The organism is Sulfitobacter sp. M39, assembly GCF_021735935.1.
GTDB lineage: Bacteria > Pseudomonadota > Alphaproteobacteria > Rhodobacterales > Rhodobacteraceae > Sulfitobacter.
The window spans coordinates 1,591,537-1,648,602 of record NZ_WMDZ01000001.1; the positions used below are offsets into that span (position 1 = coordinate 1,591,537).

The 57,066-nt window shown below is 61.5% G+C and carries 54 protein-coding genes (2 of these 54 cut by a window edge); 39 read left to right on the forward strand and 15 right to left on the reverse strand.

Translation table 11 applies throughout. The annotated features are described in order from the left end of the window. The 5 genes from GLP43_RS07655 to GLP43_RS07675 all read left to right on the forward strand — a co-directional run. Window positions 1–1,020 carry the 3' portion of an FAD-dependent oxidoreductase gene (locus GLP43_RS07655; protein ID WP_237278845.1) on the forward strand. The gene continues 447 nt to the left of window position 1, outside the view, so the window shows 1,020 of its 1,467 coding nt (coding positions 448–1,467); its start codon lies off the left edge, out of view; it ends in the stop codon at window positions 1,018–1,020. A 93-nt stretch (window positions 1,021–1,113) separates the two neighbouring features. Next, entirely contained in the window at window positions 1,114–2,337 is a 1,224-nt protein-coding gene (hflK, locus tag GLP43_RS07660) for an FtsH protease activity modulator HflK (protein ID WP_237278846.1), read from the forward strand. After that, a complete protein-coding gene (gene hflC / locus GLP43_RS07665) occupies window positions 2,337–3,248 on the forward strand; it encodes a protease modulator HflC (protein ID WP_237278847.1) in 912 nt (303 codons plus the stop codon). The genes hflK and hflC overlap by 1 nt, the downstream gene beginning before the upstream one ends. 240 nt (window positions 3,249–3,488) lie before the next feature. Beyond that, entirely contained in the window at window positions 3,489–4,973 is a 1,485-nt protein-coding gene (locus GLP43_RS07670) for a DegQ family serine endoprotease (protein ID WP_237278848.1), read from the forward strand. A 140-nt stretch (window positions 4,974–5,113) separates the two neighbouring features. Next, a complete protein-coding gene (locus GLP43_RS07675) occupies window positions 5,114–5,800 on the forward strand; it encodes a TetR/AcrR family transcriptional regulator (RefSeq protein WP_237278849.1) in 687 nt (228 codons plus the stop codon). Here GLP43_RS07675 and GLP43_RS07680 read toward each other — a convergent pair. Continuing rightward, window positions 5,797–6,207, reverse strand: coding sequence for a Fur family transcriptional regulator (locus GLP43_RS07680; protein ID WP_005852561.1), 411 nt, complete (start codon window positions 6,205–6,207; stop codon window positions 5,797–5,799). The genes GLP43_RS07675 and GLP43_RS07680 overlap by 4 nt on opposite strands. Before the next feature lie 146 nt (window positions 6,208–6,353). Here GLP43_RS07680 and GLP43_RS07685 point away from each other — a divergent pair, with 146 nt between their 5' ends. From GLP43_RS07685 to GLP43_RS07700, 4 genes are read left to right on the forward strand one after another with little or no spacing between them, the layout of a single operon-like run. Then, window positions 6,354–7,259, forward strand: coding sequence for a metal ABC transporter substrate-binding protein (locus tag GLP43_RS07685; protein WP_422802549.1), 906 nt, complete (start codon window positions 6,354–6,356; stop codon window positions 7,257–7,259). 12 nt (window positions 7,260–7,271) lie between these two features. After that, window positions 7,272–8,168 carry a manganese/iron ABC transporter ATP-binding protein gene (locus GLP43_RS07690; RefSeq protein WP_237279939.1) on the forward strand — a complete coding sequence of 299 codons (897 nt, stop codon included), beginning with the start codon at window positions 7,272–7,274 and terminating at the stop codon, window positions 8,166–8,168. Further along, window positions 8,165–9,040, forward strand: a complete 876-nt coding sequence (locus tag GLP43_RS07695) for a metal ABC transporter permease (RefSeq protein WP_005852566.1) — start codon at window positions 8,165–8,167, stop codon at window positions 9,038–9,040. Before GLP43_RS07690 ends, GLP43_RS07695 begins: the two co-directional genes overlap by 4 nt. Then, on the forward strand, window positions 9,037–9,879 hold the full coding sequence (locus GLP43_RS07700; RefSeq protein WP_237278850.1) for a metal ABC transporter permease: 843 nt from the start codon (window positions 9,037–9,039) through the stop codon (window positions 9,877–9,879). Before GLP43_RS07695 ends, GLP43_RS07700 begins: the two co-directional genes overlap by 4 nt. Before the next feature lie 22 nt (window positions 9,880–9,901). Here GLP43_RS07700 and GLP43_RS07705 read toward each other — a convergent pair whose 3' ends face one another. Genes GLP43_RS07705 through GLP43_RS07715 form a run of 3 tightly spaced genes read right to left on the reverse strand, consistent with a single transcriptional unit; the run spans window position 9,902 to window position 12,357 of the window. Continuing rightward, window positions 9,902–10,708 (reverse strand): carbohydrate ABC transporter permease, encoded by an 807-nt coding sequence (locus GLP43_RS07705; RefSeq protein ID WP_237278851.1) that lies wholly within the window; start codon window positions 10,706–10,708, stop codon window positions 9,902–9,904. Next, complete coding sequence (locus tag GLP43_RS07710; RefSeq protein ID WP_237278852.1) at window positions 10,708–11,580, reverse strand: carbohydrate ABC transporter permease; 873 nt, start codon at window positions 11,578–11,580, stop codon at window positions 10,708–10,710. Before GLP43_RS07710 ends, GLP43_RS07705 begins: the two co-directional genes overlap by 1 nt. Window positions 11,581–11,601: 21 nt before the next feature. Further along, complete coding sequence (locus tag GLP43_RS07715) at window positions 11,602–12,357, reverse strand: DeoR/GlpR family DNA-binding transcription regulator (RefSeq protein WP_005852573.1); 756 nt, start codon at window positions 12,355–12,357, stop codon at window positions 11,602–11,604. A gap of 286 nt (window positions 12,358–12,643) precedes the next feature. On the opposite strand from GLP43_RS07715, the gene glpD reads away from it, so the two are divergent. The 10 genes from glpD (at window position 12,644) to GLP43_RS07765 (ending at window position 24,080) form a co-directional block, all read left to right on the forward strand. Next, a complete protein-coding gene (gene glpD / locus GLP43_RS07720) occupies window positions 12,644–14,257 on the forward strand; it encodes a glycerol-3-phosphate dehydrogenase (RefSeq protein WP_237278853.1) in 1,614 nt (537 codons plus the stop codon). Between the two features lie 13 nt (window positions 14,258–14,270). Continuing rightward, entirely contained in the window at window positions 14,271–15,359 is a 1,089-nt protein-coding gene (locus GLP43_RS07725; RefSeq protein WP_237278854.1) for an ABC transporter ATP-binding protein, read from the forward strand. 15 nt (window positions 15,360–15,374) lie between these two features. Continuing rightward, window positions 15,375–16,454, forward strand: coding sequence for an ABC transporter ATP-binding protein (locus GLP43_RS07730; RefSeq protein ID WP_064216008.1), 1,080 nt, complete (start codon window positions 15,375–15,377; stop codon window positions 16,452–16,454). Window positions 16,455–16,505: 51 nt separating this feature from the next. Beyond that, entirely contained in the window at window positions 16,506–17,378 is an 873-nt protein-coding gene (locus GLP43_RS07735; RefSeq protein ID WP_037943909.1) for a carbohydrate ABC transporter permease, read from the forward strand. Then, window positions 17,378–18,217 carry a carbohydrate ABC transporter permease gene (locus tag GLP43_RS07740; RefSeq protein WP_009826627.1) on the forward strand — a complete coding sequence of 280 codons (840 nt, stop codon included), beginning with the start codon at window positions 17,378–17,380 and terminating at the stop codon, window positions 18,215–18,217. Before GLP43_RS07735 ends, GLP43_RS07740 begins: the two co-directional genes overlap by 1 nt. Window positions 18,218–18,241: 24 nt before the next feature. After that, on the forward strand, window positions 18,242–18,514 hold the full coding sequence (locus GLP43_RS07745) for a DUF2160 domain-containing protein (protein WP_237278855.1): 273 nt from the start codon (window positions 18,242–18,244) through the stop codon (window positions 18,512–18,514). 71 nt (window positions 18,515–18,585) lie between these two features. Beyond that, window positions 18,586–20,307 (forward strand): ABC transporter substrate-binding protein, encoded by a 1,722-nt coding sequence (locus tag GLP43_RS07750; RefSeq protein ID WP_237278856.1) that lies wholly within the window; start codon window positions 18,586–18,588, stop codon window positions 20,305–20,307. A 153-nt stretch (window positions 20,308–20,460) separates the two neighbouring features. After that, a complete protein-coding gene (gene glpK / locus GLP43_RS07755; protein WP_237278857.1) occupies window positions 20,461–21,948 on the forward strand; it encodes a glycerol kinase GlpK in 1,488 nt (495 codons plus the stop codon). Window positions 21,949–21,958: 10 nt separating this feature from the next. After that, complete coding sequence (locus GLP43_RS07760; RefSeq protein ID WP_009826630.1) at window positions 21,959–22,942, forward strand: class 1 fructose-bisphosphatase; 984 nt, start codon at window positions 21,959–21,961, stop codon at window positions 22,940–22,942. 4 nt (window positions 22,943–22,946) lie between these two features. After that, window positions 22,947–24,080 carry an iron-containing alcohol dehydrogenase gene (locus tag GLP43_RS07765; RefSeq protein ID WP_237279940.1) on the forward strand — a complete coding sequence of 378 codons (1,134 nt, stop codon included), beginning with the start codon at window positions 22,947–22,949 and terminating at the stop codon, window positions 24,078–24,080. A gap of 16 nt (window positions 24,081–24,096) precedes the next feature. Here GLP43_RS07765 and GLP43_RS07770 read toward each other — a convergent pair whose 3' ends face one another. Together GLP43_RS07770 and dusA are read right to left on the reverse strand one after the other, a co-directional pair. Then, window positions 24,097–24,918: a sulfite exporter TauE/SafE family protein gene (locus tag GLP43_RS07770; protein ID WP_037943915.1), complete on the reverse strand. Its 822-nt coding sequence runs from the start codon at window positions 24,916–24,918 to the stop codon at window positions 24,097–24,099. Window positions 24,919–24,955: 37 nt separating this feature from the next. Beyond that, entirely contained in the window at window positions 24,956–25,969 is a 1,014-nt protein-coding gene (dusA, locus tag GLP43_RS07775; RefSeq protein WP_237278858.1) for a tRNA dihydrouridine(20/20a) synthase DusA, read from the reverse strand. A 301-nt stretch (window positions 25,970–26,270) separates the two neighbouring features. On the opposite strand from dusA, the gene GLP43_RS07780 reads away from it, so the two are divergent. Beyond that, the gene (locus GLP43_RS07780; protein WP_237278859.1) at window positions 26,271–26,474 is read left to right on the forward strand and encodes a hypothetical protein; all 204 of its coding nucleotides are present in this window, start codon (window positions 26,271–26,273) and stop codon (window positions 26,472–26,474) included. Window positions 26,475–26,515: 41 nt separating this feature from the next. Here the strand turns inward: GLP43_RS07780 and GLP43_RS07785 are convergent, their stop codons facing one another. From GLP43_RS07785 to ccmI, 3 genes are read right to left on the reverse strand one after another with little or no spacing between them, the layout of a single operon-like run. After that, the gene (locus GLP43_RS07785; RefSeq protein WP_237278860.1) at window positions 26,516–26,758 is read right to left on the reverse strand and encodes a DUF1289 domain-containing protein; all 243 of its coding nucleotides are present in this window, start codon (window positions 26,756–26,758) and stop codon (window positions 26,516–26,518) included. Between the two features lie 34 nt (window positions 26,759–26,792). Then, window positions 26,793–27,278, reverse strand: a complete 486-nt coding sequence (gene ruvX, locus GLP43_RS07790; RefSeq protein ID WP_237278861.1) for a Holliday junction resolvase RuvX — start codon at window positions 27,276–27,278, stop codon at window positions 26,793–26,795. Beyond that, window positions 27,275–28,501 carry a c-type cytochrome biogenesis protein CcmI gene (ccmI, locus tag GLP43_RS07795; protein WP_237278862.1) on the reverse strand — a complete coding sequence of 409 codons (1,227 nt, stop codon included), beginning with the start codon at window positions 28,499–28,501 and terminating at the stop codon, window positions 27,275–27,277. The genes ruvX and ccmI overlap by 4 nt, the downstream gene beginning before the upstream one ends. 234 nt (window positions 28,502–28,735) lie before the next feature. On the opposite strand from ccmI, the gene GLP43_RS07800 reads away from it, so the two are divergent. From GLP43_RS07800 to GLP43_RS07835, 8 genes are all read left to right on the forward strand, one after another. Continuing rightward, complete coding sequence (locus GLP43_RS07800; protein WP_237278863.1) at window positions 28,736–29,980, forward strand: sarcosine oxidase subunit beta family protein; 1,245 nt, start codon at window positions 28,736–28,738, stop codon at window positions 29,978–29,980. A 97-nt stretch (window positions 29,981–30,077) separates the two neighbouring features. After that, a complete protein-coding gene (locus tag GLP43_RS07805; RefSeq protein WP_005852605.1) occupies window positions 30,078–30,314 on the forward strand; it encodes a hypothetical protein in 237 nt (78 codons plus the stop codon). A 93-nt stretch (window positions 30,315–30,407) separates the two neighbouring features. Continuing rightward, window positions 30,408–30,737, forward strand: coding sequence for a sarcosine oxidase subunit delta (locus GLP43_RS07810; protein WP_237278864.1), 330 nt, complete (start codon window positions 30,408–30,410; stop codon window positions 30,735–30,737). Window positions 30,738–30,816: 79 nt separating this feature from the next. After that, window positions 30,817–33,834 (forward strand): sarcosine oxidase subunit alpha family protein, encoded by a 3,018-nt coding sequence (locus GLP43_RS07815; protein WP_237278865.1) that lies wholly within the window; start codon window positions 30,817–30,819, stop codon window positions 33,832–33,834. Continuing rightward, the gene (locus tag GLP43_RS07820) at window positions 33,827–34,408 is read left to right on the forward strand and encodes a sarcosine oxidase subunit gamma (RefSeq protein ID WP_237278866.1); all 582 of its coding nucleotides are present in this window, start codon (window positions 33,827–33,829) and stop codon (window positions 34,406–34,408) included. The genes GLP43_RS07815 and GLP43_RS07820 overlap by 8 nt, the downstream gene beginning before the upstream one ends. A 195-nt stretch (window positions 34,409–34,603) precedes the next feature. Continuing rightward, window positions 34,604–35,203 carry a superoxide dismutase gene (locus GLP43_RS07825; protein ID WP_237278867.1) on the forward strand — a complete coding sequence of 200 codons (600 nt, stop codon included), beginning with the start codon at window positions 34,604–34,606 and terminating at the stop codon, window positions 35,201–35,203. 153 nt (window positions 35,204–35,356) lie between these two features. Then, the gene (locus GLP43_RS07830) at window positions 35,357–35,566 is read left to right on the forward strand and encodes a hypothetical protein (RefSeq protein ID WP_237278868.1); all 210 of its coding nucleotides are present in this window, start codon (window positions 35,357–35,359) and stop codon (window positions 35,564–35,566) included. Further along, window positions 35,563–36,018 (forward strand): host attachment family protein, encoded by a 456-nt coding sequence (locus GLP43_RS07835; RefSeq protein WP_037962902.1) that lies wholly within the window; start codon window positions 35,563–35,565, stop codon window positions 36,016–36,018. Before GLP43_RS07830 ends, GLP43_RS07835 begins: the two co-directional genes overlap by 4 nt. Window positions 36,019–36,291: 273 nt before the next feature. Here GLP43_RS07835 and GLP43_RS07840 read toward each other — a convergent pair whose 3' ends face one another. Then, window positions 36,292–36,846 carry a TIGR00730 family Rossman fold protein gene (locus GLP43_RS07840; RefSeq protein ID WP_005852616.1) on the reverse strand — a complete coding sequence of 185 codons (555 nt, stop codon included), beginning with the start codon at window positions 36,844–36,846 and terminating at the stop codon, window positions 36,292–36,294. 111 nt (window positions 36,847–36,957) lie between these two features. Between GLP43_RS07840 and GLP43_RS07845 the strand changes: the two genes are divergently transcribed. Further along, window positions 36,958–38,205, forward strand: a complete 1,248-nt coding sequence (locus tag GLP43_RS07845; protein WP_237278869.1) for a LysM peptidoglycan-binding domain-containing protein — start codon at window positions 36,958–36,960, stop codon at window positions 38,203–38,205. Between the two features lie 143 nt (window positions 38,206–38,348). Next, on the forward strand, window positions 38,349–40,148 hold the full coding sequence (locus GLP43_RS07850; RefSeq protein WP_237279941.1) for an ABCB family ABC transporter ATP-binding protein/permease: 1,800 nt from the start codon (window positions 38,349–38,351) through the stop codon (window positions 40,146–40,148). Between the two features lie 31 nt (window positions 40,149–40,179). On the opposite strand, the gene GLP43_RS07855 is transcribed toward GLP43_RS07850, so the two are convergent. Then, on the reverse strand, window positions 40,180–40,638 hold the full coding sequence (locus GLP43_RS07855) for a DUF302 domain-containing protein (RefSeq protein ID WP_237278870.1): 459 nt from the start codon (window positions 40,636–40,638) through the stop codon (window positions 40,180–40,182). 235 nt (window positions 40,639–40,873) lie between these two features. Here GLP43_RS07855 and GLP43_RS07860 point away from each other — a divergent pair, with 235 nt between their 5' ends. Next, window positions 40,874–42,100, forward strand: coding sequence for a multidrug effflux MFS transporter (locus GLP43_RS07860; protein WP_237271864.1), 1,227 nt, complete (start codon window positions 40,874–40,876; stop codon window positions 42,098–42,100). Window positions 42,101–42,103: 3 nt separating this feature from the next. On the opposite strand, the gene GLP43_RS07865 is transcribed toward GLP43_RS07860, so the two are convergent. Beyond that, window positions 42,104–45,946 carry an efflux RND transporter permease subunit gene (locus GLP43_RS07865; protein WP_237278871.1) on the reverse strand — a complete coding sequence of 1,281 codons (3,843 nt, stop codon included), beginning with the start codon at window positions 45,944–45,946 and terminating at the stop codon, window positions 42,104–42,106. Next, window positions 45,943–47,193 (reverse strand): efflux RND transporter periplasmic adaptor subunit, encoded by a 1,251-nt coding sequence (locus GLP43_RS07870; protein ID WP_237278872.1) that lies wholly within the window; start codon window positions 47,191–47,193, stop codon window positions 45,943–45,945. The genes GLP43_RS07865 and GLP43_RS07870 overlap by 4 nt, the downstream gene beginning before the upstream one ends. Before the next feature lie 230 nt (window positions 47,194–47,423). Between GLP43_RS07870 and GLP43_RS07875 the strand changes: the two genes are divergently transcribed. Genes GLP43_RS07875 through der form a run of 3 tightly spaced genes read left to right on the forward strand, consistent with a single transcriptional unit; the run spans window position 47,424 to window position 51,097 of the window. Further along, window positions 47,424–48,137 carry a tetratricopeptide repeat protein gene (locus GLP43_RS07875; protein WP_237278873.1) on the forward strand — a complete coding sequence of 238 codons (714 nt, stop codon included), beginning with the start codon at window positions 47,424–47,426 and terminating at the stop codon, window positions 48,135–48,137. 54 nt (window positions 48,138–48,191) lie between these two features. Then, window positions 48,192–49,571 (forward strand): outer membrane protein assembly factor BamB family protein, encoded by a 1,380-nt coding sequence (locus tag GLP43_RS07880; RefSeq protein WP_443069464.1) that lies wholly within the window; start codon window positions 48,192–48,194, stop codon window positions 49,569–49,571. Between the two features lie 50 nt (window positions 49,572–49,621). Then, complete coding sequence (gene der, locus GLP43_RS07885) at window positions 49,622–51,097, forward strand: ribosome biogenesis GTPase Der (protein ID WP_037962876.1); 1,476 nt, start codon at window positions 49,622–49,624, stop codon at window positions 51,095–51,097. A gap of 59 nt (window positions 51,098–51,156) precedes the next feature. Here der and GLP43_RS07890 read toward each other — a convergent pair whose 3' ends face one another. Further along, entirely contained in the window at window positions 51,157–51,864 is a 708-nt protein-coding gene (locus GLP43_RS07890) for a tryptophan-rich sensory protein (protein ID WP_237278874.1), read from the reverse strand. Window positions 51,865–51,923: 59 nt separating this feature from the next. Then, window positions 51,924–53,216, reverse strand: coding sequence for a serine--tRNA ligase (serS, locus tag GLP43_RS07895; RefSeq protein ID WP_237278875.1), 1,293 nt, complete (start codon window positions 53,214–53,216; stop codon window positions 51,924–51,926). A 265-nt stretch (window positions 53,217–53,481) separates the two neighbouring features. On the opposite strand from serS, the gene yajC reads away from it, so the two are divergent. From yajC to ccmA, 5 genes are all read left to right on the forward strand, one after another. Continuing rightward, window positions 53,482–53,760, forward strand: coding sequence for a preprotein translocase subunit YajC (gene yajC / locus GLP43_RS07900; RefSeq protein ID WP_237278876.1), 279 nt, complete (start codon window positions 53,482–53,484; stop codon window positions 53,758–53,760). Between the two features lie 36 nt (window positions 53,761–53,796). Then, window positions 53,797–55,446 carry a protein translocase subunit SecD gene (gene secD / locus GLP43_RS07905; protein WP_237278877.1) on the forward strand — a complete coding sequence of 550 codons (1,650 nt, stop codon included), beginning with the start codon at window positions 53,797–53,799 and terminating at the stop codon, window positions 55,444–55,446. Between the two features lie 11 nt (window positions 55,447–55,457). Continuing rightward, window positions 55,458–56,426 (forward strand): protein translocase subunit SecF, encoded by a 969-nt coding sequence (secF, locus tag GLP43_RS07910; protein ID WP_005852644.1) that lies wholly within the window; start codon window positions 55,458–55,460, stop codon window positions 56,424–56,426. 167 nt (window positions 56,427–56,593) lie between these two features. After that, complete coding sequence (locus GLP43_RS07915; protein WP_237278878.1) at window positions 56,594–56,947, forward strand: Mth938-like domain-containing protein; 354 nt, start codon at window positions 56,594–56,596, stop codon at window positions 56,945–56,947. A gap of 1 nt (window position 56,948) precedes the next feature. Beyond that, window positions 56,949–57,066 carry the start of a heme ABC exporter ATP-binding protein CcmA gene (gene ccmA / locus GLP43_RS07920; protein ID WP_237278879.1) on the forward strand. The gene runs 500 nt beyond the window's last position, so 118 of the gene's 618 nt are visible here — the first part of the coding sequence; the start codon lies at window positions 56,949–56,951; its stop codon lies beyond the right edge, outside the window.

Below are 57,066 nucleotides of genomic sequence, written 5' to 3' on the forward strand. Positions count from 1 at the left end.
GTGCCGAACGCCCATCTCGGGATTGTGTCGGACGATATCTTCCATCTCGAAAGCCTGCCCAAGTCGATCCTGATCGTGGGTGGCGGCTATATCGGCTGTGAATTCGCCTGTATCCTGAATGGCTTGGGGGTCGAGGTGACGATGTACAACCGCGCGGCACAGATCCTGCGCGGTTTTGATGACGAGGCACGCGGGCTGATCGCTGAATCGATGACAAATGCAGGCGTCGATATCCACTGCGGCACCAATATCGTCGAAATGGCGCTGGAATCCGAACACGAGGCGGGCACCATGCCCAGCAACTCTGACGCGGCGATGGGGGCCACGGCTGCACAATCGAACGAGCTGAACAATTGCGACGCGCGCGCAGGCACGCAGGGGCCGATCTGGGTCAAAGCCTCCAACGGGGCTGAAAAGGTCTTTGACATGGTGCTGTTCGCCACAGGGCGTGCACCGAATACCGATGGCATGGGGCTGGAAGAGGTCGGCGTGTCGCTGGGCCGTCGCCAAGAAGTCGAAGTCGACGAATACAGCCAGTCGGGCGTCCCGTCGATCTATGCCATCGGCGATGTCACCGACCGCGTGAACCTGACACCTGTTGCGATCCGCGAAGGCATGGCCTTTGTGCAAACCGTCTTTGGTGGCAACCCGACACCCGTGGATCATGACCTGATCCCGTCGGCCGTTTTCACACAGCCCGAATTCGGCACCGTCGGCCTGACAGAAGAGCAAGCGGCAGAGCAGGAACCGGTCGAGATTTATTCGGCGTCGTTCCGGCCCATGCAAACGGCCTTTGCCGAAAAGAACAAACGTGTGATGATGAAGCTGATCGTCAGCAAGGAAACACGTGTCGTTCTGGGGTGCCACATCGTCGCACCAAACGCGGGCGAGCTGATCCAGCTGGTGGGCATTGCCGTGAAGGCGGGGCTGACAAAAGAGCAATTCGACGCGACCTGCGCCGTGCACCCGACCATGTCCGAAGAGCTGGTCACCATGCGCAGTCCGACACGCACTGCTTGAAGTTCGGGCGAATATGCCCAACTCTGCACAAGATAAAACCGCGTAGGCGGTTGGGATAGGGCCGCTGCAGCGGCCATACATAGGGAAGAATTAATGGCTGGAAATACAGGCGGCCCTTGGGGCGGCGGAGGAAACTCAGGCGGTGGGAACAACGGTGGCGACCGCAACCGGCCCGGAGGGCAGCGGCCCACTGGCGGTGGCGGACGTGGTCCGGGTGGTGACAAAGGTCAGATGCCCGAGATCGACGATCTGGTGAAAAAGGGTCAGGAACAGCTGCGCGTCCTCATGGGCGGCAAAGGCGGCACCCGTAACTCCGGCGGCTCTGGCGGGAATATGGGCGGCGCAGGCCCCAAGTTCACCCGCGGCACAGTGGGGCTGGGTCTGGTGGCGGCCGCTGTCGTCTGGGGGATGGCAAGCTTTTATACCGTGCGCCCTGAACAGCAGTCGATTGAACTCTTCCTTGGCGAGTTTTCTGGCATCGGGACAGAGGGTCTGAACTTTGCCCCTTGGCCTTTTGTCACAGCCGAAGTCTTTGATGTCACCACCAACCGCGCCGAAACCATTGGCGCGGGCCGCAGCGGTGACGACAACGAAGGGCTTATGCTGACCACGGATGAAAACATCGTCGACATCGACTTTCAGGTCGTCTGGAATGTGAAGAACGCCGAGAACTTCAAGTTCTCGCTGCGGGATCCGCAAATGGCGGTGCGTGCGATTTCTGAATCCGCCATGCGCGAGATCATCGCCCAGTCCGAGCTGGCACCGATCCTCAACCGTGACCGTGCCACCATCGAAGCCTCCGCACGCGAGCTGATCCAGACCACGCTTGATAACCGCGAGACCGGAATCAACATCATCCGCGTCAACTTTAACAAGGTGGACCCGCCCAGCCAGACGGTCACCGTGACGGATGCAAACGGCAACACGACACAGGAATCCGTCATCGACGCCTTCCGCGACGTGCAAGCCGCCGAACAGGAACGCGACCGGGTGGAACGTCAGGCTGATGCCTACGCCAACCGCCGCACTGCCGAAGCCCGTGGTGAATCCGCCCGCCTGCTGGAAGCCGCCGAAGGGTACCGCGCACGTGTGGTCAACGACGCCGTGGGTGAGGCAAGCCGCTTTGAAGCGGTATTGCAGGAATATGCAGCAGCACCCGATGTGACCCGTCGTCGTCTGTACATCGAAACCATGGAGAAAGTGCTGGGAGACGTGGACAAGATCATTCTTGAAAACGGCTCTGATGGGACCGGGCAGGGGGTCGTGCCTTACCTGCCGCTCAATGAACTCCGCAACTCCAACCGAGGATCGAACTGATGCGTAAACTCAATATCCTCATCCCCGTGGTTGTGATCGCAGCCGTTGTCGCCCTGTCGTCGATCTTTATCGTGGACGAACGTGAACGCGCGCTGGTGCTGCGCTTTGGCCAGATCAAACAGGTGCGTGAAGACGCGGGCATCGGGTTCAAAATCCCGCTGCTGGACGAGGTCGTCCGCTATGACGACCGTATCCTGTCGCTTGAAACGCCGATGATCGAGGTCACCCCCGCCGATGACCGTCGTCTCGAAGTGGATGCCTTTGTGCTGTACCGCATCAACAGCGTCCGCCAGTTCCGTCAGGCCCTTGGCACCGACGGTGGCCGTCAGGCTGAGATCCAGTTGAACGGTATTCTTGACGGTCAGATCCGTGCGGTTCTGGGCTCGCAGGGTGTGACATCCAACACCATCCTGTCCCCCGAACGCTCTGCCCTGATGGACCAGATCCGCGAACGTTCTGACGCGCGTGCGCAGGCGCTTGGTCTGGATGTGGTCGATGTGCGTTTGCGCCAGACCAACCTGCCAGAGCAGAACTTTGACGCGACCCTGCAACGGATGATCGCTGAACGTGACCGCGAAGCGACCGATGAACGCGCCCGTGGCCGCGAGGCGGCGCAACGTGTCACCGCCCTTGCGGATCGTACCTACGAGGAAATTCTGTCGGAAGCCCGCCGCGACGCCCGTATCACCGAAGGTGAGGCCGACGCCGAGCGGAACAAGATCTTTGCGCAAGCCTATTCCAAGGATGCGGAGTTCTTTGAATTCTACCGCTCGCTCAGCGCTTACGAGCAAGCGTTGAAAGGCGAGAATTCCACTATGGTGATGTCGCCCGACAGCGAGTTCTTTAACTACCTCAAGTCGGACGAAGGCAGCCGCAACCAACGCGCGACCACCACCGGGACTGGCAACTGATCCTATCCACGGTGCACTTTCAAACAGGGGCTGGCAGAAATGCCGGCCCCTGTTTCGTTTGGGGGCATGACCACGGGATCAACGGGATGATGGGCGGCAATTTCGCATAGAAACCGAGGGTCGCGTTGACATGCGCGTGAGGATGACCATCTTTCACCTTGCAGCAGTGGGTTTGCAGATGCACTCTGCCAAGGACACACAAACGGGGTGTATCGCCCCTTATAAAACCGGAGTTGACGAATGCAGCCAAAGGCCGTTTCCCTGTCGCGTACCGACGCAATATCGCCCCAGATCAAATGGTTGATGATGGGTATGCTGGCGCTGGCTTTTGTCCTGATGCAGGCCGTCGTCGCGCTGGCCAAACCCGAAAGCCTTGCACCGCTTGCGGAAAAGATCAGCCCGTCGGTCGTGAATATCACCACCTCCACCACCGTTGAAGGGCGCACAGGTCCCCGTGGCATCGTGCCCGAAGGTTCCCCCTTCGAGGATTTCTTCAAGGAATTCCGGGACCGCAACAACGGCGGCGAAGCCCCCGCACCACGCAAATCTTCGGCGCTTGGGTCGGGGTTTGTCATCTCTGAAGACGGGTTCGTCGTGACAAACAACCACGTCATCGAAGGCGCGGACGAGATCACCATCGAATTTTTCACCGGTCTTGAATTGAAGGCCGAAGTCATCGGCACCGACCCCAACACCGATATTGCCCTGCTTAAGGTCGAAGCCCCAAGCGCGCTGCCCTTCGTCAGCTTCGGCGACAGCAATGCCGCCCGCGTTGGTGACTGGGTGCTGGCCATGGGGAACCCGCTGGGGCAGGGGTTTTCGGTCTCTGCCGGTATCGTCTCGGCGCGCAATCGGGCTTTATCGGGCACCTACGATGACTATATCCAGACGGATGCTGCCATTAACCGCGGCAACTCCGGCGGGCCGTTGTTCAATATGGACGGCGAAGTCATTGGCGTGAACACCGCGATCCTGTCGCCCAACGGCGGCTCCATCGGGATCGGTTTCTCGATGGCGTCGAATGTTGTAACGCGTGTTGTGAACCAGCTTAAGGAATTTGGCGAAACCCGTCGCGGCTGGTTGGGTGTGCGTATTCAGGACGTTACCCAGGATGTGGCCGACGCGATGGGGCTTGCCAAAGCGTCCGGCGCGTTGATCACCGATGTACCGGACGGCCCTGCCAAGGACGCGGGGCTTAAAACCGGTGACGTGATCCTCAGCTTTGCAGGGGTCGAGGTTGAAGACACCCGCGGTCTGGTCCGTCAGGTGGGTAACAGCACTGTCGGGGCCTCGGTCCGCGTGACTGTCCTGCGCGAGGGGAAATCCCAGACGCTCAAGGTCAAGCTGGGCCGCCGCGAAGATGCCGAAGGGGCGGGGGCGTCTGCCTCGGAACCACAGGATGAGGCAGAGCCCGAAGCGCCTGCGTCAAAGTCGGTGCTTGGTCTGACAATCACGCCGCTGACGGATGATCTGCGCACCGAGCTTGGGGCGGATGATTCAGTCGAGGGTCTGGCCGTGACCGAGGTCGACGAGATGTCGGAAGCCTTCGAGAAAGGCCTGCGTGTCGGGGACATCATCACAGAGGCCGGCCAACAGCCGATCCTGTCCATCACCGATCTGGAGGACCGCATCACCGAGGCCAAGGATGGCGGGCGTAAGTCGCTGCTCCTGTTGGTGCGCCGCGCAGGTGACCCGCGCTTTGTGGCCTTGGGTCTGGGCGACTAAACCCGCCCCACATCACTGAAAAACATTGCCCCCGTCGGTCCCCGCACCGGCGGGGGCTTTGCGTGGGGCGCGTCTGCACGCTGCCGGTTGTTTCGCATATCGAAAGCCGATAGGATTTACGTCAAATGAAGGACAGCTCCATGCACGACACAACCACGACGGCCATTCGCAGCGATCGGCTGTCTGCGCTGCGCACCCAAATGCTGGCAGAGGCGGAGATTACCAGCGTGCAGAACCAGTCGCTGATCCAAAGCCGCCGAGAACAGATTTGCGAGGCGGCCTTGTCGCTGTTTCTTGAGAAAGGCTTTGCCGCCACCACGATCCGCGACATCTGTGCGCGCTCGGGCGTCAATCAGGCCAGCATCTATGATTATATCGCGAATAAGAACGACATCCTGCGCCGCTTGCTGAACCAGCTGTGGTTCCGCGAGGACGTGTCGACGTTGCCGATCATCCTGCTGGATGAAAACCTGTCACTTGAGGACGCGTTCGAGAAATACTTCCGCGAAAGCTGGTCGATGAAACGGGATGGCACGTTGCTGGCCTATCGGTGCGTGCCGCATATGCAAGCCGAAGACCGCCGCGCCCTGCACGCGCGCGAGTTTGCGGTGATGAAGGATCTGGCCGACCAGCTTGCCCCGCGTCTGGGGATGCACAGCGACGACCAACGGCTTGATATCGTTGCCAATCTGATGGTGTTCCTGTCAGCCTTTGGCCCGATGCGCGACTGGCTGATCCGTGACATCCCGGACGAGGTGATCCTGCGCACGATCTCGGCCGGTGCGGCGGCGATGGTCAGATCGCTAGCGGATCAGACGCAGAGCTAAAGCTTGCGGGCGCGAATGACCGTGTGGTGGCTGACCAGCTCATAGCCCATCTCGGCCGCGACACGATCCAGCAGCGTCGCGATCTCGGTCCCTGGAATTTCCACCAGATCCCCACTGTCGACATCGACCAGATGGTCGTGGTCCGTGTGAGGCATCATCTCGTAACGGGCAGGGGCATCATCCAGTACCAGTTTGCGCACCAGCCCCGCGTTTTCAAGCACTGACATCGTTCGATAGACCGTCGCGACTGACACAGTGTCATCCAGCCTGCGCGCCTTTTCATACAGGTCTTCGACATTGGGGTGATCGTCGGTTTCCGACAGCAGCGATACGATGGTTGTGCGCTGTGGCGTGACCCGTAGGCCCGCTTCACGCAGCAATTGCTTGTAATCAGCGCTGTGGGTCAAACCGATGTCCTTTCTCGTCTGCCTTCTTGTTACGCAAGATTCTCCTTGCCCGCAAGTTTATGCGACCTATTCTTATTTGCATGTTTGACATATGCGACTAATTCGCATTTACATCTAGCGAACGCATTGCTCCTTGGAGGAACAGAATGAGAAAGAATGTGCTGGCGTCGGTTTTTGCTCCGGTTCTTGGTGTTGCGGCGATGGCGGGCGTGCCTGCGGTTGCGGCTGATTTCAAAGTCGTCACGACCTTTACGGTTCTTGCCGATATGGCGCAGCAGGTCGGGGGCGATGCGGCAGAGGTGGTATCGATCACCAAGCCCGGTGCCGAAATCCACGGCTATGAGCCCACCCCGCGCGATATCGTGGGCGCGGTGGATGCCGATCTGATCCTGTGGAACGGCATGAACCTGGAGCTGTGGTTCGAGCAGTTCATCTCGAACCTCGGGGATATCCCGTCGGCCACGCTGACCGAAGGCGTGGAGCCGATCTCTATCGGGGAGGGGGAGTATGAGGGCAAGCCGAACCCCCACGCCTGGATGGGGCTGGATAACGCGCTGATTTACGTTGACAACATCGCGGCAGCTTTTGCCGAGCACGACCCGGACAATGCGGCGACATATGCCGCCAATGCCGAAAGCTACAAACAGGAAATCCGCGATACGATCACGCCCCTGCGGGACCGCATTGCGCAAATCCCCGAAGACCAGCGTTGGCTGGTGACCTGCGAAGGGGCGTTCAGCTACCTCGCGCGGGATTTCGGGATGAAAGAGCTGTACCTCTGGCCGATGAACGCCGACCAGACCGGCACGCCGCAGCAGGTGCGCAAAGTCATCGATTCCGTGCGCGACAATGATATTCCGGTCGTTTTCTGTGAAAGCACGGTGAATACCTCGCCTGCAAAGCAGGTCGCGCGGGAAACCGGCGCTGCTTATGGTGGTGTGCTGTATGTCGATAGCCTCAGCACTGCCGAGGGGCCCGTGCCAAGCTATCTGGACTTGCTGCGCGTCACTTCGCAGACTGTCGCAGACGGGCTGGATGCAGGCCTGAAGTAAATGGAAACCGATATGAACCCCGCCACCACGACCGTCCCCGTATCAGAGCTTGCCGCCGATGCCATCGGCATCAAGGCCACGGATGTCACGGTGACCTATCGCAATGGTCATACCGCGCTGTATGATGCCAGTTTTGAGATCCCGCGCGGTACGATCACGGCGCTGGTAGGGGTCAACGGCGCGGGGAAATCCACACTGTTCAAAGCGATCATGGGCTTTGTGCCCGCCGCGCAAGGGCAGATCACGCTGTTGGGGAAGACCGTAAAAGAGGCGCTGCGTGAGAACCTTGTGGCCTATGTCCCCCAGTCAGAAGAGGTTGATTGGGCCTTTCCGGTGCTGGTGCAGGACGTGGTGATGATGGGGCGCTATGGGCATATGGGGTTCCTGCGCCGTCCCAAAGCTGCCGATCACGCGGCGGTGGACGATGCCCTGCGCCGCGTCAACATGACCGATTTCCGCCACCGTCAGATCGGAGAGTTATCCGGCGGGCAGCGCAAGCGGGTCTTTCTGGCGCGCGCCTTGGCGCAGAACGGGCAGGTGATACTGCTGGACGAACCCTTTACCGGCGTAGACGTGAAGACCGAGGACCAGATCATCGACCTGCTGCGCGAACTGCGCGACGAAGGGCGGGTGATGCTGGTGTCGACGCATAACCTGGGCTCTGTCCCGGAATTCTGTGACCGGACCGTCTTGGTCAAGGGCACGGTGCTGGCCTATGGCACGACGGAAACGGTCTTTACCCATGACAATCTGGAAACGGCGTTTGGCGGGGTGCTGCGGCACTTTACCCTTGGGGGGCAAGACCTGCACGATGATGACGACGGGCGCGAGCTGCGGATCATCACCGACGATGAACGGCCTTTCGTGCATTACGGCAAACGCATCAACACGACCGAGGACGACACATGATCGACCTGCTGCTAGAGCCGTTCAGCTATGACTATATGTTCAACGCCATGTGGGTGTCGGCGATGGTGGGGGCGGTTTGCGCCTTTTTGTCATGCTATCTGATGCTCAAGGGCTGGTCGCTGATCGGCGACGCGCTCAGCCATTCTGTCGTGCCCGGAGTGGCGGGAGCCTATATGCTGGGGCTGCCCTTCGCGCTTGGCGCGTTTCTGGCGGGCGGTATGGCGGCGGGGGCGATGCTGTTTTTGTCGGGGCGGTCGGGGCTGAAGATCGACGTGATCATCGGCATCATCTTTACCGCATTTTTCGGCTTGGGCCTTTTCATGGTGTCGCTATCGCCCATGTCGGTCAGCATCCAGACCATCATTATGGGCAATATCCTTGCCATCGCGCCGCAAGACATCGTGCAACTGGCGATCATCGGGGTCGTCTGCCTGACCGTGCTGCTGCTGAAGTGGAAAGACCTGATGGTCACCTTCTTTGACGAAAACCACGCACGCTCCATCGGGTTGCGGCCCGAGCTGTTGAAGGCGGTGTTCTTCATGCTGCTGTCGGCTGCGGTGGTGGCGGCGATGATGACCGTCGGGGCCTTTCTGGTGATCGCCATGGTCGTGACACCGGGGGCGACGGCCTATCTGCTGTGCGACCGTTTCCCACGGCTGATCATCGTATCGGTGCTGATCGGCACGATCACCAGCTTTCTGGGGGCCTATGCCAGCTATTTTCTGGACGGGGCGACAGGCGGGGTGATCGTCACGCTGCAAACTGCGATCTTCCTGCTGGCCTTTGTTTTTGCGCCCAAACACGGTGTGCTGGCCGCGCGGCGCAAGGCTGCGGCGGCGCTCAAATCCTTGCGAGACGGGGTGGCCCCATGATCGACACGTTGCTGTTTCCGTTCCAGTTTCCCTTCATGCAGAACGCCTTTTGGATCGTGCTGCTGGTTGCCCCGCCCACGGCGTTGCTGTCATGCTTTCTGGTGCTCAAGGGCTGGGCCTTGATGGGCGATGCGGTCAGCCATGCGGTCCTGCCGGGGGTCGTGCTGGCCTGGATCACGGGGTTGCCGCTGATTGTGGGGGCCTTTGCCGCGGGTATGTCCTGCGCGATGCTGACCGGATACCTGAGCTACAACAGCCGGATCAAACAGGACACCGTGATGGGGGTCGTCTTTTCGGGCATGTTCGGGATCGGCATCATCATGTACACCTCGATCACCACGAACCAGCATCTGGATCACGTGCTGTTCGGCAATATGCTGGGCGTCGGCGTGCAAGATCTTTGGACGGCGGGGCTGATCTCGGCCTTTGTGACGGCGTTTCTAGTGCTCAAGTGGAAAGATCTGCTGCTGCACGCCTTTGACCCCGCACAGGCGCAGGCCAGCGGGCTGCACACGGGGTTCTTGCACTATGGGTTGCTGGCGGTCTTGTCGCTGACCATCGTGGCGACGCTAACGGCGACGGGGCTGATCCTTGCGGTGGCGTTGCTGGTCACACCGGGGGCGATTGCCTTTCTGGTGGTGCGCAGCTTTGGCCCGATGCTGATCGTATCTGTGCTGGTCTGCCTTTTGTCGATGTTCGCGGGCGTCTACGCCAGCTTCTTTCTGGATAGCGCACCGGCGCCGACAATCGTGTTGATCCTGACGGTGATCTTTGTCCTCGCCTTCATCAACCGTTTGCTGGTGACGCGCCGCACCTCGCGTCAGGCGGCACGGGGGTAGCCTTGAAAGGGGAGGGCGGCCACTAGACCCGCCCGACCTTGAACCCGCGGGACAGATGATTGCGCATGGCAAACAACAGCAGTGCGCCGGGCAACATAGAGGTCAGCGTAAACGCCATGACCATCCCGATATCCGTCTGAAAGCCGAACATCGCGCTCAGCGCCATAGAGATCGGCTTGCCGTTGGTGGTGGTTAGGATGCGGGCAAAGACGACCTCCACCCAGCTGAACATAAAGCAGAAAAACGCTGTCACCGCGATGCCGGGCGCGATCTGTGGCAGCAGGATTTTCCAAATATAGCGGGGGCGCGAATAGCCATCAAGGAACGCCGTCTCGTCCATCTCGCGGGGGACGGCGGCGATGAACCCCTGCAGAATCCAGATCGACACCGGCAGGTTGAACAGACAATGGGCCAGCGCGATGCCGGTGACCGAGTTGACGATGCCAAGCACCGAAAAAAGCTGGAAGATCGGCAGGGTCAGCACCACCGGCGGGGTGATGCGAAAGGCGATGAAGCTGAAGAACAGGTGTTTGTCCCCCAGAAACGACAGCCGCGCAAAGGCAAAGGCCGCGGGCAGGGCGACGGGGATGGTGATCGCGATATTGATCAGCACATAAGCGACGGAATTGCCAAAGGCCGCGCGCAAGCTCGGGTCGGACCAGATGGCGCGATAGTTGCGCAGCGTCGTCTCGCCCAAGCTCAGCCCGTCCTGCGCCAGCGTCGCGGTAAAGCTCAGCACCGTCATCTGCACCAGCGGCAGGGTGGTAAAGAGGATAAACGCCCCCAGCAGCGCCAGTTTGATCACGGGCCATGCCCGACGCGGTATCATCACGGTACCCCCGGTTTGGGATCGTCAAGCTTGGCCTGCACCTTGGTAAAGACCCATGCGACCGATAGCACGATCAGGAAATACAGCACCGACCGCGCGGCCGAGGGGCCGTAGTTGAACGCCTTGATCTCCTCGCCCAGATCCACGGCGAGGAACAGGCTGGTCTCGGCCGGGCCGCCGGCGTTGATCGGAAAGGCCTCGGTGTAGATCATGAAACTGTCCATGAACCGCAGCAGCACCGCCATAAGCAGCACATGCTGCAACCGCGGCAGCTGGATGTGGCGAAAGACCTGCCACGGGCGCGCCCCGTCGATGGCGGCCGCCTGATAAAGCGGATCGGGGATGGTGGTCAGCGCACTATAGGCGAGGATGACCACAAGGCTGGTCCAGTGCCACGTGTCCATCGCCAAGATCACCACCCAGGTCAGCACGGCGCTGTCCTTCCACGCGGCGGGCCAGCCGTAGCCCGCCAGCCACTGCCCCAAAATGCCTGTGTCGCCATTCATCAGGCTCAGCCAGAGCGCAGGGATCATATTCCACGGTACGAGCAGCGGCAGCGACAGCACAGCCAAGGCCGCCCCCGCCCAGATCCGTCCGCGCGGAATGCACAGGGCCAGCGCGATCCCCAGCGGGATCTGGATGCACAGCACGAAGGTTGAAAATAGCACGCTGCGCCCGAAGCTCGCCCAGAAGCGCGGTGCGGTGATCAGGTCGCGAAACCATTCGGTGCCGATCCAGAAGCGCGATTGCAGCGTGAAAATTTCGAAGAATGAATAGTTGATGACGGTGACCAGCGGGATCAGCCCGACCACCCCCAGCAAGAGGCAGGCGGGGGCGACAAAAAGCCAGCCGCGTGGGTCTTGCTGCTTCATGAGGTTCTGTCCATGTTTTGGTCAGGCGGTCACAACCGAGGTGCCCCAGCCCGCGCATTCCGCCTTGAGCGCATCGGGCAGGTGGTGGTCGGTGAACAGCGTGTTCACATCGCGCAGGGAACAGATCGTCAGCGGGGCCTTGCGCTGGAACTTCAGGTGGTCGGCTACGACCATCACCGTGCGTGACCGCCCGATGGCGGACCGGCTGACCAGCACCTCTTGCCCGTCGAAATCCAGCAGATCGCCATCCGCATCAATGGCAGAACAGCCCAGAACCGAGAAATCGAACTTGAACTGCTTGACCATCTCGGCAGTCAGCCCGCCGACCATGCCGCCATCCGCACGGCGCAAGACGCCGCCCGTCAGGATGATCTCGCAGCTTTGGTTGGCAGCAAGGATATTGGCAATGTTGAGGTTGTTTGTCACGACTAGCAGGTTTTCGTGATGCAGCATTTCCTGCGCGACCGCTTCGGTACTCGTGCCGATGTTCATAAATACCGACGCCCCATGCGGAATCGCCTGCGCGCAATGTTCGGCGATGGCGCGTTTGCCTTCCTCGTTCAGGCGACGGCGTTCGTCATAGACGATATTCACCACCCCCGACGGTATCACAGCGCCGCCATGCACCCGTTCCAGCTTGCCGCTTTCAGCAAGCTCGGACAGGTCGCGGCGGATGGTCTGCACGGTGACGTTATACGCCTCTGCCAGCCCGTCGACGGTGACTTTGCCGTCCTTGCGCGCCAGCTCCAAAATCTCGCGCTGTCTGAAATTTGACATAGATCCCCCCGTCTTTGGCTGGGGATGCCCGAGATTTCTGCACGCCCGACCAAAACTTACAATCTACGGAAAGCGAAGCACGTCAAGGCCGCGAATCGTGGTATATCGTCTGTAAGGCGCAGAAATGCGCGTCAGGCGAAGGATTAATGCGCCTAAAATCAAGGCTATAGTCGAAAACGAAAAGAAACGAACGTTCGATCTTGAAAAACGAAGGGGCTTGGTGTCTTTTGTCACGACGTCCCGCAAACCTAGCTGCGAGACGCGAAAATGATGCGGGGAGGCTTCATTGAGCCAGCTTGAAACAGAACACAGCGTCGATCTCTTTGTGATCGGCGGAGGGATCAACGGCTGCGGCATTGCACGCGACGCCGTGGGCCGTGGGTTTAGCGTCGAGCTGGCAGAGATGAACGATCTGGCCTCGGCAACATCCTCGGCCTCGACCAAGCTGTTTCACGGCGGGCTGCGCTATCTGGAATACTGGGAGGTCCGCCTTGTCCGCGAGGCGTTGATCGAACGCGAAACCTTGCTGAAAGCGATGCCGCATATCTCGTGGCCGATGCGGTTTGTGCTGCCTTATCATAAGGATATGCGGTTCGAGGGGGATACGCCCACCTCAAAGCTGCTCAACGTGTTCATGCCGTGGATGAAGGGGCGTCGCCCGGCGTGGCTGATCCGTTTGGGTCTGTTCATGTATGACAATCTGGGCGGGCGGCAGATCCTCAAGGGCACGACCGCGGTCGATCTGACGCAGGCCCCCGAGGGTGCGCCGCTGCAGGACAAGTTCGAAAAGGCCTACGAATATTCCGACTGCTGGATCGAAGACAGCCGTCTGGTGGTGCTGAACGCCCGCGACGCCCAAGCCCGTGGCGCGCGGATTAACACCCGCACCAAAGTTGTCTCCGCCGAGCAGATCAACGGCATGTGGCAGGTCACGCTGGAGCCAAAAGACGGCGGCCCCCAACGCGTGGTACACGCCAAGATGCTGGTCAACGCCGGTGGCCCTTGGGTGGAAAACGTGATCCGCAACACCGTGCGCATCAACTCCTCGGAAGGGGTGCGGCTGGTGCGGGGCAGCCATATCGTGACGCCCAAGCTGTATGACCACGATAAATGCTACTTCTTCCAAGGCGAAGACGGGCGCATCATCTTTACCATTCCTTACGAGACAGATTTTACCCTGATCGGCACCACAGATGCCGACCACACGGATGTGTCCGAAAAGCCGGTCTGCACACCGGCGGAGCAGGACTATCTTGTCCGGTTTGCGTCCAAGTACCTGAAAAAGCAGATCACTACGGATGATATCGTCTGGACCTACTCCGGCGTGCGCCCGCTGTATAACGACGGGGCGAGCTCTGCCACGGCGGCGACGCGGGACTATGTGCTGAAGGTCGACACATCCGCCGGTGCGCCGGTGTTGAACGTCTTTGGCGGCAAGATCACCACCTACCGCCGTTTGGCCGAAAGCGCGCTAGAGAAGATCCAGCCCTATTTCGCCAATGACGCCAAACCCTGGACGGCGGGTGTCGCCTTGCCTGGCGGAGATTTTCCGGTAGACGGCGTGGCGGCGTTGAAACAAGAGTTGCAGGACCGCTACGGCTTTTTGACCCAACGTTGGGCCGATCGTCTGGTCAAAGCCTATGGGCGCGAGGCATTTGATGTCTTGGGCGACGCGCAAACCGCGGCAGATCTGGGGCGTGATTTCGGCGCGACCCTGACCGAGCGAGAGGCCAAGTGGCTGATCGACAAGGAATTTGCCCGCACCGCTGACGACATCATCTGGCGCCGGTCCAAACTGGGCCTGCGGCTTGACGCGGATGAATTGAACACGTTGGAAGCATGGATGGTGGCAACCACCGCCACGCCCGCCGACAACACTACAGCCGCCACTGGCGCGTGAAGGGGAGAGGAACATGTCGCTCGTTTTGCAAGGCGTGTCCAAGGTCGTAAACGGCCAGACGCATATTCATCCGACAGATCTTGAGCTGCAGTCCGGCACCATGAACGTGCTGCTGGGGCCGACATCTGCGGGCAAGACTTCCCTGATGCGGTTGATGGCGGGGCTGGATGTGCCCAACACCGGCAAGGTGATCTGGAACGGCGAGGATGTCACCGGCATGCGCGTTCAGGATCGCGGCGTGGCGATGGTGTATCAGCAGTTCATCAACTACCCGTCGATGACCGTCTACAACAACATCGCCAGCCCCATGCGGTTGCTGGGCAAATCCAAGTCCGAGATCGACAGCGCCGTGCGCAAGGCCGCCGATCTGATGCAGTTGACGCCGATGCTGGACCGCAAGCCGCTGGAACTTTCAGGCGGGCAGCAACAACGCTGCGCGCTTGCACGCGCTTTGGTCAAGGACGCGGGGCTGGTGTTGCTGGACGAGCCATTGGCGAACCTCGATTACAAACTGCGCGAAGAGCTGCGGGCCGAGATCCCGAAAATCTTTGAAGAAGCAGGGTCGATCTTTGTCTATGCGACAACCGAACCCGAAGAGGCGCTTTTGCTGGGCGGGCACACCGCCACGTTGTGGGAAGGGCGCATCACGCAGTTCGGCGTGACCCCCGTGGTCTACCGCCAGCCCGTCGATGCCACGACCGCGCGCGTCTTCTCTGACCCGCCGATGAACTTCCTCAACATCACCAAGGCCGGCGACACGCTGACCTTTGGCGATGGCAACACGGTCGCGACCTTCGGGAACTTCAAGACCGTGGCCGATGGCAGCTATGTTGCGGGCTTCCGCCCCAACCACCTTGAACTGTCCAAGCAATCTGACGACGCGCTGGAGTTTGCGGGCAAGCTGAACGTGACCGAGATCACAGGGTCGGAAACCTTTATCCACCTTGATCACCACGGTGAAAACTGGGTCGGTCTGGTGCACGGGGTCAAAGACCTCAAGATCGGGGCACCGCTGAACGTCTATCTTGACCCGACACATGTTTACATCTTTGCCGAAGACGGCACATCCGTGGCCCCCGCATCCTATGCGGCAGCGGCCTGAGGGAGGACCGGACCAATGGCAAAAATCACCCTTGATAACCTGGCGCATTCCTATTTGCCCAACCCCACCAGCGAAGATGACTTTGCGCTGAAAGAGCTGAACCACGATTGGGTGGACGGCGAGGCCTATGCGCTTTTGGGCGCGTCGGGCTGCGGTAAATCCACGTTGCTGAACATCATCTCGGGCCTGCTGCACCCCAGTCAGGGCCGCATCCTGTTCAACGACCGTGACGTGACCAACGACCCCACGACCAAGCGCAACATCGCGCAGGTTTTCCAGTTTCCGGTTGTCTATGACACGATGACCGTGCGCGACAATCTGGCGTTCCCGCTGCGCAACCGGGGCGCGGACGCGGCCTATGTCGCGCAGCGCGTGCAGCAGATCGCGGGGATGATCGGCATGGAAGACATGCTGAACCGGAAGGCGCGCGGGCTGACGGCGGATGCGAAGCAAAAGATCTCGCTCGGGCGGGGGATGGTGCGCGAGGACGTGAACGCGCTGCTGTTTGACGAGCCGCTGACCGTGATCGACCCCCATATGAAGTGGGAGCTGCGCACGCAGTTGAAATCACTGCACCATGAATTCGGTCACACGATGATCTACGTGACCCACGACCAGACAGAGGCGCTGACCTTTGCTGACAAAGTCGTCGTCATGTATGATGGCCGCGTTGTGCAGATGGGCACCCCGCAAGAGCTGTTCGAGACACCACAGCACACGTTTGTGGGCTATTTCATCGGCTCGCCCGGTATGAACGTGCTCGACGCGACGGTGACCGGCGACAAGGCCGTGATCGGGGGCCACGAGATCGACTTGGGGCACGGCTTTGCGCCGCTGGACGGTAAGGTCGAACTGGGCGTGCGGCCTGAGTTCACACGGCTTGCCACGGGCGAGGCGGGGCTGCCCGTCACGATCAAACGGATCGAGGACGTAGGCCGTCACAAGATCGTGCGTGCTGACTTTAATGGCAATGAAATCAACGTAATCGCCGAAGAAGGTGCCGAGATTTCACCGGATATGAACCGCATTGTTTTCGACCCCGCCGGGGTGAATGTCTATGCCAACAGCTGGCGCGTTGCGCCGCAGGGGGCGTGAGATGATCCAATCCGCCGCTTTCCCGCTGACCCTCGCTGAAAGGACCGCGTCATGAACAAGACCGTCAATCAAAAGGCCTGGTTCCTTGTGCTGCCCGTGCTGCTGCTGGTGGCTTTCTCTGCCGTGATCCCGCTGATGACCGTGGTGAACTATTCCGTGCAGGATACCTTCGGGAACAACCAGTTCTTCTGGGCTGGCCTCGACTGGTTCCGCGAGATGATTGAATCAGAGCGGATGTGGAACGCCTTGGGCCGCCAGATCGCGTTTTCGGTGATCATTCTGGCGATTGAAATCCCGTTGGGGATCTTCGTCGCGCTGAACATGCCCAAGAAAGGGTTCTGGGCCTCGCTGTGTCTGGTCCTGATGTCACTGCCGCTGCTGATCCCGTGGAACGTGGTCGGCACCATCTGGCAAATCTTTGGCCGCGTGGACATTGGCCTGTTGGGCTACACGCTGTCGGCCTTGGGCATCGACTATAACTACACTCAAGATTTTTATGCGGCATGGATCACTGTGATCGTGATGGATGTCTGGCACTGGACGTCACTGGTGGCGCTGCTGGCCTATGCCGGTCTGCAATCCATCCCCGACGCCTATTATCAGGCGGCCAAGATTGACCAGGCGAGCCGCTGGAAAGTCTTCCGCTACATCGAGCTGCCCAAGATGATGGGCGTTCTGATGATCGCGATCCTGCTGCGCTTTATGGACAGTTTCATGATCTACACCGAACCGTTTGTCGTGACGGGCGGGGGGCCTGGTAACTCTACCACCTTCCTGTCGATCGATCTGGTCAAGATGGCCCTCGGACAGTTTGACCTTGGTCCTGCGGCGGCGTTCTCGATCATGTATTATCTGGTGATCCTGCTGATCTCCTATGTGTTCTACACCGTGATGACGAACCTTGATAAAAGGGATGGCCACTGATGTCTGATCTTGCACAAAAACGAGGGTTCGCCCTGCCCAAGATCAAGGGCAATGCGATTGTCATGGCGCTTTATCTGCTGTTCTTGCTGCTGCCGATCTATTGGCTGCTGAACATGAGCCTCAAGACCAACACAGAGATCCTCAACAGCTTTACCCTGTGGCCGCGTGATCTGACGTTCGACAACTATATGACGATCCTGACGGATGCGTCTTGGTACACGGGCTATCTGAACTCGATGGCTTATGTGGTGATGAACATGGTGATCTCGCTCGCGGTGGCGCTGCCGGCGGCCTATGCCTTCTCGCGCTACAGCTTCATGGGCGACAAGCACCTGTTCTTCTGGCTGCTGACCAACCGGATGGCCCCGCCCGCGGTCTTCGCGCTGCCGTTCTTCCAGCTTTATAGCTCCGTCGGGTTGTTCGACACGCATATCGCTGTGGCGCTGGCACATTGTCTGTTCAACGTGCCGCTGGCGGTGTGGATCCTCGAAGGGTTCATGCGCGGCGTCCCGAAAGAGATCGACGAGACGGCCTATATCGACGGCTACAGCTTCCCGCGCTTTTTCATCCGCATCTTCACGCCGCTGGTCGCCTCGGGGATCGGGGTCACGGCCTTCTTCCTGTTCATGTTCAGCTGGGTTGAGCTGTTGCTGAGCCGGACGTTGACCAGCGTGGACGCCAAGCCGATTGCCGCCACCATGACCCGTACCGTGGGCGCCGCCGGGATCGACTGGGGTGTGCTGGCCGCGGCAGGGGTTCTCACCATCGTGCCGGGTGCCTTGGTGATCTATTTCGTGCGCAACTACATCGCCAAAGGCTTTGCCTTGGGCCGCGTTTAACAAAGAAAGACCGGAGGAAACATTATGGACTGGATGGCTTGGACTTGGCCCACCGCCGCTTTCTTTGGGATCATCACGGTGACACTGATCACCTTTACGATCCTTGCAATCAAATTCCCCGAAGTGCCGCGCGCCGGTATACTGGGGATGGAAACGACGCGCGGTGACCGGTTGTTCATCACGCTTCTGGGCTCGGCCTTTATCAATCTGGCTTGGCTCGGGCTGCTCAGTGCGCCCCAATGGGGAGCATTGGTCGTCTGCCTTTTCTATGCCATTGCGGTTTTCCGCTGGGTCTAGGAAAGGAAAATAAGGGGGGCCGGCCTGCAAGAACCGGACCTCTCAAATGTTCAATTCTAGGGAGGAACATCATGAACTTGCGCTTAAAGGGAACGACTGCGATCGGGCTTGCGGCTTGCATGTTTGCCGCACCTGCGTTCGCCGACATGGAGGCCGCAAAGGCTTTCCTTGATAAGGAAATCGGCGATCTCTCCGCGCTGTCGCGGGAAGACCAGGAAGCCGAACTGCAGTTCTTTATCGACGCTGCAAAACCGTTTGAAGGCATGTCAATCAACGTCGTGTCCGAGACAATCGGCACGCACACATACGAATCCACCGTTCTGGCCCCCGCTTTCGAAGCGATCACCGGCATCAAGGTCACCCATGACCTGATCGGCGAAGGCGACGTTGTCGAAAAGCTGCAAACGCAAATGCAGTCGGGCGAGAACATCTATGACGCCTATATCAACGATTCCGACCTGATCGGGACGCACTGGCGCTATCAGCAAGCCCGCAACCTGTCCGACTGGATGGAAGGCGAAGGCAAGGCCGTGACCAACCCCGGTCTCGACCTCGAAGACTTCATCGGCCTGTCGTTCACGACCGGCCCCGATGGCAAGATCTACCAGCTGCCCGACCAGCAGTTCGCGAACCTGTATTGGTTCCGCTACGATTGGTTCAACGACGAACAGAACAAGGCTGATTTCAAAGAGAAATATGGCTACGATCTGGGTGTTCCGGTCAACTGGTCCGCATATGAGGACATCGCCGAATTCTTCACCGGTCGCGACCTGTCGCGTCTTGGCGTCGAAGGCGAAGTCTTTGGCAACATGGACTACGGCAAGAAAGACCCGTCGCTTGGCTGGCGCTACACCGATGCGTGGCTGTCGATGGCTGGTGCCGGTGACGTAGGCGAGCCAAACGGTCTGCCCGTCGACGAATGGGGTATCCGCGTCAACGAAAACTCGCAGCCTGTGGGTTCTTGCGTTGCACGTGGCGGTGCCACAAACGGGCCAGCAGCGGTCTATGCTGTGACCAAAGCGATCGAATGGCTGCAGAAGTATTCGCCTCCGGCGGCTGCGGGCATGACCTTCTCTGAAGCGGGCCCAATTCCGGCGCAGGGCAACGTGGCCCAGCAGATGTTCTGGTACACGGCCTTTACTGCCGCGTCGGTAGAGCCTGACCTGCCCGTGATGAATGAAGATGGCACGCCCAAGTGGCGCATGGCACCTTCGCCCCACGGTGCATATTGGACTGAAGGCACCAAGATCGGGTATCAGGATGCCGGGTCGTGGACGCTGATGAAATCCACACCGGTGGACCGTGCACAGGCCGCGTGGCTCTATGCGCAGTTCGTCACCTCCAAGACTGTGGACGTTAAGAAAAGCCACGTTGGCCTGACCTTCATTCGTGAATCGTCGATCCAGCACGAAAGCTTTACAGAGCGTGCACCGAAACTGGGTGGTCTGGTTGAATTCTACCGTTCGCCAGCGCGCGTTCAGTGGTCGCCAACGGGTACCAACGTGCCTGACTATCCAAAGCTGGCGCAGCTGTGGTGGCAGAACATCGGCGACGCCATGTCCGGTGCGAAGACACCTCAGGAAGCGCTTGATGCCCTGTGCGCCGATCAGGAAAAAGTCCTGATCCGTCTGGAGCGCGCCGGCGTTCAAGGGGACATTGGCCCCAAGATGAACGAAGAGCGTGACGCAGAGTACTGGCTGTCCCAGCCCGGTTCGCCCAAAGCGAAACTGGAAAGCGAAGACGAAGAGCCACAGACCATCGCCTATGATGAGCTGATCAAATCCTGGCAGTAAGCCACTCTTTCCGGGGCCGTTTCGCTGGCCCCGGAACCTTTGATTTTCCAACAACGCCGACATCCGTCATTGCCCTGACATCTGGTCGGGCCTGCCGACCCTTGCTAGGATACGGCACCATCTGACGGTTGCTACACTTCCAAAGGGACGCGCATGACGTATATCCTTGCCATTGACCAAGGCACCACCTCCACACGGGCCATCGTTTACGATGACACGATGACGTCGATTGCCAGCGCCCAGGAAGAATTCCCCCAGCATTTTCCCCAGTCCGGCTGGGTTGAACATGATCCCGACGATCTGTGGCGCACGACGCAGGCGACTTGCCGCGGGGCCATCGACAAGGCAGAGATCAAGGCAGGCGATATCGCCGCAATCGGTATTACCAACCAGCGCGAAACCGTCGTGGTCTGGGACAAGGCGACCGGCCGCCCGATTTATAACGCCATCGTCTGGCAGGACCGCCGCACCGCTAGCCAGTGCCGCACCCTGCGCGATGCGGGCCACGAAGAGATGTTCACCGACCGCACCGGCCTGCTGCTGGACCCCTATTTCTCGGGCACCAAGCTGGCTTGGATATTAGACAACGTCGAAGGTGCCCGCGACCGCGCCGCCAAGGGCGAGCTGCTGTTTGGCACTGTCGATTGCTTCTTGATCTGGAAGCTCACCGGTGGGGCGTCCCATGCGACGGACGCCACCAACGCCGCGCGCACCATGCTGTATGACATCCGCAAAGGCCGGTGGAGCCGGTCGATCTGTGACCTGCTCGACATCCCGATGGAGATGTTGCCAGAGGTCAAGAATTGCGCCGATGATTTCGGCCATACCGATGCGGATGTTCTGGGCGCTGCCGTGCCGATCCACGGGGTCGCGGGCGACCAGCAGGCGGCCACGGTGGGGCAGGCGTGTTTCGAGCCGGGGATGCTTAAATCCACCTACGGCACGGGCTGTTTCGCGCTGATGAACACGGGCGACACGCCGGTGCGGTCGGAAAACCGGCTGCTCACCACCATCGCCTATCAATTCGATGGCAAGCCGACGTACGCGCTGGAAGGTTCGATCTTTGTCGCGGGGGCCGTGGTGCAATGGCTGCGCGATGGTTTGCAGATCATTCAAGACTCCGCCGAGACTCAAGGGCTAGCCGAACAGGCGGACCCGCATCAGAACGTGGTGCTGGTGCCCGCCTTTGTCGGGCTGGGTGCGCCCTATTGGAACCCCGATTGTCGCGGCGCGGTCTTCGGGCTGACCCGAGGCACGGGGCCCGCCGAAATGGCCCGCGCGGCGCTGGAAAGCGTCGGCTACCAGACACGCGACCTGCTTGAAGCGATGTCCGCCGACTGGAAAGCCGATGGCGTGCAGCCCACATTGCGCGTCGATGGCGGCATGTCTGCCAGCGACTGGACCATGCAATTCCTGTCCGACATCATCGCCGCCCCCGTTGACCGGCCCACGGTGCATGAAACCACCGCCCTTGGGGTCGCGTGGCTTGCGGGGATGCACGCGGGCGTTTATCCTGATCAGGAACAGTTCGCGAAATCGTGGACACAGGAAACCCAATTCACGCCGAAAATGGACGATGACCAGCGCGACGCGAAATATGCGCTCTGGAAAAAGGCCGTTGACGCGACCCTGAATTTTTAAGGAACTCCCCATGACAGCCCCAACGCTTCGCCGGTATCTGACCCAAAACAGCTTTGACCCCGATCTGGTGTTTCTGCTGGAAGACATCGCCTCGGCGTCGCGACTGATCGCCGGTCTCGTGCGCCGTGGTGCCTTCGAGGGCAACCTTGGTGCCGCCGGAGAGATCAACGTGCAGGGCGAGGCGCAAAAGACGCTGGATATCATGGCCAATGATGTGTTCGAGCGGGAGTGTGCCAACAGCCCGCGTGTCGCCGCACTTGTGTCGGAAGAGGTGGAAGAGGTCACTTGGCTGAAAGAGCCGCAAAAGGGCGACTACCTGCTGTATTTCGATCCGCTGGACGGGTCGTCGAACCTTGATGTGAACCTGTCGGTGGGGTCGATCTTCTCGGTCATGCAGGTGCAGGCCGATGGTGACCGCAACGTGCTGCATAACGGCCGCAACCAGATTTGCGCAGGCTATGCGATCTACGGCCCCTCGACCATGTTTGTGGTGACCAAGGGCGACGAGGTGGCAGGCTTCAGCAGCGATCCGGACACCGGCGAATTCAGCCTGACGCACCCCAAAATGACCGTGCCCGCCGAGACCTCGGAATATGCGATCAACACGTCACGCGCACGCTATTGGTATGCCCCCGTCAGCCGCTATGTGGACGAGGCCGTCGCGGGCAAGGAAGGCCCCCGTGGCCGGTCGTTCAACATGCGCTGGACCGCGTCCATGGTCGCGGATGTGCACCGTATCCTCACGCGTGGCGGCGTCTTTCTGTACCCCGCTGACAGCAACAACCAGAAGACCGGCGGCAAGCTGCGTCTGATGTACGAGGCGAACCCGATGGCGATGGTAATCGAAGCCGCAGGCGGTGCTGCGTCGACAGGGCAGGGCGCGATTATGGATGTCGCCCCCACGGCACCGCACCAGCGCGTTCCGGTGATCCTTGGCTCGCGCGACGAGGTTGCCGTGCTTGACAGCTACCACAAAGACGCCGCTGACAGCTAAGCCGATGTTTTCGTTCTTCTCTCCGCAAGCGCTGCATTTCGGGCGTGGACAGGCCGCGCAGACGGCCACGCTGGCCGCTGGCTTTGGGACGCATGTGCTGATCGTGCATGGGTCAAACGCTGCACGTGCCGCTTGGTTGGTCGAGGATTGCCGCGCGGCGGGCCTGTCGGTTACCAGTGAAAGCTGCGGGTCCGAGCCGAGCCTGCCAGCGCTGGAAGCAGCTCTCGCCCGGGTTTCCGCAGATCGGCCGGATGTGGTTGTAGCACTTGGCGGCGGATCGGTGATCGACTTTGCCAAGGCGCTCGCGGCGCTGATCCCCTGCGCGGGGGCACCTTTGGAGTACCTTGAAGGGGTGGGGGGCGGCAAAGCCCTCGACACCGCGCCTCTGCCGATGATTGCCCTGCCGACCACGGCGGGCACGGGGGCTGAGGTCACCAAGAATGCTGTGATCGCTGTGCCGGAACATGGGGTCAAGGTCAGCCTGCGTGACGCGCGGATGATCCCCAACATCGCGATCGTGGATGCGGCCCTGATGCAGGGCGCACCGCGCCATGTGACACTCGCGGCAGGGTTGGATGCGGTGACGCAGGTGATCGAACCTTACCTGTCGGTCAAGGCGACACCGATGACGGATGCGCTGTGTCAGGCGGCGATCCCCAAAGGGCTGGCTGCGCTGCGTGCCGTGGTTGAACAAGACGCAGCGGAAGCGTGGGACGATATGGCTTGGGTCAGCACCTGCGGCGGCTTGGCCTTGGCGAATGCGGGGCTGGGGGCGGTGCATGGTTTTGCGGGTGTGATCGGCGGCCAGACCGGTGCCCCCCACGGAGAGATTTGCGGCGCGCTTTTGCCCGCGGTGCTGGCGTCTCATTTGGAAAAGGCAGAGGCAGGCACGCAGGTCCACACGCGCCTGATGTGGGTGCTTGGCCTGATCGACAGCGCCTTCGACGTCGAAGATGGGGGAGGGATCACCGCCTTGCGCGATTGGTCCCGTCAGATGGGGCTGCGGACATTGACCGAGATGGGGCTGAACCCCGAGGATCACGCAGAGGTCGCACGCTTGTCCGCCGGTGCATCCTCGATGAAGGGCACGCCCTTTGCGCTGACGCAGGACGAGCTGATCGCCATCCTGCGCGCCTGACGCCTGTCGGGGCGGGTTACAGCCCCAGCGATTTGCGCAGCATGTTCAGCGCCACGAGGATCAGGAAGACCGCGAACACCCGTTTCAACGGTTTCGGGTCCATCGCATGGGCCAGTCTAACCCCCAGCGGCGCGGTGATCAGCGTCATGGCGATGACAATGGCAAAGGTGGGCAGGTTCACCGCCCCCACCGTCAGCGGCGGGCTGTTGGGCGCGGCATCAACCAGCAGGAACCCGATGACAGAGGGCACGGCGATCAGCACGCCAAACCCCGCAGCCGTCGCCACGGCACGGTGGATCGGCACGTTGAACAGGCTCATCAGTGGCACGCCAAAGCTGCCCCCGCCGATCCCCATCAGTACCGATAGAAACCCGACAGAGGGTGATAGCGCCGCGCGCGCGGCCCCACGGGGCATCGCCTGTCCCAAGCGCCAATGCGCCCGCCCAAAAGCCATATAAAGCCCGACGACCAGCGCCAGCCCTCCAAAGATGCCCTGCAAGACGCTCGTGCGCAGCTGTGCCACCACCAGCATCCCGATGATGGCCCCGATCACGATCCCCGGTGCCCATGTCTTGAGGATCGCCCAATCGACTGCGCCCTTTTTATTGTGGCTGTGCACCGACCGCAGCGAGGTCACGATGATAGTCGCCAGCGAGGTCGCCAGACACATCTGCATAAGTTGCGGGCTATCATAGCCAAGCGCTTGGAACGCATAGAAGAACGCAGGCACCAAGACGATGCCGCCCCCTACACCCAGCAGCCCCGCCAGCACACCGGCAAAGGCACCGATGGCCATGATCATAAGGACAATCTGCAGAAGGAGAGTGGGGTCTTGCATGGGGGCGATCCTGAATGTCGTGCGGTTGCCCCCGTTGCTATACCGCTTCTTGCGCCTCGGCCAGTGTCTGCATCGCATCCAGCGCCTCTAGCAGGACCTGACGGTCGGCACCGGGGCGGGAGGCTTGCTCGGACAGGGTGCGCCGCCAGACCCGTGCGCCGGTGCGACCGGAAAAGAGCCCCATCATATGGCGGGTGATCTGGTTCAGCTTGCCCCCGCCGTCGATATGCGCGTCGATATAGGGCAGCATCTGCGCCACGACATCCTCGGGCGCGGTGTCTGCGCCGGTGCCGTAAATGCGGCGATCCGCCTGCGCCAGAATATCGGTCGGGTTGTGATAGGCGCTGCGCCCGATCATCACGCCATCCAAACCGGCGTCCAGAAACGCCTCTGCCTGATCAAGCGAGCTGATACCCCCGTTCACCGAGATATGCAGGTTCGGGAACAGCCCCTTCATCCGGTGCACCAGTTCGTAGTCCAAGGGGGGAATGTCGCGGTTTTCCTTGGGGCTAAGCCCCTGCAGCCAAGCTTTGCGCGCGTGGATTGTCACCCGCTCACAGCCCGCGCCGACGATCTGCGCCAGAAACTCGGGCAGCACCTCGGCGGGGTTCTGGTCATCCACGCCGATCCGGCATTTGACAGTCACGTCCACATCCACCGCGCGCCGCATCGCCGCGACGGATTTCGCCACCAGCGCCGGTTGCTCCATCAGCACCGCGCCAAAACAGCCCGATTGCACGCGATCCGACGGGCAGCCGACGTTCAGGTTGATCTCGTCATACCCCGCCTGCGCCCCGATCCGCGCCGCCTCTGCCAGCTCGTCCGGGTCAGACCCGCCAAGCTGCAAGGCCACGGGGTGTTCAGAGGTGTCATGATCCAGCAAATGCAACGCGCCGCCCCGTACCAAGGCAGGCGAGGTCACCATTTCGGTATACAGCAACGTCTGCTTGGAAAACAGCCGATGCATGTAGCGACAATGCCGGTCGGTCCAATCCATCATGGGGGCCACGCTCAGGCGGGCGGCGCGGGTGAGATCGGATCTATGTCCCATGATGGTCTAAGCCTTATCGTCTATCGAGCTGGAAATATGGGGGTTCGGAAGGGTCAATGCTATAGCGGGGCGGGCATGGCAAGGGGCAGGGGGGCGATATCACGCGCCTGTTGTCTGCCTAAATCCGCGGCATTGGGCCGGAATGTGCAGGGCTTGATACGTTTATTACCCTGATTTTGCCCAAATACTGCCATATCTTAACACTTATATCACACTGTCGGAGCCAAACTACCGACAGGCGACCGAGAATCGAATCGACCGGCGCACAAATTGAACGACCCGAGAGATGGCAGAGATGAACATGACAGATACAGCGCAAGACCCGCAGACCAATATCCTTCGCTTCGTGCCCGCAGCGGCGACGTGGCGATGCGTGACCGTGGCGCAGCACTTTGGCGCGACCCCCGTGGTGCCAGCGGCGAATGACAATTACGCCCCGCAAGATCACGAAGGGGCGCAGACCAGCAGCGAAATGCTTGAGTTCTTGTACCGCGTGGCCCGCTGAATCCTCATCAACGGTCCAGTCGGCCCAGGCGGTTCGCCAGATCAGCCGGTGATGTCGCGCTTGAGCCGCGCAGAGCGTCCACCACGCCGCTTGCTCAGCGATCCCGCCCGCGATGGCAGCTCTGCCATGATGCTGCGGCGCCTTTCCGGCGTCATACGCGACCACGCGCCGATCTCGTCAATGGATCGGTAACACCCTGTGCACAGGCGCGTCTCGGGATGCACCACGCACAGCTTCACGCAGGGGCTTTCGACTTCGTTCCGCTTCCAGATCTCGTCACTCATCGCTTTATCCTCGTGCTGTCGCACTTATCTGGCTTCAGGCCGACGCGCCCTGCGCCTTGATCACACGCAAACGGTCCAGCACCCCTTGCAGAATATAGCCCGCGGCCACGTGGTCGATCACCTCGGCGCGGCGACGACGCGATGTATCGGCCTCCAGCAGCGCACGTTCCGCGGCGACCGTGCTCAGCCGTTCGTCCCAGAACCCGATGGGAATATCCCCCAACCGGTCAAAGTTCCGCGCAAAGGCCCGTGTCGATTGACAGCGCGCCCCTTCCGATCCGTCCATATTGCGCGGCAGGCCCAGCACCACCCCGCCGATCCCGCGGGCGGCAATGATCTCTGACAGGCGGGCGGCATCAACCCCGAATTTCTTGCGGCGCACGGTTTCCAGCGGGGTGGCGATCGACAGAAAACTGTCGCTGACCGCAACGCCGATGGTCTTTTCCCCAAGGTCCAACCCGATCAACGCCTGCATCGGTCGCAGGGCGGCGGCGAAGTCTGTTATGTCGTCATAGATCATTCGGTCACCCCGGCGCGTTCGCCCGCGCGTTGAATATCATCCATCGCGGCGGGGTCATCGGCAAAGACCTCTACCGCATTCTCGTAAATCGCCCGTGCCCGCGCGGTTTCCCCCAGCACGCCAAGCGAAGAGATCAACCGCGCCCAATCCTCGACCGGCCCGCCCTGGCTGGCAAGCCGCGACGACAGGCTTTCGACCATACCGCCGATCATCTCCATCCGTTCGGCAGGGGTCATATCCTGCGCCGCGTCGATATCCTCGGCCGAGGGGCCGCGCAGCGCGCCGCTGCCAATCTCGGGCACGGTATAGTCCACACCGGCCATGGTGGCGATAGGGGTGATCTGCGCCAGGATAGGGGCGATCCACGGGGCATCCTCGGGGCCGCGGCGCAGCAACCCGTCCCACATGCGGAACGCCAGATCAGGGCGCCCGGTTTGAACCAGCATGAGCCCCCAATAATACCGCGCCGTGCCGTTTTCGACATCACGGGTCAGCACCGCACGCAACACCGCTTCTGCCTCGGGCGAGACATAGCCCCCCGCCGCCATCACCAGCAGTTCCGCATAGCCCGACACGTCGTCAATCGAGGCCTCCGCCCCCTTGAGGCGCACAACCTTGCCCTGCGCGGCGGCAGCGGCGGCATAGTTGCCAACGCGCGCCTCGTTCTGGGCCAGCAGGACATGGCCTTGCACATCATCGGGTCGCGCGGCAACCGTTTCGCGCAGGCGGGTCAGCAGCGCTTCATATTCGGGGCTGAGCTCGGGCGGCAGATCGGCGGCGGGCAGCTCTGCTTCGGCGGTGGCCTGATCGGGGCGGTTCCGGCGCATGTCTTCGGCCCGCGCGATACGGTCCTGCAGCGCCAGATCGCCGTACCCCGGCGCACCCAACTGCCAGTAGAGCCCAAGGCTCCCGCCTAGCAAGACCAGCGCGATCGCCGCGATGACGATAGGGGACGGCGTGCCATTCGCGGCGGGAATATTTTGTCCGGCAGCATCCGCGGCCAGAATGCGGCGCGAGATTTCGGTGCGCACGCGGATGGCGTCGGCTTCGGGCAGCACCCCGCGCGCGACATCGCGTTCAACCTCGGCCAGCTGGTCGCGATAGACCTGCACATCATGGGCGGCACCGGTCTCGGCAGGCGCGCTGGCCCCACGGGTCAGGGCACGCGCCAGCAACACGGTCACAAGGGCGGCACCGGCGGCGGCGATGATCCAGAAACTCATAAAGATGCGGTCCAGTAATTATAGCTGCTGCACACCTAACCGCTGCGGCGACGTGACAAAAGAGGCCATATTGCTGCACCTTGTCGCGGCGGCGGCTTGGTTTTTGCCAGATTGCGGCGGATGTCGTAAAACTGTTAAGGAATGCCGCGCCGGGTATCCTCTTTTTCGCCCGAAGACCCAGAAAGAAGCCAAGCCTACGCCACGGCGTACGAATCTTTGCCGGAGACCGCTTTCATGAAGAAATACTCAGCCTTTGCCGTCGCCCGCGAAGCCCTGCGCCATCATACCGGCTGGCAGCGGGCCTGGCGCGATGCGCAGCCGAAGAAACGCTATGACGTGATCATCGTCGGGGCTGGGGGGCATGGTCTGGCGACGGCCTACTACTTGGGTAAAAACTTCGGCATCACCAATGTCGCGATTTTGGAAAAAGGCTGGCTTGGCGGCGGCAACACGGGCCGCAACACCACGATCATCCGGTCCAACTACCTGCAAGACCCCTCCGCCGCGATCTATGAAAAGGCGCGCTCGCTTTACGAGACGATGAGCCAGGATCTCAACTATAACGTCATGTTCAGCCCGCGCGGCGTGATCATGCTGGCGCAGACCCAGCACGAGGTGCGCGGCTACCTGCGCACGGCCCACGCCAACGCGCTGCAGGGCGTGCAGACCGAATTCATCGGGCCGGAGAAGGTCAAAGAACTGGTGCCGATCATTAATATCGACGGGCCACGCTATCCGGTTCTGGGCGGGCTTTGGCAGCGCCGTGGCGGCACGGCACGCCATGATGCTGTGGCCTGGGGCTATGCGCGGGCCTGTTCCGATATGGGCATGGACGTGATCCAGAAATGCGAGGTCACCGGCATACGTCAGGAAAACGGCAAGGTCACGGGCGTGTCGACCAACCGTGGCGATATCGACTGTGACAAGCTGGGCATGGTGGTCGCCGGCCACTCTGGCCATCTGGCCGATATGGCGGGTTTCCGTCTCCCGATCGAATCCGTCGCCCTGCAAGCGCTGGTGTCAGAGCCGATCAAACCCTGCATGGATGTGGTGGTCATGGCCAATACGGTGCATGGCTACATGAGCCAGTCCGACAAGGGCGAGATGGTGATCGGCGGCGGCACGGATGGCTATAACAACTACACCCAACGCGGCTCTTTCCATCATATCGAGGAAACGGTGCGCGCCTTGGTAGAGACCTTCCCGATGGTGTCCCGTCTCAAGATGTTGCGCCAATGGGGCGGCATCGTGGATGTGACGGGCGACCGCTCTCCGATCCTGTCCAAAACGCCGGTCGACGGCGTTTTCGTCAACTGTGGCTGGGGCACCGGTGGGTTCAAGGCGATCCCCGGTTCGGGCTGGGCCATGGCCGAGCTGATGGCCAAGGGACGGTCGCCGCTTACGGACGCCTTCGGCCTGAACCGGTTCCAGGAAGGGCGGTTCATCGACGAATCCGTGGCCGCCGGGGTGGCGCATTGACCGGCGCGCGGAAACCTGCCCGCCCGGTCGGGCTGTGGAACTTTTTGCCTGTGAACGGGGTTTGCACTTCATATCAAGTTTATGAAGGACCATTCCCATGGCTACGCCTGACAACAACCAAGCGCCACACACCACCGTCAACAAAACCAGCGGCACCGGATCGGGGATCGTCATCGGCGTTCTCGTCGTTCTGGTCCTTGGCTTCGGCTTTTACTTCTTCGCTGGTGGCAACCCGATGGACGACTCTGGCGACATCAACGTCAATGTCGAAGGGGCGGCCGATGGTGCTGCCGATGCCGTTGAAGGCGCGGCCGAGGAAGCAACCGGCAACTAAGCCGCTTTCCACTCTATCCGATATGATCAAGGCTGGCCCTCGCGCGGGGGCTGGCCTTTTTGCGTTTCAACCGACCTTAGAAAGGAGCGCCCCATGCTGACCCTGACATGCCCCAACTGCGGCATCACCGCCGAGGAAACCGAATTCCACGCGGGCGGCGAGGCGCATCTGAAACGTTTTGGTCCGGGGTCCTCTGACATCGACTTCGAAAAATACCTATTCATGCGGGAAAACCCCAAGGGCGTGCATTTTGAACGCTGGCGGCATGTCTATGGCTGTGGCAAATGGTTCCACGCCGCGCGCGATACCATGACGCTCGAAGTCTTCGGCACCTATACCGCCCAGACCAGCACGGTCCCGCAAGAGATCATCGACAAGATACAGGACCGTCGCCCCGATTGGCAGGCTTCCGCCGCCCCATGACCGCTGCCGTTCTTCATTTTGCCAAGAAAACTCCCGCCGGAGGCGCCCGCGCTTTCGCCCCACACCAAGGTTTGACTTCATGAGCACCAGAATTGCCACAGGCGGCCGCCTGCTGAACAAATCAAATGCTGTCAGTTTTTCGTTTAACGGAAAGCAGCTGCGCGGGTTCGAGGGCGATACCCTGGCCTCGGCCTTGCTGGCGAATGACCAGATGCTCGTGGGGCGGTCGTTCAAATACCACCGTCCGCGCGGCATCGTGGCGGCGGGCCCGGAAGAACCCAACGCGCTGGTGAACCTCGGGCAGGGTGACCGGTTCGAGCCCAACCAACGCGCCACGACCACCGATCTTTTCGACGGGCTCAAGGCGGAAAGCCAGAACCACTGGCCCAGCCTCGAATTCGACGTTGGCGCGATCAACAAACACCTGAGCCGCTTTCTGCCCGCGGGCTTCTACTACAAGATGTTCATCCACCCGCGCCCCTTCTGGAAGCATGTCTACGAGCCGATCATCCGCCACTCTGCCGGTCTAGGCAAAGCGCCCAAGGAGACCGACGGCGATACCTATGAACATTTCCACGCCTTTTGCGATGTGCTGATCATCGGCGGCGGTGTCGCGGGGCTAGAGGCCGCGCGCACCGCGGCCCTGTCCGGTGCCAAGGTCATCGTGCTGGAACAGACCGCCCATTGGGGCGGCCGCGCGCCTGTGGATGGTGGCACGGTCGATGGCACACCCGTCGCCGATTTCATCGACGCGCTGGTGGCAGAGCTGTCGGGGATGGAAAACGTCACCCTGCGCACCCGTGTCATGGGGGCGGGAGTCTATGACCACGGCTATGTGCTGGGCTATGAACGTCTGACGGACCACGCGCCGGAGATTGCCGGGCCGCGCCACCGGCTCTGGCGCATTCGCGCAGGTCATATCGTGACCGCCACCGGCGCGATTGAACGGCCTTTGTCCTTTGCAGGCAATGACATCCCCGGTGTGATGCTGGCCGCATCTGTGCGGGATTATCTGGTGAACTATGGCGTGTCGGTCGGGGATCGCACGGTCGTGGTCACCAATAACGACGACGCCTACCGCACCGCCATCGCCTTGACCGAGGCAGGTCTAACCGTGCCCGCCATTCTGGATGCCCGCGTATTGCCGCAGGATTCCGCGCTGATGACGCGCGCAAAAGATCTGGGCATTCGCGTGATGATGGGCCATGCCGTGGCGCGGGTCACGGGCGGCAAACGCGTCACAGGCGTAGAGGTGTGCAGCCAAGCGGGCGAGGGCGCGGTGCTTGAAACCTTCCCCTGCGACGCGGTGGCCATGTCGGGCGGCTGGTCGCCGGTGGTGCATTTGTGGTCCCATTGCGGCGGCAAGCTGACTTGGGATACCGCCGGGGCCATGTTCCGCCCCGATGTCAACAATCCGCCGTTGGGGGCAGACGGGCATGGTTTTGTCACCGCTGCCGGTGCCGCGGGTGGGTTCTTTGCGCTGGATGATATCTTGCACGATGCCCATGCCGCCGCGGATGGGGTGGTCACGACGCTGGGGTTCAAGTTGCCCGCCGATGCCGTCTCGCCGAACGCCGACCGGCAAGAGGAAACGCCGCTCGCCCCCGTCTGGATGATGCCGCAAGGGGCGAATATGAAGCTGCGCGAGAAGACGTGGCTCGACTATCAGAACGATGTCAAAGTGTCAGACGTGCGGCTTGCCGCGCAAGAAGGCTTTGTCAGCGTCGAACACGCCAAACGCTATACCACGCTTGGCATGGCGACGGATCAGGGGAAGCTCAGCAATATCAACGGGCTGGCAACGCTGGCGGGCGCGATGGACGCGGATATTCCCGCCGTTGGCACCACCACCTTCCGCCCGCCGTACCACCCGATTTCGATGGGCGCGATCGCGGGCGAGGCGCGTGGTGATGTCTTCCAACCGATCCGCCGCACCCCGCTGCATGACTGGCACGAGGCGAACGGCGCTGAATGGGAACCTGTTGGCCAGTGGCGACGCCCCTACGCCTATCCGCGCAATGGCGAAACCACCCATGACGCGGTGATGCGCGAGGTCACCAACACGCGCAGCAAACTGGGGATGCTTGATGCCTCCACCCTTGGCAAGATCATCGTCAAGGGACCGGACGCGGGGCGCTTCCTCGATATGCTCTACACCAATATGATGAGCACGCTGAAACCGGGAAAATGCCGCTATGGCCTGATGTGTTCGGAAAACGGGTTCCTGATCGACGATGGTGTCGTTGCGCGGATCGATGACGAAACCTTCCTGTGCCACACGACGACGGGCGGCGCGGAAAGCATCCACCAGCATATGGAAGAATGGCTGCAAACCGAGTGGTGGGATTTCAACGTCTATGTTGCCAATGTCACCGAGCAATATGCGCAGATCGCCGTGGTCGGCCCCAACGCACGCAAATGTCTGGAAAAGCTGGGCGGCATGGATGTCAGCAAAGACGCGCTGGCCTTTATGGAGTGGGCAGACGGCACGCTGGGAGGCTTCAAATGCCGCGTTTACCGGATCTCTTTCTCGGGCGAGCTGAGCTACGAGATCGCGGTGGATGCAGGGCAGGGACAGGCCTTCTGGGATGCGCTGATGGTGGCGGGCAATGATCTGGGCGTGATGCCCTATGGTACGGAATGTCTGCACATCCTGCGCGCCGAAAAGGGCTTTATCATGATCGGGGACGAAACCGACGGCACCGTGATCCCGCAGGATCTGGGGCTGAACTGGGCGATCTCGAAAAAGAAGGATGACTATCTGGGCAAGCGCGCGCAGCAGCGGTCCCATATGGTGGACCCGACGCGTTGGAAGCTGGTGGGGCTGGAAACAACCGACGGCAGCACCCTGCCGGACGGGGCCTATGCCGTGGGCGAGGGCGAGAACGAGAACGGCCAGCGCAATATGATCGGGCGCGTCACCTCGACCTATCATTCGCCGACCTTGGGCAAGGGGATCGCGATGGGGCTGGTGCTGAACGGGCCGGACCACATGGGCGAGGTGATCGACTTCCCCGGGACCGACGGCAAGACCTATCAGGCAAAAATCGTCGATCCGGTGTTCTATGACAAAGAAGGGGCCAAGCAAAATGTCTGAGGCGGTAAGCGCATTGAAAGCGGCAGAATTCACCGGCGGCATTGCCGAGGTGACCCTGATGGACCCGATTGGCATGATCTCTGTCCGCGGGGATCTGGGGGCGGGCTATATGAAGAAGGCGCTGAAAAAGGCCGTTGGCCTGGGTCTTCCCGACACCCGCAGCGTCCAGATCAACGGGGATCGCGGTGTCGCGTGGATGTCACCGGACGAACTGCTCTTGCTCTGTCCCTATGATCAGGTCAGCGACACCATCGACACGCTGACCAAATGCTTTGGCAGCAATCACACGCTGGCGGTCAATGTATCCGACGCGCGGGCGGTGTTTCGCATCAGCGGGGCGCACAGCCGCGATGTGCTGGCCAAGCTCGCTCCCGTGGACCTGTCGGCAGACAATTTCACCCCTGGCATGATCCGCCGCACGCGGCTGGCGCAGGTGCCGGCCGCGTTCTGGATCGAAGACGGCGACAGCTTCCGTCTGGTCTGCTTCCGCTCGGTCGCGCAATATGTGTTTGATCTGCTTAAAACCGCGGCACAGCCCGGGTCCGCCCCCGACTATTATAGCGCCGCGCGGTAAGCCGCTGGTCAGGGGCAGGGCGGCAGTCTGGCGGGAACATTCGCGTAGGCCAGCCGTTTTACCCTTAAGCGGGTGACGATAGAAGCGCCCCGTCAGCTGTGCCGGTTTCCCCCTCGCGGGTCGATCAGCACTTGACCTTATGACGGGACGGGCTTCATGTGACCCAGACGCAATTCAATAACGGAGGCTTTTCTCATGGCTTTTACTCTTCCTGATCTTCCCTATGCCTACGATGCGCTTGCATCCAAAGGTATGTCCAAGGAAACGCTGGAATATCACCACGATAAGCACCACAACGCCTATGTGACCAACGGCAACAAAGCCATTGAAGGCACCGAGTGGGAAGGCAAGACCCTCGAGGAAATCATCAAGGGCACCTACAACCCTGACGCGGTTGCGCAAAGCGGTATCTTCAACAACATCAGCCAGCTGTGGAACCACAACCAGTTCTGGGAAATGATGTCCCCTGAAGACAGCAAAATGCCGTCCGAGCTGGAAAAAGCGATCACCGAAAGCTTTGGCTCTGTCGATAAGTTCAAGGATGAATTCAAAGCAGCCGGTGGCGGTCAGTTCGGCTCCGGTTGGGCGTGGCTGGTCAAGGACACCGATGGTGGCCTGAAAGTGACCAAGACCGAAAACGGCGTGAACCCTGTCTGCTTTGGTCAGACCGCACTGCTGGGCTGCGACGTTTGGGAACACTCCTACTACATCGATTTCCGCAACGCGCGCCCCGACTACCTGTCGAACTTCCTCGACAATCTGGTCAACTGGGATAACGTCGCATCGCGCATGTAATCACGATATGATGGGTTAAGGCATCACGCCAACCTGTTGAAATATTTATGTGAAAGGCCCTGCAGCATTCCGCTGTGGGGCCTTTTCTTGTGGAACCACCGGCGTGACTGGGGCGTTTTATCCGTGAACCCACAAGATGAGAAGGAGACCACGATGGCAGAGCGTCACAGATCGAAGGACGGCGTCAAGGAAACCGACAAATACATCAGCGAAGCCGATGATATTGACCATCAGGGCCGCTTTGGCGGCGGGCTGCAACGCGATGTCGGCACCCAGGACGAAGAGAAACAGGTGGTCGACAAACCCGGCGCTGACACCCGCGTCACCGGCGAAGACAAACGCAACCACGGAGAAGACGCATGACCAAGATTGAAAATGGCACCTGGGTGCTGATCGCAGACGGTGAAAAAGCGCTGTTCATGGTGAATGAGACCGACGGGGAGGATCCGTTCCTGCAGGTCTTCCGCGAGGAAGAGCAGGAAAATCCGCCGAACCGCGATCAAGCCGCTAATCGTCGTGGACGCTTCAACGATGGCCCGTCTGTGCACCGCTCGGCTGTGGACGACACTGACTGGCACCAGCTGTCCAAGGACCGCTTTGCCAGCGAGCTGGCGGATATCCTGTACAAACAGGCGCATAAGGGCAAGTTCGACAAGATCATTCTGGTCGCGCCGCCGAACACTCTGGGCGAGTTGCGTCACGAGATGCACAAAGAGGTCGCAGATAAAGTCGTGGGCGAAATCCCCAAGACGCTGACGAACCACCCGATTGAAGAGATCGAGAATATCGTGAAATCGACGCTTGAAACAGCGTAACCATGTGGCCGCATAGCAACAGTCGAATTCTGGCTATGCGGTCGGATCGATAGGACTTCGGGTTGCCGCAGGGCGGTGAATTGAAAGGGCATCGACGCGTGGGTGCCCTTTTGTGCGTTCGCTGATCGGCAGCACAGGGAAGGGATGGCAAAGGCCGTTTTCACCTACCGCCTATAGCACTCCTGACCCTGCTCCGCCGCCTTTCAACCCGTTGCCGCGCAGACGCTTTCCGCACAAGCGCGCGTGCTTCCGCGCGAACTGCCGTCCGTACCTCTACGCGGTCAGGCTGCGGCGCAGAACGTCCAGCGCGCCGTCAACGTCATCGACCGTATCCACATAGCCAAGCAGGCTTTCTTCGGCAAAGCCGCGGGCGACGACATGATCCAGAAGCGCTGTTAGGGGATCCCAGTAACCATTTGTATTCAATAGGATTACCGGCTTCTGATGTAGCCCCAATTGGCGCCAGGTCAGCACTTCGAACAGCTCGTCCAGTGATCCGGCACCTCCGGGCAGGACCACCACGGCATCGCAATTCATGAACATCACCTTTTTGCGTTCATGCATGGTTTCGGTCACGACATAGGTGGTCAAATCGGTCTTTCCGACCTCCCATTTCACCAGATGATCGGGGATCACGCCAAAGGTCGTGCCGCCCGCCGTTTGTGCCGCGCGTGCAACGGTGCCCATCAGCCCCACGTCCCCCGCGCCATAGACCAGCCGCCAGTCGTTCTGGGCCAAAGCGCGGCCCAAAGCGTCGGCTTGTGCGGTATATTCGGGGTCATCACCGGGGCGTGAGCCGCAGTAAACACATACGGATTTCTGGATCATAAACGGGGGTCCTTTTTGCGAATATGCACATGGCATGCAGCTGCATTTTGACCCGTGATAGCCTGCTTGGTACAAGTCCTCAATGTGGGGAAGTTCAAAGGGATGAACGGGATGTCGGTGTTTCAAACGCGGGGTGCTCAGTTTGCGGGCACTGCGCTGGTCGTGGCGGTTGCTGTTGCGGGATATATCTGGTCGCAAGATGCGGGTCCCGTTGTGCCGGATACGGCGAAGGACACCGCGGCCCAGCCGAAACCCGCGGCCCAGCCCCCCGCGCAGACCACCACCGCACCCAAAGACACCACGGCCGCCGCCACCGTTCCCGCTGCGCCGCAAACGCCTGATCCCGCCGCATCGCCCGCCACCCCCAGCTTTGACGAGGTGCGCCGCGAGGGGGACGGGATGACCGTGATCGCAGGCCGCGCAGCACCAGGGGCCCGCGTCAGCGTGATCAGCAACGGGGCAGAGGTCGCCAGCGCGCAGGCCGACCGCTCTGGCAAATTCGCAACGCTCGCCATTTTGCCCCCCGATGGCAGCGGCAAGATCCTGAGCCTGAGCGCGGATGCCGAAACAGGCCCCGTCGCCTCGGTCGAGGAAGTCATCTTGGCCCCGATCACCGCTCCTGCCGTGGCGCAGGTGGCACTGGCGGATACATTGGACGTATCCATAGACACCACATCAGAGGCCACGCCCGACGACACGGCCCCTGAAACGGCCCCCGCTCCGGTCGTGGAACCGCAGGGGGGCACCCCGATTGACAGCGCCCCCGAGATGACCGAGGTCGCCGCCGTGACACCCCAGCCAGACCCCACGCCCCCCACCGCCGATGCGCCCGTCGCCCTGTTGAAATCCGACGCCGAGGGTGTGGAATTACTGCCCGGCACCGCGCCAGAGGTGACCGACCGCATCGCGCTCGACACGATCACCTATTCCGATGAGGGCGAGGTCCGGCTGGCGGGGCGCGCGCAGGCGCAGGCGTCTTCTGTGCGGGTCTATCTGGACAACCGCAGCGTCGGCGCGCTTGAAGTGGACCCCCAAGGTCGTTGGCGCGGCGATATCGAGGATATCAAGACCGGCATCTACACCCTGCGCGTCGATGAACTGGATCAGGGCGGGGACGTGATCAGCCGCGTCGAAACCCCCTTCAAACGTGAATCCCCCGAGGTGCTGGCCCGAGCCAGCGCAGGCAACGACGGCCCGATCAAGGCGGTGACCGTGCAGGAAGGGGCCACGCTTTGGGCCATCGCCCGCGAACGCTATGGCGACCCGACGCTCTATGTGCGCGTCTTTGCCGCCAACCGCTCATCAATTCGGGATCCCGATCTGATCTACCCCGGTCAGGTCTTTGATCTGCCGGATTAATAGCGGCTATGCACGCGGATGAGGCAGCTGCACTGGCATGATCCGGCTGACGGCCCTATGTAAGGGGCAACCACACAGGATCGTTCATGTCAGCCGATAGCCCGCGCACTGCCAGCCAGCCCAAACCCGCCACCCAATATCCCATGACAGAAGAGGAGATCGCCCAAGCTGCAGAGCGGCAGTCGAACCTGCTTGTCTTGCGCAAGGTGGCCCCGTACCTGTGGCCCGACGATATGCCTTGGGTCAAGAAACGCGTGGTCTGGGCGCTGATCTTCTTGGTGGTGTCCAAGTTGATTTCTGTTGTTATTCCAGTGCTTTACAAAGACGCGGTGGATGCTCTTGCGAATGAGGGCGTGCCGTTTCTGGCGCTTGGCGCGGTGGGGCTGACGATCGCCTATGGTATGGCCCGCGCGATGAACGTGGGCTTTCAACAGCTGCGCGACGCGGTCTTTGCCCGTGTCGGCCAGCGCGCCCTGCGGATGCTTGCGCTGGAGACGTTCGAGCATATCCACAAGCTGTCGATGCGCTATCACATCACGCGCAAGACCGGCGGGCTGAGCCGGATCATCGAACGCGGGGTCAAGGGTGTGGAATTCCTGCTCCGCTTCCTGCTCTTCTCCATCGGGCCGCTGATTCTGGAGCTGCTGCTGGTCGGCATCATCCTGACCGTGCTGTTTGACGCGTGGTATCTGCTGATCGTGACGGTCACCATCGGGCTTTACGTCTGGTTTACCTTCGCGGTGACCGAGTGGCGCGTGAAGCTGCGCCGCCAGATGAATGACCGCGACACAGATGCCAATCAAAAGGCCATCGACAGCCTGCTGAACTATGAAACCGTCAAGTATTTCGTCGCCGAACAGCGCGAGGCGCAGCGCTATGACGCAGCGATGGCGGGCTATGAAGAGGCGGCGATCAAGACGAACTACTCGCTTGCCTTCCTGAACTTCGGCCAGTCGTTGCTGATCACCTGCGGGTTGGTCGGCGTGATGATCCTGGCCGCCATCGGGGTGCAGAACGGAGATCTCACCGTGGGGGATTTCGTTATGGTCAACGCCTATATGGTGCAGTTGACCGTGCCGCTGAACTTCCTTGGTACCGTCTATCGCGAAATCCGGCAGGCGCTGGTCGATATGGGGCAGATGTTCACGCTGCTCGATCAACCGGCCGAAATCTCGGACAAGCCCGACGCCCCTGCGCTGCACGTCTCCGGCGGGCGTGTCACGCTAGACAACGTGCGCTTTGGCTATGACGACGACCGACAGATCCTCAAGGGCGTGTCGATCGAAGCCGCCCCTGGCGAGATGGTGGCGATTGTCGGCTCTACCGGATCGGGGAAATCCACCATCGGGCGTTTGCTGTTCCGCTTCTACGATGTGCAGGGCGGTGCCGTGCGCGTGGACGGGCAAGATGTCCGCGATGTGACCCAAGACAGCCTGCACCGCGCGATTGGCGTGGTGCCTCAGGATACCGTGCTGTTCAACGATACCATCGGCTATAACATCGCCTATGGCCGCGATAACGCCACGCAAGAAGACATCGAAGCGGCAGCAAAATCGGCGCAGATCCACGACTTTATCCAGCGCTTGCCCCACGGGTATGAAACCGCCGTGGGCGAACGCGGGCTGAAACTGTCGGGGGGGGAAAAGCAGCGAGTCGGTATCGCGCGTACCCTGTTGAAAAACCCGCCGATCCTGCTGCTGGACGAAGCAACAAGCGCGCTGGATAGCGAGACGGAGCACGAGATTCAGGATGCCCTGCGTCAGGCGGGCAAGGGGCGCACGGTGCTGACCATCGCGCACCGTCTGTCCACCGTGGCCGAGGCTGACCGTATCGTCGTGCTGGAACAGGGCGAGGTAATTGAGCAAGGCACCCATGACGATCTGCTGGCACGCAACGGGCGGTATGCGCAGCTGTGGCAACGCCAGCAATCCGAGGGCGAATAGCTGGCGTTACTAAGGTCTGGTAGGCGCGGGTTTATTCCTCCGCGATAGCCTTGTCGGTGAGCTTGTCCAGCGCGCCGGTCATTTTGGTCAGGTATGCCGCGTCATCGGGCAACCCGTGGTCTGCGGCCAATGTGGCGGGGTCGTGGTAGCTGACATGCACCATGCCGCTGTCATCGACATAGGCCAGCACACGCATGGGCAGGTCCAGACCGGCGGTCTGACCGTCCAGCATCGCAGGCGTGCCCAGCTTGGGGTTGCCAAAGATCAGCAGCGTGGTCGGGCGCAGCTCCATATCCACTTTGGTCGCTCCTTCGGCGTGGTCCACGCGGGCAAAGACCGTGGCACCGGCTTCGGTCACGGCTGCTTCCAGACGGTCGATTGTGTCGGGCACGGAATGGGGGCTCATCTTGGTGATGATGTCGGCGGCGGCGGGCAGGGCGGCCAACGTCGTCAGGGCGAGCGTTGTCGCGGCGAGTGTCTTGCGGATCATGAGGTCTCTCCTTCGGTTTGCGCGGCCCGCAGGCCACGGCTTCCCTATGGAACCTAGTACGCCTTGCCCCATGAACGAGCAAAATTCGATCAACAAGCAGTGAATTGCCGGTATATGCATACAAACAACATGGTGCATTCTTGCCGTCGGGGGCATATGTGCTAGCTCAGCGCTGGCCGAGCGCCACGACGCGCGGCACCCCCACAGCCTTGCCCATAAATTTGAAGGACTACCCATGCCTGCCGGAATGTTCCGTACCGCCCTTATTCTTGGCTCTATCTGTGTGACAGGTCCTTTTGCCATCGACATGTATCTGCCTGCCTTGCCCGCGATCGAAGAGGCGCTGGATGTCTCTGTCTCGGCGGCCCAGATCACGCTGGTCGCCTATTTCCTCGCCTACGGCGTGTCGCAGCTGGTCTATGGGCCACTGTCCGACCAGATCGGGCGCAAAAAGACCCTTGCCATCGGGATGAGCATTTTCTGCGTCGGCGCGGTGATCTGTGCTGTCGCCCCCGACATCGAGACGCTGGTCTTGGGGCGTCTGGTGCAGGGCATCGGCGGGGCGACGGTGATGGTCATTCCCCGTGCCATTGTGCGCGATATGTACACCGGTGCGCAGGCGACGCGGTTGATGTCGTCGATCATGCTGGTGATCTCGGTCTCGCCCATGCTGGCCCCCTTGGCGGGCAGCGCGGTGGTCAGCTTTGGCAGCTGGCGCGAGATTTTCCTCGCCCTTGCGATCCTTGCGGCGGCGACGTTGACGATGGCGCAGATCGCGCTGCCTGAAACGCTGACCGCAGACAAGCGCCGCAAGGTCAATCTGCGCGAGCTGTCGCGCAGTTGTGGTATTCTGTTCCGCGATCCGGTGTTCGTCGGCCTGACCTTTATTGCGGGTTTCGGCATGGCGAGCTTCTTTTTGTTTATCTCCAGCGCGTCCTTCGTCTACACCGGTCAATTCGGGCTGACCCCGACCGAGTTCTCGCTGGCCTTCGCCTTTAACGCGGTGGGGTTCTTTATCGCCACCCAAGCGGCGGGGCGTCTGGCGGATATGTGGGGGCTTGCCACGCTGATCGGGCGCGGTGTCACCGGCTTTGCCGTCTGCTCTGCGCTGTTGACGGGCGTAGTGCTGGCCGGTTTCGGCACGCTGCCGGTGCTGTTGATCGGGCTGTTTCTGGCCTATTCCTTTCTGGGGGTCGTGGTGCCGTCGGCGATGGTCGCGGCGCTGGATGCCCACGGGCGGCGCGCGGGTATGGCATCGTCACTCAGCGGGAGCTTGACGATGCTGACCGGTGCCTTTTGCATCGCTGCGACGACGCCGTTCTTTGACGGCACCGCCGTGCCCATGGTGGTGAGCATCGCGCTTTGTGGTGTGGCCGCATTGGGGCTGGTGATCTTTACCATGCCCAAGCTGCGCCAGCAGCAGGATGCTGCGGCGGCCGATCAGATGCCCGCCGCGGCCTAAGGGTCATTCTGCCGGTGGGGTATGGGCCGGCGGTCCGGTGTCCTCCCACTGGATCACGGTTGTTTGCAGCCTGCGTGCGTCGCGCGCCAGCGCCCAGTCCTGCGCGGATTTGCTGGCGCGCCCCAGTGACATCTTGGCGAGCAGCCGCGCGATCCAGCGGGCGTAGGTGGTGGCCCACACGCGGATCGCCAGCATTGACGGGGTGACCAGCAGCGTCAGAACCGTGGCGATGCCCAGACCAAAGACCACCGCCGTTGCCAACTGTTTCCACCATAGCGCCGTGGGGCTGTCGATGGTGTAGCCGCCATTGGCAAAGTCGAGGCTAAGCCCGAACATCATCGGCGCAAGCCCTGCCATTGTGGTGATGGTGGTCAGCAAAACGGGGCGGATACGGGCCTGCGCCGTGCGAATGATCGCCTCGATCCGCGGCATGTACTGGCTGAACTCCTGATAGGTATCGATCAGGATGATGTTATTGTTCACCACAATCCCCGCCAGCGCCACGATCCCCGTGCCCGTCATGATGATCGAGAACGTCTGATCCATCACCAACATACCAATCAGCACGCCCGTGGTCGATAGCACCACCGCCAGCAGCACCAGCACCGAGTTGTAGATGCTGTTGAACTGCGCCAGCAGGATGATGAACATCAACCCCAGTGCCGCGGTAAAGGCCGAGGACAAGAAAGCCTGACTTTCGGCCTGATCCTCTTGGTCGCCGGTCCATTCATAGCTGACGCCCGCGGGCAGGGGCCGGGTTTCCAGCCATTTGGTCAGCTCCGCAATCCGTTCGTTGGCATTGATCGGGATCATCCGCAGAGTGCCATTGTCCAGCTCTTGTTGCAGATCGACGCCTTGGGCGGCATTGGTCCGGTTGGTGATCCTGAAGGACGCGCCCTCGGGCCCCGTGATATCGCCCGCGTCCCCCGCAGGGCGCATCGTGGCGAGGGTGATTGTCGTCTCGCCCGCCTGTGCCGTGCCCGTTTGCGCGGTGCCTGCCTGTGCCGTGCCTTGGGAGGCATCCACCGTGCGCACCAGCTTGACCAGCCCGGGGAAGACATCGGCCTTCACATCAAGATAGCGTTTCTGATCGATCCGGTTGATCTCTGCCAGCTTGGGCACGGGGGTGCGGGTGATGAAATTCGACAGCGGCACCAGCCCGTCCGCCGTGCGCACCTTCAGCGTGTCCAACGTGCTAAGCACACGGTCTTCTTGCGGCAGGCGCACCCTGATCTCGATCTCTTCGTCAGAGCTGTCGACCCGCATCGTGTCCAGCAGCAGCCCGCGGGTGACCAGCTGTACCATTGCGCCGACGGTGACCACATCAGCCCCGTATTGCCCCGCCTTGGCGACATCTACGTCGATCTGCCAGTCGATGCCGGGCAGGGGGCGGGTGTCTTCGATCAGGGTCAGGCCGGGGGTTTTCTCGAAGGTGTCACGGGCCTGTGCCGTCGCGGCGATCAGATCGGTGAAACTGTCGGATTTCAGACGCAGATGCACCGGCTTGCCCGACGCGGGGCCGCGCGCCTGTGCGAGGATTTCGATCTTGATGCCGGGGATCGCGCTCAGCTCTTCCGTGAGCTCTGCGATCACGATGTCGCCGTCCAGTTCCGGACGCAGGGCGCGGTCTTCCCACGGGATGGTTTCAAGCTGCACCTGACCGATGCTGTCCTTGGGGGCCTGCGCCCCGCCGGTATTGCTGTCCAGCCCGCCTTCACCGGCAAAGGCAAAGGCGGTAGAGACTCCGGGATGCGCCAGTACGATCGCCTCAGCCTGCTGCATGATCGCGTCTTTTTCCGCCAGCGACAGGTTGCCCCGGGCCAGCACATAGACGATCGCCTGCTCGGGTTCGGATTCGACAAAGAATTCCACGCCTTTGCTGTTGTTGCCAAAGAAGATCATCGTGGTGCCGACAAAGACAAAGACGACCCCCGCGACCACCAGCGGCATCACCGGATTGCCCGCGATAAAGGCAATGACCCGCCCGAAGGCTGATCGACGGTAGCCGGCCTTGATCACGGTGGGCTCTTTGCGAAACAGCCGCGATGTGACCCAGCGGCCCCCGCGGCCCATGCGGGTGAACAGCGCGAAAAAGCTGGTCAGCCCCAAAAGCACGCCCGATATCGCCACCGCCACCAGCGCGCAGAGCACGGCGATGCAGATAAAGACCACGGCAAAGACCGGAATGACCGAGCCAAGGATATCCAGCCCGTCCATGCCCGCGAACTGCGCCGAGATCACGGCAAACAGCGGTTGCATCAGCGCCAGCGGCAGGGCGATCATCGCGGCGACAATTGGAAACAGCAGCAGATGCAGATAGAACCGCAGTTTGGCGATGGCAGTCATATTCTGCGCCATCCAGCGTTCCAGCCGTCCGGTGACGCCGCCCATGACGGGCAGATAGATCAGCGCCACCACAAGCGAGGCGGAGAGCACAAAGATCAGCGTGACCGGCAACATGCCCATGAATTCCCCCGGGACGCCGGGCCAGAACAACATGGGCAGGAACGCGCAAAGCGTGGTCGCGGTGGACGAGATGATGGGCCAGAACATGCGTTTGGCAGCCTCGACATAGGCGGCCATGGGGCCTTCGCCTTGTTGCTGGCGCGCGTCGGCATATTCCACCACAACAATCGCGCCATCCACCAGCATCCCCACCGCTAGGATCAGCCCGAACATCACGATGTTCGAGATGGAAATCCCCATCAGTGCGAGAAAGGCAAAACACAGCAGGAACGACGTGGGAATCGCAAAGCCCACCAGCAGGGCCGCACGGATCCCCAGGGCGGCCAGCACCACGATCATCACCAATGCAATTGCGGTAAAGACCGACCCCAGAAGCTGCTGCACCATACTGTCGACAATGCGGCTTTGATCGTTCGACGTGCCAAGCGTGACAGCGGCTTTCAGCCCCTCGGGCCAAGCGGCGCTTTGGGCGGCGACGATCTCTTTCACCTGCGTGGAGGTGTCGATCAGGTTATAGCCCTTGCGTTTGACCACCTGCAGCGCCAGCGTCTTTTCCCCGTTGAACCGCGCGGTGCCTTCGCGGTCTTCAAAGGTCAGGTTGATGGTCGCCAGATCGCCCAGTGTCACCACGCGGTCGCCGTTGGTCTTAACCGGCAGCGCATAGACATCGCGCGGTTCATCAAAGGAGGACGGGATCTTGACCGAGAAACTGCCCTGATCCGACTGCACTTCACCCGCGGCAATCAGCTGGTTATTGTTCTGCACCACATTGATCAGCTCGCCCGCGGTCACGTCATAGGCTTCCAGCCGCAAGGGATCGATCAGCACCTCAAGCATCTCGTCACGGTCGCCCGCCAACCCTGCTTCAAGCACCGCATCCACGCCTTCCAGCGCGTCCTGCAGATCACGTGCGACGCGGGCCATAGTACGTTCGGGCACGGGGCCGGTGAGGTTGACGATGATGATGGGGAATTCGGAAAAGTTGATCTCTGTGATCGAATATTTCTCGTAGCCTTCGGGGAATTTGGATTCTGCCGTGCTCATCGCGTCGCGCACGTCGGCCATGATCTTGGACTTGTCCCAGCCGAATTCGAACTCCAGCGCGACACCGGCGTAGTTTTCGGCGGCGGTGCCGGTCATGGTCTTCAGGCCGTCCAGATCGGAAAGCTCCGTCTCCATCGGTTTGACCAGCAGGGTTTCGCTATCCGCGGCAGAGATGCCCGGAAACTGGACCGAGACGAAAAGCGCGGGGATCTCGATGTCAGGCTCGCCCTCTTTGGGCAGGGTAGAATAGGCATAGCCCCCCACCACGAGGCTCAGCAGGATAAACGCCATGACCATGCGGGCACGGCCCGCGGCCCAATCGACCATGCCGCTCATTCCGGGGCCTCGTCACGGAAGGTCGGGGTCACGGTCACGCCTGCGGTGACATATTCCTGTCCCAGAACGATGACATTCGCCTGCGCGGGCAGGCCGGTGACCCAGATCCCCTCAGGCGTGTCGCGCACAAGCGTGACCGCGGCGAAATCAACGGTATTCTCGGCGTCGATCAGACGCACGCCAAGGGTGCCGTCATCATTCAGCGTCAGGGCCGATTGCGGCAGCAGATGCGCCTCGACCCCGGCCGAGGCGATGGCGATTTCGGCGGTCTGGCCGTCGCGGATGCTCAGATCAGAGTTGGGCACCTCGATTTCCACCTGAAAGGTGCGCGTCGTCGGATCGGAGGCGCGCGAGATAAAGGTGACGGTGCCCGCGATCTGACGCTCGCCCGCGGCCAGCCGCGCCTGCGCCTGCGCACCAAGGCTGACGCGGTCAACCTCGGTCTCGGGGACAAAGCCCACCAGTTTGATCGGGTTAAGCTGGATCACCTGCGCGCAGAGCGATCCGGTTTGCAGCAGGCTGCCAAGCTCTGCGGTGTCGCTTTCCAGCAGCCCCTCGAACGGCGCGGTGAGGGTCAGCCGGTTAATCTCGGCCTGGGTGCTGGCAACAGCGGCCTCCGCAGCCTCAATGCCAGAGTAGGCCGCATTCAACCCCGCCTCGGCAGAGCTGAGGGCGGCGCGCGCGGCGGCGACAGCAGCTTCGGCGGTGGCCAGCGTGGTCTGCGACGAAAACCCGCCTTCGCCCAGTTTTTGTGCGGCGTTCAGCTTTATCAGGGTTTCATCCAGACGCGCCTGCGCCTCGGCCACGCGGGCCTGGGCCTCGGGGACGCGGGATTGTGCTTCGTCGCGGCGGGCCTGCGCCTCTGCCTGTTGCGCGCCACGGGTGCCGGGGTCCAGCTCGCACAGCACATCGCCCGCGTTCACGGTCGCGCCCTTGCGCAGCGGGGCCGATACCACAACGGCAGAGGTTTCCGCCTTGACCGCCACCTGCCGCGCCGCCGTGGTCTGACCGCGCACGATCACGGCAGAGGCGAGCGGTGCCGCCACGCTGCGCTGCACCACGACCTTCACCCGCGCGGGCTCTGCCACATCGGACGGGGACGCGGTATCGGCGCTGTCGGCATCCGTCGCAGGGGCAGGAGGTTGCGCGGCCCCCTGTGCCAGCCCCAACAGGGCGTCACGTTCGAAGATTGCCATATACATCAGGGCGGAAACGGCGATGGCCGCAAGAAGGGGGAAGATACGCATTCGGGCCTCGGTTCAGTGAAACGCGGGCGTTGCGGCACCGCAGTATGTCGTATGCTATAGGGCCAAATGCTTAAGCGAATAAAACTGAACTGCATAGTTCACTATTAAAAAAAACTTGCGACATGCGACCTTGTGAACAACGCGTGGGTCACTTGCTGTGCAGCCAAGCCCTTGGCAGCCCCGCAGCCGCAGGTTAAGAGGGGCGTTAAATCAGGCGGGACGGGTACCACATGAGCGATACAGACAGTTTCATCGACGAAGTAAACGAAGAGGTCCGCCGCGACCGGTTCTACTTTATGCTCAAACGCTATGGCTGGATTGCGGTGCTTGCCGTAATCCTGCTGGTCGGCGGGGCCGCGTGGAACGAATACCAAAAAGCGCAGGCCCGCGCAGAGGCGGAAACCCTTGGCGACGCGATGTTTGCAGCGCTTTCCGCCGAGGATACAGCCGCCCGCGCTGCCGCCTTTGAAAACATCGAGGCTACAAACCCCCGCGCCGGTGCCATGCTGGGCTTGCTAACAGCTGCAGAACAAGCCGAAGCAGGCGAGACCGACGCCGCCGTCGCCACCTTGAACGGCATCGGGCTGGATGCGGATGTGCCCGCGATCTACCGCGAAATCGCCCAGTTCAAGGCGATTACCCTGCAAGGATCGGATATGCCCGCCAATGAACGCCGTCTGGCGTTGGAAAATCTGGCGCAGCCGGGCAGCAGCCTGCGCTTGCTGGCGCAAGAACAACTGGCCATGATCGACATCGAAGAAGACGCCCCCGAGGCGGCGATCGAACGCTATCAGGGTATCCTGAACGATGCGGATGTGACCTCGGACTTGCAACAACGCGCCCTTCAGGTGATTGTCGCCTTGGGGGGGGATCCGCAAATGGGTACCGCAGCCCCCGCGCCGCAAACGGACACCGTGCCGGCGCTGGATGCAGACAATAACTAATCCTGCCTGAACCCTTCAGGTGACACGGACTTAAAGAGCAAAGCGAGCAGGGCCATGACCATTCTCCACAGCATCTCCTTGAAACCCACGTCGACGCGCCGTGCCTCACTTGGGATGGGGGCGGTGGTGGCATCGCTGCTGCTGTCGGCCTGCGCCGAACCAGAGGTGATTCTGCCCGGCGTGCGCGAGGATGTGCGATCGGTCCTGCAAGGCAGCGACGGCTTTGCAGCCCCCGCCGATGCGCCGGTGCCAGCCAATACAACACGCGCGATTTCGCTGCCCGCGGCGACCACCAACGCCAGCTGGTCGCAAAGCCCCGGCACGCCAAGCACACGCGTCAGCCACCCCGCGCTTGGTGCAGCACCGCAGCTTGCGTGGTCGGCCTCTATCGGGAAGGGCGACAGCCGCAAGCAACGCATCACCGCGACGCCTGTCGTGTCGGGCGGACGTGTGTTCACCATCGATTCCGGTGCGACGGTCACCGCGACCTCTGCCACATCGGGGGCCACACTATGGACCCGTGACCTGACGCCGCAAAGCGACGGGCAGGGCGATGCGACAGGCGGCGGCTTGGCCGTCGATGGCAACACAGTCTATGTCTCGCTCGGCTTCGGGTCGGTCACGGCGCTGGATGTCGACGGTGGCGGCACGCGCTGGACGCAGGATATCGACGGCACCGGATCGGGGGCACCGACAGTCTTTGGCGATATGGTCTATTTCACCTCCAGCGACGATACCGGCTGGGCGCTGAACAAATCCAACGGCCGCGTGCAATGGCAGACCGGATCGACCAGCAGCATCAACAATGTGCTTGGCGCACCGGCCCCCGCCGTGGGGTCGCAGATCGCCGTGCTGGCCTTTGGCTCGGGCGAGGTGCAAGGGCTCTTCCGTCAGGGTGGGCTAGATCGTTGGAACACGTCTGTCGTGGGCAAACGCCCGGGGCGCGCGCTGGCCAATATCTCTGACGTGACAAGCGCGCCGGTAATCTCTGGCGATACCGTTTACGTGGGCAACCAGTCGGGCCGTCTGGCGGCGTTGAGCGTTGGCGGCGGCGAACGCCAGTGGACCGCACGCGAAGGCGCGATCGGTCCCGTTTGGCCCGCAGGCGACAGCGTTTTTGTCGTGACCGACCTGAACGAACTGGTGCGTCTGGATGCCAGCACCGGCACCCGCATCTGGGGCACACCGCTGCCGAATTTCGTCAAGGACAAGCCCAAGCGCCAGTCCGAGGTCTTTGGCAACTACGGCCCCATCCTTGCCGGTGGCCGCGTGATCGTGGCCTCTAGCGATGGCACGCTGCGCAGCTTTGACCCCACCAATGGGGCGCTGGTTGCACAGGTGACGATCCCCGGCGGGGCGACCACTGCGCCGGTCGTGGCAGGGGGCGTTCTGTACGTCGTATCCGCGAAAGGGCAATTGCACGCTTTCCGTTAGGCCGCAAATAGGCTAAGCGGCGGGCTTGACCTAGTCTTCGGAGCCGTTCCATGTCTTTCACCCTCGCCATTGTGGGCCGTCCCAACGTCGGGAAATCCACGCTGTTCAACCGTCTGGTCGGTAAAAAGCTGGCGTTGGTCGATGATCAGCCCGGTGTGACGCGCGATCTGCGCGAAGGCGCGGCGCGGCTTGCCGACCTGCGATTCACTGTGGTGGATACCGCCGGACTTGAAGAAGTCACCGACGACAGCCTGCAGGGCCGGATGCGCCGCCTGACCGAACGTGCCGTGGATATGGCGGACATCTGCCTGTTCATGATCGACGCCCGCGTGGGTGTCACGCCGTCTGATCTGGTCTTTGCCGATATCCTGCGCAAGAAATCCGCCCATGTTATTCTGGCCGCCAACAAGGCCGAGGGCAAAGCCGCCGACGCCGGTGTGATCGAGGCCTACAGCCTTGGCCTTGGCGAACCGATCCGCCTGTCTGCCGAACACGGCGAGGGGCTGAACGATCTCTACACCCATCTGATGCCAATCGCCGACGGCTTTGCCGAGCGGGCGCAAACCGATGCGCCGGAAACAGATGTGGACCTGACCGAGGAAGAAGCCGAACTGGGCGACGAAGAGGCACCCATGCCCGTCCCCACCAAGACCAAGCCCTTGCAGGTGGCCGTCGTAGGGCGTCCGAACGCGGGGAAATCCACCCTGATCAACCAGATTATGGGCGAGGATCGTCTTCTCACCGGACCGGAGGCGGGGATCACCCGTGATGCGATTTCGCTGCAAACCGACTGGTTCGACGTGCCAATGCGGATCTTTGACACCGCCGGGATGCGCAAACGCGCCAAGGTGCAGGAAAAGCTCGAAAAGCTGAGCGTCAGCGACGGTTTGCGTGCGGTGAAGTTCGCCGAGGTTGTGGTGGTTCTGCTGGATGCGGATATCCCCTTTGAACAGCAAGACCTGCGCATCGCCGATCTGGCCGAACGCGAAGGCCGTGCCGTTGTGGTTGCCGTAAATAAATGGGACCTTGAGACGGACAAACAGGGCAAGTTGAAAGACCTGCGCGAAAGTTTTGAACGGCTTCTGCCGCAGCTCAAGGGCGCGCCTTTGGTGACCGTTTCGGCTAAGACCGGGCGCGGAATGGACCGCTTGCATAACGCGATCATGCGCGCCTATGAGGTCTGGAACCGCCGTGTCACCACCGCACAGCTCAACCGCTGGCTGTCTGGCATGATGGAGGCACACCCGCCCCCCGCGCCGCAGGGCAAGCGTATCAAGCTGCGCTATATGACCCAAGCCAAGACCCGCCCGCCGGGGTTCGTGGTCATGTGTAGCCACCCCGATAAGGTGCCGGAAAGCTATAACCGCTATCTTGTCAACGGGTTACGGCTCGACTTTGATATGCCGGGCACGCCGATCCGCCTGTGGATGCGCGGCCAGTCGGACGCCAACCCCTATAAGGGGCGCAAAAAAGCGAAACCGTCGAAGCTGCGCAAACATACCGACGGGCACCGCAAGGACCGCTAAGGACTGTAGAATTTGCGAAAAATTGGGGCCGGAGTTTTCGAAACTCCGGTCCTTTGCGTTTAGCCGCGCCGCCATGACCGGTAGGTGGGCAGGATTAACGCGATGGCGCCCCCCGCGGCCAGCGCCGCAATGGTCGGGGCCGTCGCGACATTCGCCACCACCACAGCGACCAGCGCCCAGATCACCCCGATCCCATAGGTCGGCGCACGCATCAGCGACGATTGCACCCCCGCTGCAATCACGATCGCCAGCCCGACAAAGACCAGCCCCGCGGTTGGCCCGCTCATCCAGCCATAGCCGGCCGCCAGCAGCCCCAAAGACACGCAGGAGGCCGCGCTTAGCCAGCCCGCATAAAGCCCCACGGGCAGGGCGGCAAAGCCGCGATCCTCACGCGGGGCGCGGAACAACGCGTAAAGCGCCGACACCAGCATCACCCAGATCAGCACCGACGCCCAGATCGGGCTGGCCACGGCCACGGCAAGCCAGAAACAGCCCACAAACAGCGACAGCGCAAGCGGCAGGCGCATGTCGTGCCAAAGGTAATCCTCGCGGCGTTTCCACAGGCCCCAGCCCATGCCAACGATCAGCCAGACATAGATCAGCCCCCAGATCGAAAACGCATAGCCCGCGGGCTGCACCGGCGGGTTGTCTTGGGGAATGGGGAATTGGTCCGGCGAAAAGCCGTTAAAGCCGGAGACAAAAAAAGGCGACACGGCAAAGCCGATCGCCAGCAGAAAGGTCAAAAGGGCAGTAAGAGAACGGGACATCGGGCTACCTTGCGAAAAGTGGTTTTCGCCTCAGATAGCCCGATGATCCCCGCGTTCAATCAGCTGAGCGTGCCGTCGACGCCCAAAGTGGTCTTGCCGCCCAGATAGGGGGCCAGCACCTCGGGCAGTTTGACCGACCCATCGGCCTGCTGGCCGTTTTCCAGCACCGCGATCAGGCAGCGCCCAACGGCCAGACCGGACCCGTTCAACGTGTGCACGAACTGCGGTTTGCCGCCATCTGCGGGTTTGAACCGTGCGTTCATCCGGCGCGCCTGAAAATCGCCCGTGGTCGAGACAGAGCTGATCTCGCGGTAGGCGTTCTGACCGGGGAGCCATGCCTCGATGTCAAAGGTCCGGCGCGCGCCAAAGCCCATGTCACCGGAGCACAGGATCACGGTGCGGTACGGCACGCCCAAACGTTCCAGCATATCCTCGGCGCAGCGCAGCATACGCTTTTGTTCGTCGTCCGACTGATCGGGGTGGGTGACCGATACCATCTCGACCTTCTCGAACTGGTGCTGGCGCAGCATGCCCGACGTGTCGCGGCCCGCGCTGCCTGCCTCGGAACGGAAGCACAGGGTGTGGGCGGTCATCCGGCGGGGCAGGGCGGCTTCTTCCAGTACGTCACCGGCGACCGAATAGGTCAGCGTCACTTCGGAGGTGGGGATCAGCCACCAGCCGTTGGTGGTCTGATAGCTGTCGTCGCCGAACTTGGGCAGCTTGTCAGTGCCATACATCGCCTCGTCGCGCACCAGCACGGGGGTCATATGTTCGGTCAGCCCGTTTTCATCGACATGGGTATCGATCATAAACTGGGCTAAGGCCCGGTGGACCCGCGCGACCGCACCTTTGAGCATGACGAACCGCGCGCCGGAGGTTTTGGCGGCGGTTTCGAAATCCATTGACGCCGCGACACTGGAGATCTCGAAATGCTCTTTCGCCTTAAAATCAAACGTTGGTACATCACCCCAGCGGTTCACTTCGACATTGTCAGCCTCGTCCGCGCCATCTGGGGCATCATCGGCGGGCAGGTTGGGGATGCGCGCCAGCATGTCGGTCAACTGCGCGTCCAGATCCTTGGCCTCTGCCTGCATGGCGGTGACTTCGGCCTTCTTGTCGCTGACCAAGGTACGCAGCCGTTCGAATTCGGCCTCGTCGCCCTTTGCCTTGGCCGCGCCCACCAGTTTGGAGGCTTTGTTTTGCTCGGCCTGCGCGGTTTCCGCTGCTGAAATCTTGGCCCGCCGTGCCTCGTCCAGTGCCAGTACCTGCGCGCTCACAGGGGTGTCGCCGCGCCGTGCGAGGGCGGCGTCGAAAGCATCGGGGTTTTCACGGATGGCTTTGATGTCGTGCATGGGCTGTTCCTTTGTCGTCCGAGTCGCATGATCTGCGTTGCGCGCGTTATGCCCGATTGTGGATCGCGGTGCCAGATGTGGTTGCGCCGGGGGGGGGATTGGGGCCTTGGATGCTTGCGCAAACAGCTTATTGCAGGCTGCGACACCGGGCAGCGCCATTTCCCCCCGGAACCCACCTTGCAAAGCCCCGCGTCTGACCATAGGTTCCGCCAAACCTAGACGGCAGGCCGTTTGCGGCATGCGCCCAACACAAAGGACGACCTCCATGGAAGCCATTCAGCAATTTGTACCCCTGATCCTGATCTTTGCGATCATGTATTTTCTGCTTATCCGCCCTCAGCAAAAGAAGGTGAAAGAGCATAAGGCAATGGTGGACGGTCTGCGTCGTGGCGATCAGGTGGTCACCGCTGGCGGTCTGATCGGCAAGGTCGTCAAAGTCAAAGAGGACGGCGAGCTGGAAGTCGAACTGGCCGACAACGTCAAAGTACGCGTTGTCCAATCGACCATCGCCACCGTCGTCTCCAAGACAGAACCAGCCAAGTAAGCGCCCCTTCGGGCGAGTCCAGAAAAGGGCAGTACCATGCTTCAGATTGATCTGTGGAAACGGGTGTTGATCATCCTCACCTGTGCCGCTGGCCTGTGGCTGGCGCTGCCCAATGCGTTCTACGGCCCCGTCGAACAGCACAATGACGCGGTCAAGGCGATCAGCGTCGCCGGATCCACCCCCGAGCTTGAGGCGCAAAAGGCGCTTTGGCCCGAGTGGATGCCGGAACGTCTGGTCAACCTTGGCCTCGATCTGCGCGGCGGGGCCCATTTGCTGGCCGAAGTGAATGTCGAAGACGTGTACGCCAACCGGATGGAAGCCGCCTGGCCCGAGGTGCGCGATGCGCTGCGCTCGATCACGCCGGTCCGCCGCGTTGACGCTCCCACCGGCGAGCTGCGCGTGCGCATCAACGATGCCTCTGTCATGGCGCAAGCGCTGGAGGCGACCCGTGCGTTGGCCCGCCCCGTGCAGTCGCTGACGGGCACAGGGCAAAACGACATCGTGGTAAACGGTGCCAATGACATCATCACCGTCACGCTGACCGATGCCGAGAAACAGGCCACGGACGAGCGCACGATGCAGCAGTCGCTGGAAATCATCCGCCGCCGCATCGACGAGGTCGGCACACGCGAACCCACGATCCAGCGTCAGGGTTCGGACCGTATCCTTATTCAGGTGCCCGGCATCGGGTCGGCCGCAGAGCTGAAAGCGATCATCGGTACCACCGCGCAGCTGACGTTTAACCCCGTGGTGAACCGTGGCGCGAACGAAAACGCGGCACCGGGTCTGGGCAATTCGCTTTTGCCCGACGCCGAAGCGCCCGGTGTCTTCTACATCATCGAAACCGCGCCTGTGGTGACCGGCGAACAGCTGGTCGATGCGCAGCCCAGCTTTGACCAGAACGGCCGCCCCGCTGTCAGCTTCCGCTTTGACACCACCGGCGCGCGCAAGTTCGGCACCTACACGGCAGAGAACATCGGCGCGCCTTTCGCCATTGTGCTGGATGACGAGGTTATCAGCGCCCCCACCATCCAAAGCGCGATCCCCGGCGGGTCGGGCATCATCACCGGTAACTTCACGGTCGAGGAATCCACCAATCTGGCCGTCTTGCTGCGGGCAGGGGCCTTGCCCGCGGGGCTGACCTTTGTCGAGGAACGCACCATCGGGCCGGAACTGGGTCAAGACAGCATTGACGCGGGCAAGATCGCGACCAGCGTCGCCTTTGGCGCGGTGCTGTTCTTTATGTGGGCCAGCTACGGGCTGTTCGGGCTGTTTGCCAATATCGCGCTGATCATCAACGTCGGCATGATCTTTGGTTTGCTAAGCCTGATTGGTGCCACGCTGACCCTGCCCGGTATCGCGGGGATCGTTCTGACAGTGGGTATGGCGGTTGACGCCAACGTGCTGATCTTTGAACGCATCCGCGAAGAGCTCAAGACTGCCAAGGGACCGGCCCGCGCCATCAGCCTTGGCTATGAACGCGCGCTTAGCGCCATTCTGGACGCCAACATCACCACCTTCATCATTGCAACGATCCTCTTTGTGCTTGGCTCCGGCCCTGTGCGCGGGTTCGCGGTGACGCTGGGGCTTGGCATCGTCACGTCGGTCTTTACGGCGTATTTCGTCACACGTCTGATCGTGGTGTTCTGGTTTGAACGCCGCCGTCCCAAGACAATCACGGTATAGGAACGCGCACCATGCGGCTGAGACTGATCCCCGACGATACGAATATCGACTTCTTCAAACACGCCAAACTGACCTTTGGGGCGTCCTGTGTGGCGGTGCTGCTGGCCTTGGCCGTGTGGTTCACCATGGGCCTGAACTACGGCATCGACTTCCGCGGCGGGACGACCCTGCGCACGCAAAGTGACGCAGCCGTGGACGTGGCGGCCTACCGCACGGCGCTGGAACCGCTAGAGCTTGGCGATGTGTCCATCTCAGAGGTGTTTGACCCTGCCAGCGACAGCACCAAACATGTCGCGATGGTCCGCATCCAGGCCCAGGAGGGCGAAGAGGCCGCATCCCCCGAGATGATCCAGAATGTCGAGGAAGCGTTGAAAACCGTGGCCCCGAACATCGTATTCACCTCGGTCGAATCTGTTGGCCCCAAAGTGTCGGGCGAGCTGATCCAGACCGCGTTTCTGGCGGTTGCCGCCTCCCTCGGGGCGATCCTGATCTACATCTGGCTCAGGTTCGAATGGCAGTTCTCTGTCGGGGCGGTCGCGGCGCTGTTCCACGATGTGGTGCTGACCATCGGCGTTTTCTCGGCGTTGCAGATCCGGTTCGATCTGGCGGTGATCGCGGCGATCCTGACCATCATCGGCTATTCGATCAACGACACCGTGGTGATCTTTGACCGCCTGCGTGAAAACCTGCGCAAATACAAGAAACGCGACCTGCGCGAGATCATGAACCTCAGCGTGAACGAGACCCTGAGCCGGACCTTGATGACATCGGGAACCACCTTGCTCGCGCTCATCGCGCTGCTGGTTCTGGGCGGCGATGTGATCCGCGGCTTTGTCTTCGCGATCACATGGGGTGTTGTTGTGGGCACCTATTCTTCGGTCTATGTGGCCAAGAACGTCGTGCTGTTTCTGGGCGTCAAACGCGACTGGTCCAAGAAAGACAACAATAACACCGGCCAATACGCCAACATCGACGCGTAATATATTTCGCTGCCAGCAGGGCACCCCCTTGCTGGCAGCACCGTTCCGCGCCCGCCTCCGGCGCGACGCTTTGCCCATAGGGCCCGCCCCATTTCACCGCTAGTTGCCCTGTATTGTCCGCGCGTGATCCGCTATGATCGCGCAGCCCCCGCGAGAAGGAGAACATCATGCGTTTGAACGAGGTCGTGTATTCGGATGCCAAACCCGTCGAAGGCTATGGCGCCGGTTTCTTCCGGATCGGTGGCGAGTTGTTCGAAGGGCCGGTGATCGCAGGCACCTCTGGGGTTTCTCCGTGGCAGGGCTTCGACGACCACGCCCCGCTTCTGGCGCTGGCGGGCAAGATCGACATCCTGTTCATCGGCACGGGGGCCGAGATTGCGCATATCCCGGCCGACCTGCGCAGCACGCTTGAAGACGCGGGCATCGGGGTGGATGTCATGTCGTCCCCCGCCGCGGCGCGGACCTATAACGTCCTGCTCAGCGAAGGCCGTCGCATCGCCTTGGCGATGATCCCCGTCTGATATGACCCTGCGTGTCACCGACCTTGCTGTCGCGCGCGGCGGTGTGCCCGTGCTGGACGGGGTGTCCTTTGCGATTGAACCGGGGACCGCCTTGATCCTGCGTGGGCCGAACGGGGCGG

Coding starts and splice junctions, on each gene's coding strand:
- hflK (WP_237278846.1), top strand. CDS start 1,114: ATGGCTGGAAATACAGGCGGCCCTTGGGGCGGCGGAGGAAACTCAGGC.
- hflC (WP_237278847.1), top strand. CDS start 2,337: ATGCGTAAACTCAATATCCTCATCCCCGTGGTTGTGATCGCAGCCGTT.
- GLP43_RS07670 (WP_237278848.1), top strand. CDS start 3,489: ATGCAGCCAAAGGCCGTTTCCCTGTCGCGTACCGACGCAATATCGCCC.
- GLP43_RS07675 (WP_237278849.1), top strand. CDS start 5,114: ATGCACGACACAACCACGACGGCCATTCGCAGCGATCGGCTGTCTGCG.
- GLP43_RS07685 (WP_422802549.1), top strand. CDS start 6,354: ATGAGAAAGAATGTGCTGGCGTCGGTTTTTGCTCCGGTTCTTGGTGTT.
- GLP43_RS07690 (WP_237279939.1), top strand. CDS start 7,272: ATGAACCCCGCCACCACGACCGTCCCCGTATCAGAGCTTGCCGCCGAT.
- GLP43_RS07695 (WP_005852566.1), top strand. CDS start 8,165: ATGATCGACCTGCTGCTAGAGCCGTTCAGCTATGACTATATGTTCAAC.
- GLP43_RS07700 (WP_237278850.1), top strand. CDS start 9,037: ATGATCGACACGTTGCTGTTTCCGTTCCAGTTTCCCTTCATGCAGAAC.
- GLP43_RS07705 (WP_237278851.1), bottom strand. CDS start 10,708: ATGATACCGCGTCGGGCATGGCCCGTGATCAAACTGGCGCTGCTGGGG.
- GLP43_RS07710 (WP_237278852.1), bottom strand. CDS start 11,580: ATGAAGCAGCAAGACCCACGCGGCTGGCTTTTTGTCGCCCCCGCCTGC.
- GLP43_RS07715 (WP_005852573.1), bottom strand. CDS start 12,357: ATGTCAAATTTCAGACAGCGCGAGATTTTGGAGCTGGCGCGCAAGGAC.
- GLP43_RS07725 (WP_237278854.1), top strand. CDS start 14,271: ATGTCGCTCGTTTTGCAAGGCGTGTCCAAGGTCGTAAACGGCCAGACG.
- GLP43_RS07730 (WP_064216008.1), top strand. CDS start 15,375: ATGGCAAAAATCACCCTTGATAACCTGGCGCATTCCTATTTGCCCAAC.
- GLP43_RS07735 (WP_037943909.1), top strand. CDS start 16,506: ATGAACAAGACCGTCAATCAAAAGGCCTGGTTCCTTGTGCTGCCCGTG.
- GLP43_RS07740 (WP_009826627.1), top strand. CDS start 17,378: ATGTCTGATCTTGCACAAAAACGAGGGTTCGCCCTGCCCAAGATCAAG.
- GLP43_RS07745 (WP_237278855.1), top strand. CDS start 18,242: ATGGACTGGATGGCTTGGACTTGGCCCACCGCCGCTTTCTTTGGGATC.
- GLP43_RS07750 (WP_237278856.1), top strand. CDS start 18,586: ATGAACTTGCGCTTAAAGGGAACGACTGCGATCGGGCTTGCGGCTTGC.
- glpK (WP_237278857.1), top strand. CDS start 20,461: ATGACGTATATCCTTGCCATTGACCAAGGCACCACCTCCACACGGGCC.
- GLP43_RS07760 (WP_009826630.1), top strand. CDS start 21,959: ATGACAGCCCCAACGCTTCGCCGGTATCTGACCCAAAACAGCTTTGAC.
- GLP43_RS07765 (WP_237279940.1), top strand. CDS start 22,947: ATGTTTTCGTTCTTCTCTCCGCAAGCGCTGCATTTCGGGCGTGGACAG.
- GLP43_RS07770 (WP_037943915.1), bottom strand. CDS start 24,918: ATGCAAGACCCCACTCTCCTTCTGCAGATTGTCCTTATGATCATGGCC.
- dusA (WP_237278858.1), bottom strand. CDS start 25,969: ATGGGACATAGATCCGATCTCACCCGCGCCGCCCGCCTGAGCGTGGCC.
- GLP43_RS07780 (WP_237278859.1), top strand. CDS start 26,271: ATGACAGATACAGCGCAAGACCCGCAGACCAATATCCTTCGCTTCGTG.
- GLP43_RS07785 (WP_237278860.1), bottom strand. CDS start 26,758: ATGAGTGACGAGATCTGGAAGCGGAACGAAGTCGAAAGCCCCTGCGTG.
- ruvX (WP_237278861.1), bottom strand. CDS start 27,278: ATGATCTATGACGACATAACAGACTTCGCCGCCGCCCTGCGACCGATG.
- ccmI (WP_237278862.1), bottom strand. CDS start 28,501: ATGAGTTTCTGGATCATCGCCGCCGCCGGTGCCGCCCTTGTGACCGTG.
- GLP43_RS07800 (WP_237278863.1), top strand. CDS start 28,736: ATGAAGAAATACTCAGCCTTTGCCGTCGCCCGCGAAGCCCTGCGCCAT.
- GLP43_RS07805 (WP_005852605.1), top strand. CDS start 30,078: ATGGCTACGCCTGACAACAACCAAGCGCCACACACCACCGTCAACAAA.
- GLP43_RS07810 (WP_237278864.1), top strand. CDS start 30,408: ATGCTGACCCTGACATGCCCCAACTGCGGCATCACCGCCGAGGAAACC.
- GLP43_RS07815 (WP_237278865.1), top strand. CDS start 30,817: ATGAGCACCAGAATTGCCACAGGCGGCCGCCTGCTGAACAAATCAAAT.
- GLP43_RS07820 (WP_237278866.1), top strand. CDS start 33,827: ATGTCTGAGGCGGTAAGCGCATTGAAAGCGGCAGAATTCACCGGCGGC.
- GLP43_RS07825 (WP_237278867.1), top strand. CDS start 34,604: ATGGCTTTTACTCTTCCTGATCTTCCCTATGCCTACGATGCGCTTGCA.
- GLP43_RS07830 (WP_237278868.1), top strand. CDS start 35,357: ATGGCAGAGCGTCACAGATCGAAGGACGGCGTCAAGGAAACCGACAAA.
- GLP43_RS07835 (WP_037962902.1), top strand. CDS start 35,563: ATGACCAAGATTGAAAATGGCACCTGGGTGCTGATCGCAGACGGTGAA.
- GLP43_RS07840 (WP_005852616.1), bottom strand. CDS start 36,846: ATGATCCAGAAATCCGTATGTGTTTACTGCGGCTCACGCCCCGGTGAT.
- GLP43_RS07845 (WP_237278869.1), top strand. CDS start 36,958: ATGTCGGTGTTTCAAACGCGGGGTGCTCAGTTTGCGGGCACTGCGCTG.
- GLP43_RS07850 (WP_237279941.1), top strand. CDS start 38,349: ATGACAGAAGAGGAGATCGCCCAAGCTGCAGAGCGGCAGTCGAACCTG.
- GLP43_RS07855 (WP_237278870.1), bottom strand. CDS start 40,638: ATGATCCGCAAGACACTCGCCGCGACAACGCTCGCCCTGACGACGTTG.
- GLP43_RS07860 (WP_237271864.1), top strand. CDS start 40,874: ATGCCTGCCGGAATGTTCCGTACCGCCCTTATTCTTGGCTCTATCTGT.
- GLP43_RS07865 (WP_237278871.1), bottom strand. CDS start 45,946: ATGAGCGGCATGGTCGATTGGGCCGCGGGCCGTGCCCGCATGGTCATG.
- GLP43_RS07870 (WP_237278872.1), bottom strand. CDS start 47,193: ATGCGTATCTTCCCCCTTCTTGCGGCCATCGCCGTTTCCGCCCTGATG.
- GLP43_RS07875 (WP_237278873.1), top strand. CDS start 47,424: ATGAGCGATACAGACAGTTTCATCGACGAAGTAAACGAAGAGGTCCGC.
- GLP43_RS07880 (WP_443069464.1), top strand. CDS start 48,192: ATGACCATTCTCCACAGCATCTCCTTGAAACCCACGTCGACGCGCCGT.
- der (WP_037962876.1), top strand. CDS start 49,622: ATGTCTTTCACCCTCGCCATTGTGGGCCGTCCCAACGTCGGGAAATCC.
- GLP43_RS07890 (WP_237278874.1), bottom strand. CDS start 51,864: ATGTCCCGTTCTCTTACTGCCCTTTTGACCTTTCTGCTGGCGATCGGC.
- serS (WP_237278875.1), bottom strand. CDS start 53,216: ATGCACGACATCAAAGCCATCCGTGAAAACCCCGATGCTTTCGACGCC.
- yajC (WP_237278876.1), top strand. CDS start 53,482: ATGGAAGCCATTCAGCAATTTGTACCCCTGATCCTGATCTTTGCGATC.
- secD (WP_237278877.1), top strand. CDS start 53,797: ATGCTTCAGATTGATCTGTGGAAACGGGTGTTGATCATCCTCACCTGT.
- secF (WP_005852644.1), top strand. CDS start 55,458: ATGCGGCTGAGACTGATCCCCGACGATACGAATATCGACTTCTTCAAA.
- GLP43_RS07915 (WP_237278878.1), top strand. CDS start 56,594: ATGCGTTTGAACGAGGTCGTGTATTCGGATGCCAAACCCGTCGAAGGC.